53 protein-coding genes, 1 tRNA gene and 2 pseudogenes (2 of these 56 cut by a window edge) are annotated in these 56,169 nt (G+C 66.9%); 25 read left to right on the forward strand and 31 right to left on the reverse strand.

What is annotated here, in order from left to right; genetic code table 11:
• Positions 1-471, forward strand: partial view of a glycosyltransferase family 1 protein gene (locus KBY97_RS09940; RefSeq protein WP_255146709.1) — the final stretch only. It extends 663 nt beyond the left edge of the window; 471 of the gene's 1,134 nt are visible here — the last part of the coding sequence; its start codon lies off the left edge, out of view; its stop codon occupies positions 469-471.
• Between the two features lie 102 nt (positions 472-573).
• Here KBY97_RS09940 and mrdA read toward each other — a convergent pair whose 3' ends face one another.
• The 5 genes from mrdA to cbiD all read right to left on the reverse strand — a co-directional run bounded on the left by mrdA (position 574) and on the right by cbiD (position 6,340).
• A complete protein-coding gene (gene mrdA, locus KBY97_RS09945) occupies positions 574-2,331 on the reverse strand; it encodes a penicillin-binding protein 2 (protein ID WP_255146711.1) in 1,758 nt (585 codons plus the stop codon).
• 4 nt (positions 2,332-2,335) lie between these two features.
• Positions 2,336-2,740 carry a hypothetical protein gene (locus KBY97_RS09950; RefSeq protein ID WP_255146712.1) on the reverse strand — a complete coding sequence of 135 codons (405 nt, stop codon included), beginning with the start codon at positions 2,738-2,740 and terminating at the stop codon, positions 2,336-2,338.
• Positions 2,741-2,821: 81 nt separating this feature from the next.
• Positions 2,822-3,430: a hypothetical protein gene (locus tag KBY97_RS09955; RefSeq protein ID WP_255146714.1), complete on the reverse strand. Its 609-nt coding sequence runs from the start codon at positions 3,428-3,430 to the stop codon at positions 2,822-2,824.
• Between the two features lie 79 nt (positions 3,431-3,509).
• Complete coding sequence (gene guaA / locus KBY97_RS09960) at positions 3,510-5,108, reverse strand: glutamine-hydrolyzing GMP synthase (protein ID WP_255146715.1); 1,599 nt, start codon at positions 5,106-5,108, stop codon at positions 3,510-3,512.
• An 86-nt stretch (positions 5,109-5,194) separates the two neighbouring features.
• A complete protein-coding gene (cbiD, locus tag KBY97_RS09965; RefSeq protein ID WP_255146717.1) occupies positions 5,195-6,340 on the reverse strand; it encodes a cobalt-precorrin-5B (C(1))-methyltransferase CbiD in 1,146 nt (381 codons plus the stop codon).
• Positions 6,341-6,393: 53 nt separating this feature from the next.
• Between cbiD and KBY97_RS09970 the strand changes: the two genes are divergently transcribed.
• The 6 genes and pseudogenes from KBY97_RS09970 to KBY97_RS09990 all read left to right on the forward strand — a co-directional run bounded on the left by KBY97_RS09970 (position 6,394) and on the right by KBY97_RS09990 (position 9,857).
• Complete coding sequence (locus KBY97_RS09970) at positions 6,394-7,545, forward strand: alanine--glyoxylate aminotransferase family protein (protein ID WP_255146718.1); 1,152 nt, start codon at positions 6,394-6,396, stop codon at positions 7,543-7,545.
• A 64-nt stretch (positions 7,546-7,609) separates the two neighbouring features.
• Positions 7,610-7,681: transfer RNA gene (locus KBY97_RS09975), tRNA-Gly, on the forward strand.
• 498 nt (positions 7,682-8,179) lie between these two features.
• Complete coding sequence (locus tag KBY97_RS09980; protein WP_399217619.1) at positions 8,180-8,434, forward strand: type II toxin-antitoxin system Phd/YefM family antitoxin; 255 nt, start codon at positions 8,180-8,182, stop codon at positions 8,432-8,434.
• Positions 8,424-8,705, forward strand: a complete 282-nt coding sequence (locus tag KBY97_RS09985; protein WP_255146721.1) for a type II toxin-antitoxin system RelE/ParE family toxin — start codon at positions 8,424-8,426, stop codon at positions 8,703-8,705. The genes KBY97_RS09980 and KBY97_RS09985 overlap by 11 nt, the downstream gene beginning before the upstream one ends.
• 5 nt (positions 8,706-8,710) lie before the next feature.
• Positions 8,711-9,025 (forward strand): annotated as a pseudogene (locus KBY97_RS14835) (TOTE conflict system archaeo-eukaryotic primase domain-containing protein); the annotation flags it as partial.
• A 67-nt stretch (positions 9,026-9,092) separates the two neighbouring features.
• Positions 9,093-9,857 carry a DEAD/DEAH box helicase family protein gene (locus KBY97_RS09990; protein ID WP_255146722.1) on the forward strand — a complete coding sequence of 255 codons (765 nt, stop codon included), beginning with the start codon at positions 9,093-9,095 and terminating at the stop codon, positions 9,855-9,857.
• 695 nt (positions 9,858-10,552) lie between these two features.
• On the opposite strand, the gene KBY97_RS09995 is transcribed toward KBY97_RS09990, so the two are convergent.
• Positions 10,553-10,774, reverse strand: coding sequence for a hypothetical protein (locus KBY97_RS09995; RefSeq protein ID WP_255146724.1), 222 nt, complete (start codon positions 10,772-10,774; stop codon positions 10,553-10,555).
• Between the two features lie 428 nt (positions 10,775-11,202).
• The gene (locus KBY97_RS10005) at positions 11,203-11,529 is read right to left on the reverse strand and encodes a hypothetical protein (RefSeq protein ID WP_255146727.1); all 327 of its coding nucleotides are present in this window, start codon (positions 11,527-11,529) and stop codon (positions 11,203-11,205) included.
• Between the two features lie 23 nt (positions 11,530-11,552).
• Here KBY97_RS10005 and KBY97_RS10010 point away from each other — a divergent pair, with 23 nt between their 5' ends.
• From KBY97_RS10010 to KBY97_RS10020, 3 genes are all read left to right on the forward strand, one after another.
• A complete protein-coding gene (locus tag KBY97_RS10010) occupies positions 11,553-12,143 on the forward strand; it encodes an AbrB family transcriptional regulator (protein WP_255146728.1) in 591 nt (196 codons plus the stop codon).
• A 104-nt stretch (positions 12,144-12,247) separates the two neighbouring features.
• Positions 12,248-12,697 (forward strand): DUF6554 family protein, encoded by a 450-nt coding sequence (locus KBY97_RS10015; RefSeq protein ID WP_255146729.1) that lies wholly within the window; start codon positions 12,248-12,250, stop codon positions 12,695-12,697.
• A gap of 31 nt (positions 12,698-12,728) precedes the next feature.
• Positions 12,729-13,106, forward strand: coding sequence for a hypothetical protein (locus KBY97_RS10020; protein WP_255146731.1), 378 nt, complete (start codon positions 12,729-12,731; stop codon positions 13,104-13,106).
• A gap of 27 nt (positions 13,107-13,133) precedes the next feature.
• On the opposite strand, the gene KBY97_RS10025 is transcribed toward KBY97_RS10020, so the two are convergent.
• The gene (locus tag KBY97_RS10025; RefSeq protein WP_255146732.1) at positions 13,134-14,678 is read right to left on the reverse strand and encodes a DEAD/DEAH box helicase; all 1,545 of its coding nucleotides are present in this window, start codon (positions 14,676-14,678) and stop codon (positions 13,134-13,136) included.
• Positions 14,679-14,921: 243 nt separating this feature from the next.
• On the opposite strand from KBY97_RS10025, the gene KBY97_RS10030 reads away from it, so the two are divergent.
• Positions 14,922-15,338: an HNH endonuclease gene (locus KBY97_RS10030; RefSeq protein ID WP_255146734.1), complete on the forward strand. Its 417-nt coding sequence runs from the start codon at positions 14,922-14,924 to the stop codon at positions 15,336-15,338.
• Between the two features lie 41 nt (positions 15,339-15,379).
• Here the strand turns inward: KBY97_RS10030 and KBY97_RS10035 are convergent, their stop codons facing one another.
• Positions 15,380-15,625 (reverse strand): hypothetical protein, encoded by a 246-nt coding sequence (locus KBY97_RS10035; protein ID WP_255146736.1) that lies wholly within the window; start codon positions 15,623-15,625, stop codon positions 15,380-15,382.
• A gap of 37 nt (positions 15,626-15,662) precedes the next feature.
• On the opposite strand from KBY97_RS10035, the gene KBY97_RS10040 reads away from it, so the two are divergent.
• Positions 15,663-16,604 (forward strand): SDR family oxidoreductase, encoded by a 942-nt coding sequence (locus KBY97_RS10040; protein WP_315857161.1) that lies wholly within the window; start codon positions 15,663-15,665, stop codon positions 16,602-16,604.
• A gap of 70 nt (positions 16,605-16,674) precedes the next feature.
• Here KBY97_RS10040 and KBY97_RS10045 read toward each other — a convergent pair whose 3' ends face one another.
• Complete coding sequence (locus tag KBY97_RS10045; protein WP_255146739.1) at positions 16,675-16,893, reverse strand: hypothetical protein; 219 nt, start codon at positions 16,891-16,893, stop codon at positions 16,675-16,677.
• Between KBY97_RS10045 and pdxA the strand changes: the two genes are divergently transcribed.
• Positions 16,892-17,908: a 4-hydroxythreonine-4-phosphate dehydrogenase PdxA gene (gene pdxA, locus KBY97_RS10050; RefSeq protein WP_255146740.1), complete on the forward strand. Its 1,017-nt coding sequence runs from the start codon at positions 16,892-16,894 to the stop codon at positions 17,906-17,908. The two genes, KBY97_RS10045 and pdxA, sit on opposite strands and share 2 nt — an antisense overlap.
• Positions 17,909-17,956: 48 nt before the next feature.
• Here pdxA and accB read toward each other — a convergent pair whose 3' ends face one another.
• Both accB and efp read right to left on the reverse strand, forming a co-directional pair.
• Positions 17,957-18,445: an acetyl-CoA carboxylase biotin carboxyl carrier protein gene (gene accB / locus KBY97_RS10055; protein ID WP_255146742.1), complete on the reverse strand. Its 489-nt coding sequence runs from the start codon at positions 18,443-18,445 to the stop codon at positions 17,957-17,959.
• 6 nt (positions 18,446-18,451) lie between these two features.
• Entirely contained in the window at positions 18,452-19,012 is a 561-nt protein-coding gene (efp, locus tag KBY97_RS10060; protein WP_255146744.1) for an elongation factor P, read from the reverse strand.
• Positions 19,013-19,143: 131 nt separating this feature from the next.
• Here efp and KBY97_RS10065 point away from each other — a divergent pair, with 131 nt between their 5' ends.
• Together KBY97_RS10065 and thiL are read left to right on the forward strand one after the other, a co-directional pair.
• Positions 19,144-20,232, forward strand: a complete 1,089-nt coding sequence (locus KBY97_RS10065; RefSeq protein ID WP_255146745.1) for a peptidylprolyl isomerase — start codon at positions 19,144-19,146, stop codon at positions 20,230-20,232.
• Positions 20,225-21,262: a thiamine-phosphate kinase gene (gene thiL, locus KBY97_RS10070; RefSeq protein ID WP_255146747.1), complete on the forward strand. Its 1,038-nt coding sequence runs from the start codon at positions 20,225-20,227 to the stop codon at positions 21,260-21,262. Before KBY97_RS10065 ends, thiL begins: the two co-directional genes overlap by 8 nt.
• A 171-nt stretch (positions 21,263-21,433) precedes the next feature.
• On the opposite strand, the gene KBY97_RS10075 is transcribed toward thiL, so the two are convergent.
• The gene (locus KBY97_RS10075) at positions 21,434-22,456 is read right to left on the reverse strand and encodes a type I glyceraldehyde-3-phosphate dehydrogenase (RefSeq protein ID WP_255146749.1); all 1,023 of its coding nucleotides are present in this window, start codon (positions 22,454-22,456) and stop codon (positions 21,434-21,436) included.
• 161 nt (positions 22,457-22,617) lie between these two features.
• Here KBY97_RS10075 and murC point away from each other — a divergent pair, with 161 nt between their 5' ends.
• From murC to KBY97_RS10090, 3 genes are all read left to right on the forward strand, one after another.
• Positions 22,618-24,066, forward strand: coding sequence for a UDP-N-acetylmuramate--L-alanine ligase (gene murC, locus KBY97_RS10080; RefSeq protein ID WP_255146751.1), 1,449 nt, complete (start codon positions 22,618-22,620; stop codon positions 24,064-24,066).
• Positions 24,067-24,069: 3 nt separating this feature from the next.
• Entirely contained in the window at positions 24,070-24,993 is a 924-nt protein-coding gene (murB, locus tag KBY97_RS10085) for a UDP-N-acetylmuramate dehydrogenase (RefSeq protein ID WP_255146753.1), read from the forward strand.
• A gap of 80 nt (positions 24,994-25,073) precedes the next feature.
• Entirely contained in the window at positions 25,074-25,409 is a 336-nt protein-coding gene (locus KBY97_RS10090) for a YbaB/EbfC family nucleoid-associated protein (protein ID WP_255146754.1), read from the forward strand.
• On the opposite strand, the gene rsgA is transcribed toward KBY97_RS10090, so the two are convergent.
• Genes rsgA through grpE form a run of 4 tightly spaced genes read right to left on the reverse strand, consistent with a single transcriptional unit; the run spans position 25,384 to position 28,565 of the window.
• Positions 25,384-26,418, reverse strand: coding sequence for a ribosome small subunit-dependent GTPase A (rsgA, locus tag KBY97_RS10095; protein ID WP_255146755.1), 1,035 nt, complete (start codon positions 26,416-26,418; stop codon positions 25,384-25,386). The genes KBY97_RS10090 and rsgA overlap by 26 nt on opposite strands.
• Positions 26,419-26,420: 2 nt before the next feature.
• Entirely contained in the window at positions 26,421-26,684 is a 264-nt protein-coding gene (locus tag KBY97_RS10100) for a sulfurtransferase TusA family protein (protein ID WP_255146756.1), read from the reverse strand.
• A gap of 22 nt (positions 26,685-26,706) precedes the next feature.
• On the reverse strand, positions 26,707-27,819 hold the full coding sequence (gene dnaJ / locus KBY97_RS10105) for a molecular chaperone DnaJ (RefSeq protein ID WP_255146757.1): 1,113 nt from the start codon (positions 27,817-27,819) through the stop codon (positions 26,707-26,709).
• A complete protein-coding gene (gene grpE, locus KBY97_RS10110; protein WP_255146759.1) occupies positions 27,819-28,565 on the reverse strand; it encodes a nucleotide exchange factor GrpE in 747 nt (248 codons plus the stop codon). The genes dnaJ and grpE overlap by 1 nt, the downstream gene beginning before the upstream one ends.
• A gap of 217 nt (positions 28,566-28,782) precedes the next feature.
• On the opposite strand from grpE, the gene KBY97_RS10115 reads away from it, so the two are divergent.
• The 3 genes from KBY97_RS10115 to KBY97_RS10125 all read left to right on the forward strand — a co-directional run bounded on the left by KBY97_RS10115 (position 28,783) and on the right by KBY97_RS10125 (position 33,274).
• A complete protein-coding gene (locus tag KBY97_RS10115) occupies positions 28,783-30,642 on the forward strand; it encodes a GspE/PulE family protein (protein ID WP_255146761.1) in 1,860 nt (619 codons plus the stop codon).
• Positions 30,643-30,713: 71 nt separating this feature from the next.
• Positions 30,714-31,793 (forward strand): type IV pilus twitching motility protein PilT, encoded by a 1,080-nt coding sequence (locus KBY97_RS10120; protein WP_399217640.1) that lies wholly within the window; start codon positions 30,714-30,716, stop codon positions 31,791-31,793.
• Between the two features lie 11 nt (positions 31,794-31,804).
• Positions 31,805-33,274: a type II secretion system F family protein gene (locus tag KBY97_RS10125; RefSeq protein WP_255146762.1), complete on the forward strand. Its 1,470-nt coding sequence runs from the start codon at positions 31,805-31,807 to the stop codon at positions 33,272-33,274.
• A 275-nt stretch (positions 33,275-33,549) separates the two neighbouring features.
• On the opposite strand, the gene KBY97_RS10130 is transcribed toward KBY97_RS10125, so the two are convergent.
• Positions 33,550-34,815 (reverse strand): NAD(P)/FAD-dependent oxidoreductase, encoded by a 1,266-nt coding sequence (locus KBY97_RS10130; protein ID WP_255146764.1) that lies wholly within the window; start codon positions 34,813-34,815, stop codon positions 33,550-33,552.
• A gap of 69 nt (positions 34,816-34,884) precedes the next feature.
• Between KBY97_RS10130 and dusA the strand changes: the two genes are divergently transcribed.
• Positions 34,885-35,832 (forward strand): tRNA dihydrouridine(20/20a) synthase DusA, encoded by a 948-nt coding sequence (gene dusA / locus KBY97_RS10135; protein WP_255146766.1) that lies wholly within the window; start codon positions 34,885-34,887, stop codon positions 35,830-35,832.
• A gap of 146 nt (positions 35,833-35,978) precedes the next feature.
• Here dusA and KBY97_RS10140 read toward each other — a convergent pair.
• From KBY97_RS10140 to KBY97_RS10170, 7 genes and pseudogenes are all read right to left on the reverse strand, one after another.
• Positions 35,979-36,401, reverse strand: a pseudogene (locus tag KBY97_RS10140) (RNA recognition motif domain-containing protein); the annotation flags it as partial.
• A 115-nt stretch (positions 36,402-36,516) separates the two neighbouring features.
• Positions 36,517-37,965: an argininosuccinate lyase gene (gene argH / locus KBY97_RS10145; protein WP_255146768.1), complete on the reverse strand. Its 1,449-nt coding sequence runs from the start codon at positions 37,963-37,965 to the stop codon at positions 36,517-36,519.
• A gap of 52 nt (positions 37,966-38,017) precedes the next feature.
• Positions 38,018-39,421 carry a PP2C family protein-serine/threonine phosphatase gene (locus KBY97_RS10150; protein ID WP_255146770.1) on the reverse strand — a complete coding sequence of 468 codons (1,404 nt, stop codon included), beginning with the start codon at positions 39,419-39,421 and terminating at the stop codon, positions 38,018-38,020.
• 145 nt (positions 39,422-39,566) lie between these two features.
• The gene (ftsY, locus tag KBY97_RS10155) at positions 39,567-41,159 is read right to left on the reverse strand and encodes a signal recognition particle-docking protein FtsY (protein WP_255146771.1); all 1,593 of its coding nucleotides are present in this window, start codon (positions 41,157-41,159) and stop codon (positions 39,567-39,569) included.
• Between the two features lie 7 nt (positions 41,160-41,166).
• Positions 41,167-41,781, reverse strand: a complete 615-nt coding sequence (nusB, locus tag KBY97_RS10160) for a transcription antitermination factor NusB (protein WP_255146773.1) — start codon at positions 41,779-41,781, stop codon at positions 41,167-41,169.
• Between the two features lie 26 nt (positions 41,782-41,807).
• Positions 41,808-42,560 (reverse strand): DUF502 domain-containing protein, encoded by a 753-nt coding sequence (locus tag KBY97_RS10165; RefSeq protein ID WP_255146828.1) that lies wholly within the window; start codon positions 42,558-42,560, stop codon positions 41,808-41,810.
• A gap of 104 nt (positions 42,561-42,664) precedes the next feature.
• Positions 42,665-43,315, reverse strand: a complete 651-nt coding sequence (locus KBY97_RS10170) for an HpsJ family protein (RefSeq protein WP_255146774.1) — start codon at positions 43,313-43,315, stop codon at positions 42,665-42,667.
• A gap of 31 nt (positions 43,316-43,346) precedes the next feature.
• On the opposite strand from KBY97_RS10170, the gene queG reads away from it, so the two are divergent.
• From queG to KBY97_RS10185, 3 genes are all read left to right on the forward strand, one after another.
• Positions 43,347-44,375, forward strand: a complete 1,029-nt coding sequence (gene queG, locus KBY97_RS10175; RefSeq protein ID WP_255146775.1) for a tRNA epoxyqueuosine(34) reductase QueG — start codon at positions 43,347-43,349, stop codon at positions 44,373-44,375.
• Between the two features lie 27 nt (positions 44,376-44,402).
• Positions 44,403-45,305, forward strand: coding sequence for a tetratricopeptide repeat protein (locus tag KBY97_RS10180; protein WP_255146776.1), 903 nt, complete (start codon positions 44,403-44,405; stop codon positions 45,303-45,305).
• A 76-nt stretch (positions 45,306-45,381) separates the two neighbouring features.
• Entirely contained in the window at positions 45,382-47,841 is a 2,460-nt protein-coding gene (locus KBY97_RS10185; RefSeq protein WP_255146777.1) for a DNA topoisomerase (ATP-hydrolyzing) subunit A, read from the forward strand.
• A 45-nt stretch (positions 47,842-47,886) separates the two neighbouring features.
• On the opposite strand, the gene purF is transcribed toward KBY97_RS10185, so the two are convergent.
• From purF to KBY97_RS10215, 6 genes are all read right to left on the reverse strand, one after another.
• Positions 47,887-49,359: an amidophosphoribosyltransferase gene (purF, locus tag KBY97_RS10190; RefSeq protein WP_255146779.1), complete on the reverse strand. Its 1,473-nt coding sequence runs from the start codon at positions 49,357-49,359 to the stop codon at positions 47,887-47,889.
• Between the two features lie 136 nt (positions 49,360-49,495).
• Positions 49,496-51,868, reverse strand: a complete 2,373-nt coding sequence (purL, locus tag KBY97_RS10195; protein ID WP_255146829.1) for a phosphoribosylformylglycinamidine synthase subunit PurL — start codon at positions 51,866-51,868, stop codon at positions 49,496-49,498.
• 66 nt (positions 51,869-51,934) lie between these two features.
• Positions 51,935-52,843: an RNA methyltransferase gene (locus KBY97_RS10200; protein WP_255146781.1), complete on the reverse strand. Its 909-nt coding sequence runs from the start codon at positions 52,841-52,843 to the stop codon at positions 51,935-51,937.
• Between the two features lie 4 nt (positions 52,844-52,847).
• The gene (gene dnaN / locus KBY97_RS10205) at positions 52,848-54,023 is read right to left on the reverse strand and encodes a DNA polymerase III subunit beta (RefSeq protein WP_255146830.1); all 1,176 of its coding nucleotides are present in this window, start codon (positions 54,021-54,023) and stop codon (positions 52,848-52,850) included.
• A 524-nt stretch (positions 54,024-54,547) separates the two neighbouring features.
• Complete coding sequence (gene thrC / locus KBY97_RS10210) at positions 54,548-55,606, reverse strand: threonine synthase (RefSeq protein ID WP_255146831.1); 1,059 nt, start codon at positions 55,604-55,606, stop codon at positions 54,548-54,550.
• 130 nt (positions 55,607-55,736) lie between these two features.
• A protein-coding gene (locus KBY97_RS10215) for an alpha/beta hydrolase (RefSeq protein ID WP_255146782.1) crosses the window boundary here: on the reverse strand, positions 55,737-56,169 show its 3' portion. It continues 212 nt past the right edge of the window; 433 of the gene's 645 nt are visible here — the last part of the coding sequence; its start codon lies off the right edge, out of view; the stop codon is at positions 55,737-55,739.

Consider the following 56,169-nt stretch of genomic DNA (forward strand, 5'->3'; position numbering starts at 1 on the left):
CTCGATGCTCTGCCCCAGGCCCGGCTGGCGCTGGTGGGCGATGGCCCGCACCGCCAGCAGCTCGAGAAGGTGTTCGCCGGCAGCGCCACCACCTTTATGGGTTACCTGGGCGGCGAGGATCTGGCCAGCGCCTATGCCAGCGCCGATGCCTTCCTGTTCCCTTCTTCCACCGAAACGCTGGGGCTGGTGCTGCTGGAGGCGATGGCGGCCGGCTGTCCGGTGGTGGGCGCCAACCGCGGCGGCATTCCCGACATCGTCACCGACGGGGTGAACGGCTGCCTCTACGACCCCGACAGCCCTGCCAGCCTCACCGCCGCCACTGAACGGCTGCTGGCCAGCACCGAACAGCGCCAGGCCCTGCGATTGGCGGCGCGGGCGGAAGCTGAGCGCTGGGGCTGGGCGGGTGCCACCCAGCAACTGCGGCGCTTCTACAGCGAGGTGGTGCGACCCCCCCTGCAGCTGGTGGCCTGATGCTCCCACCAAGCTCCAGGAACCCGTTCAGGTCCATCCGAAGCAGATCGTGGCGCGGCCCCCGGAAGCAGCCGCAAACCAGCCGCTGCCGCCAGCGCGCGTTCAGTTGCTCAGCTGGGGCAGGGTGTCGCGGAACCAGGTGGTGAGCAAGGCCTTCACCATCGGTGCCGCCACCGTGCCGCCATAGCCGCCGCTGTTCTCGCCGAAGGCAATGATCACCAGATTGGGCTTGTCCGCCGGCGCATAGCCGCCGAACCAAGCATGGTCGGGGCGGGGTGGGTCCTCCGCGGTGCCTGTCTTGCCGGCCACGGGAGGCAGCGAAGGGTTGTTGAGCAGGGTGGCCGTGCCGCTGGTGACCGCATCCCGCAGGCCCTCGCGCAGCACTTTCAACGTGCTGGGTTTGAGGCCGATCCAGCGGCGCTCCACCGGCCGCTCCGCCAGGTGGGGCGTCACCAGCCAGCCGCCGTTGGCGATCGCCGCATACAGACGGGCCATCTGCAGGGGCGTCACGGTGACGGCCCCCTGGCCGATCGAGGAGGTGATCGTGTCCACCGAGGTCCACGGCTCATCGAGCACCTGGCGCTTCCAGGCGGGATCGCCCAGCAAGCCGGGGCTCTCCTCCCCCTTGAGTTCCACACCGGTGAGGCTGCCGTAGCCCAGGCGGCGCGCTGCTCTGAACAGTTCATCGGGGCCGGTCTTGAGGCCCAGCCGGTAGAAGAAGCTGTTGCTGCTCACCGCCATGGCCAGGCGAAAGCCGATGTTGCCGAAGCTGCCGTGATCCGCGTAGCACTGGCCGTCGTAGCAGAAGGAGCCTGAAGTAAGGATCGTGGAGGCGGGGTTGAACAGACCCGATTCCAGGCCCGCGATCGCGGTGATCACCTTAAAGGTGCTAGCCGGTGGAAACCCGCGCAGCGCCCGGTTGAGCATGGGGGCTTCCGGGCGGTTGAGCTCATTCCACTGCGTTGTGGTGGGGCCCTCCGAAAAGATGTTGGGGTCGAAGTTGGGGCGGCTGGCCATGGCCCGAATTGCGCCGGTCTGCGGATCCATCGCCACGATCGCCCCCTTGCTCACCCCGCTGAGGGCCTTTTCTGCCGCCTTCTGCAGCTCTAGATCGAGGGTGAGGCGCAGGTCCTTGCCGGCCCGCGACGGCTTGTCGCCCAGCACCCGCTGCACCTGCCCTTCGGCGTTCACCTCCAGCTGCTGTCCCCCCCACTCGCCCCGCAGATGGTTCTCGTAGACGCGCTCCAGGCCGGTGCGGCCGATGCGGTCCTGCAGGCGGTAGCCGGTTTCAGACAGCTCCTTGTATTCCTCTGCGGTGATGCTGCTCGTGTAGCCGAGCACGTGGGAGCCGAGGCGTCCGTGTGGGTAGGCGCGCAGCACATCGACATCCACATCTGCTCCTTTGAGCGACTCGGACTGCTCGCGGAACCGCAACACCTGCTCGCTGCTGAGGGGGCCCGCCAGTTCGATGCGGAAGCCATCCACGGCCCTACCAGCGCTGCGTTTGGCATCGAGCTGCGCGGGGTCAAGCTCCAACAGGGACGCCAATCGCTCCCGCAGCAGGGGCCAGCCTGCGTCATCGACGAGCCGGGGCTGGATGTAGAGGTTGTAGGTGAGGCGGTTGCTGGCCAACACCTGGCCGTTGCGATCCAGCAGACGCCCCCGCATCGGATGGCGGGGGAGCAGGCGGATGCGGTTCTGATCCGCCAGCAGCTTGTTTTCTGCCCCCTGGGCGAGCTGCAGCCAGACGAGCCGGGCGCCCATCGCCGCCATCACCAGCACGATCAGCCCGAGCAGCCAGGCCGGCTGGTGCCGCATGCCCGCATGGCGGGCCTGTCCGTGCAGATGGCCAGCGGCCATGATTTCAGGCCTCCAGGCGGTGCTCAAGCAGCGCCAGGCGCTCGGAGATCCGCGCCAGTGCGGTCTGCAGCGCCTCCCGCTCTCGCTGCGGGTCTGCGGCTTCTGCGAACCCGGTGGCGGCGGGATCACCCGGCTGCGGCGGCCAGGGCGACGGCGGGGCCACGTCGCGCACCTCCACCTTCATCACGGGGTTGCCGAGGCCAGGCTGGATCTGATCGAGGCTCTGCCGCACGGCCCGCGCCGCCGGATCCCCTTCCTGCTTCAGCTGGGCGAGCGGATCGGTTGAGGCGGTGAAGGCTTCCACCACCTCGCGCGGACCTCCCTTGCGCGCCCGCTCCACCACCGCCATGCCCACCGGCAGCACCTCCTGCATCAGCGCGAGCCGCAGGGTATCGAGGGGATCAGCCATGCCGAAGCAACCGAGGCAACGCCACCCGCGCAGGCGGGCGGCTTTGCCCCCAGTTTGACGCTCTCAGGGCGTGGCAGGGACTCAGGGCAGCCGCTGCACACCGGGATCGACGATCATCTGACGGCAGAATTCGCGCGAACCCACCATCCAGCCGGCACCCACGGCCAGCACCAGCACCGCAGTGAACGGCAACACGGCCTGCCGGGTGACATCCAGCCCCGCCCACTCCCCCCAGCTGCGCAGCAGCCGTTCGCGATCGAAACGGCGGCGCTCCTGCCGCTCCAGCGTCTGCCGGCGCCGCAGCGACTTCTCCACCCAGCGCTCGAAGGAGCGTTTCTTGGTCACGGCCATCTTGCGCTCCACCTCGAGCAGGTGGCCGGCACTGAGGTCGGGGTTGAAGGTGCTGATCAGCTCCAGGGTCTTGAGGAACATCTCCACAGCGCCATCCTTGATCTGCACCTCCTGCTCGGGGATCTCCTCCCACAGCACCTCGGGGTAGAAGCGGCCCCGGTTGGCGAGGATCTGTTCCTCCTGCAGCTGACCGGGTTCGCGCAACCAACGGTCAGTGTTGGCATCGAAACGCCGCCAGTAGAGAAAAGGGTTGAGATAGATCACCTTTCCCGCCAGCTGGATGCTGTCCTGCTGGAGGCGGCGCTGCAGCTGAGGGTCCTGCTCGAGGGCGACGGTCAAGAGAGGAAGGCCGGGCCCTGATGGTATCGAAGCTGCCCCGGGCAGGCCAGGCCGGATCGATGGTGCCTTCAACCGACGCTCATTCCCACTCGATCGTGCCAGGGGGCTTGCTGGTGATGTCGTACACCACCCGGTTCACGCCCCGCACTTCATTGACGATGCGGTTGGAGATCTTCTCCAGCAGGTCGTAGGGCAAGCGCGACCAGTCGGCGGTCATGCCGTCTTCGCTGGACACACAACGGAGCACGATCGGGTACGCGTAGGTGCGTTTGTCGCCCATCACACCAACACTGCGCACCGGCAGCAGCACCGCAAAGGCCTGCCAGATGTCGTGATAAAGACCCGCCTCCTGCACCTCCTCGCGCACCACCAGATCGGCATCCCGCAGGATGTTGAGGTTTTCGGCGGTGACCTCGCCCAGGATGCGGATCGCCAGACCGGGCCCCGGGAAGGGATGGCGCCGCACGATCTCCTCGGGCAGGCCGAGGCTGCGGCCCACCTTGCGGACTTCGTCTTTGAACAGACGCCGCAGGGGCTCCACCAGCTTGAACTGCAGATCCTTGGGCAGGCCGCCCACGTTGTGGTGGCTCTTGATCTTCACCGCCACCCGTTCGCCGGTCTTGGGATCCACGCCGGTGCCGGCCGATTCGATCACATCGGGATAAAGCGTGCCCTGGGCGAGGTAATCGAAGGGGCCCAGGCGCTTGCTCTCCTGCTCGAACACACGGATGAACTCGGTGCCGATGATCTTGCGCTTCTCTTCGGGATCGGTGATGCCATTGAGCTTGGTGAGAAAGCGATCACGGGCGTTGATGTATTCAACGTGAATATGGAACTGGCGATCAAAGAACTCCATCAGGAACTCAGGCTCCCCTTTGCGCATGAAGCCCTGGTCGATGAACATGCAGGTGAGCTGATCGCCGATCGCCTTGTGCAGCAGAAAGGCGAGGGTGGAGGAATCCACGCCGCCGGAGAGGGCAAGCAGCACCCGCTTGCTGCCCACACGCGCCTGCACGTCGGCCACGGCTTCGTCGATGAAGGCGCTGGTGGTCCAGTCAGGCTCGCAGCCGCAGATGTGGTAGACGAAGTTTCTGATCATCACCATGCCGCCGGTGGAATGCACCACCTCGGGATGGAACTGCACGCCATAAAGTTGGCGCTGGTGATCAGCCACCGCCGCTTCTGGAGTGTTCTTGGTGTGGGCAAGCCGTGCAAATCCAGGCGGCAGGGTTTCAACCGAATCGCCGTGGCTCATCCACATCGTGGAGCCATCCTCCACATTGGTGAGCAGATCGGTGGGATCGTCGACCTGAATCGGCGCCTTGCCGTATTCGCCCCGTCCCGCCGCCACCACGCTGCCGCCCAGCTGTTGCACCATCAGCTGCATGCCGTAGCAAACCCCGAAAATCGGGATGCCCAGATCCCAGAGGCCCGGATCGCACACCGGCGCCCCTTCGGCATAGACCGAGCTGGGGCCGCCGCTGAGGATGATGCCCTTGGGGGCCAGTTCGCGCAGCTCATCGGCGCTGGTGGCGTAGCCCATCACCAGGGAATACACCTCGGTTTCCCGCACACGGCGGGCGATCAGCTCCGAATACTGGGAACCGAAATCGAGGATCACGATCGCCGGGTGGCGCTGGCTCTCCGGCTGTTCCAGCGACTGTGAAGCTTGAGACATACGACCGGAACGCTTCTTGATCGGCGGCTGGCCGGTTGAGTTGCCCCCGGAGCAAGGCCCCGCATGGGCCGCCAGGCCTGAGCCGCTCACCCTAGTGGGTGCCGGAAAGCCTCCAGTAACTTCTGGCCTTGAGGTCCGCACACACGCAGCTGCCGCCGGCGGTCGAACAGCGCGGCCCCCACGATCATGGGGAAGCTGCCGTAGCGGGCCAGGTAGGCCATGCTGCGCTGCTCGATGGCCGTGGCGATGCGCCGCTCCAGCCGCTGGGCAAGGGCGGGATCCGAGGCCGCCAGTTCGCTCAGCGCCGCCTCCACGGTGGCGGCAGCATGCAGGCGGGCCAGGGCTGCGCCGCTGAGCCCTTCAAGGGCCGCCAGGGCGGTGAGCACCTCGGCGCGGCCATCGGCGAGATGGTGATGGGTGTGGAAGATGCCGCCGGCCAGCTTGATCAATTTGCCGTGGTAGCCGAACAGCAACAGGCGGCACACGCCCGCTTCCCCCGCCGCCACCAGCACCGGGCCCAGCCAGTTACCGGCCTTGAGCAGCAGCTCGCCGGGCAGCCCCAGGCTGGGGGCCAGATCGAGGCCGTTCTCACCGATCACCAGCACAAGATCACCGGCGAAGCCGGCGGTGGCGGTGCGCGCCGCCAGGGCCGCCAGGCAGGCCTGCAACTGATCAGGAGCCGCACTGCGCTGCACCTCCGCCTGGGTGCCGATCAGGGCCAGCCCGTCGACCACGCCGAAGGCCGCATTGCTGGTGCGCAGCGCCAGGGCCCGGCCCTCGGGAAGCACCAGCCGCAGGCGCACTGCCCGGCCGGCACCGACCAGCGGCCGCAGGTTCGCCTCCAGCACGGCGCGGGCATAGGCAGAGGCGCACAGGTCGCCACTGGCGCCATGCACCCCCACCCCTTCGCCGGGCTCCAGCACGAAGCACGCTGCGTCGGCCGGTGACGGCTGGATCCAGCTGGCCACCACCCACACCGCCAGGCCACGGGTGAGATCCAGTCCAGCCCCAGGGTCGCAGCGGCTGATGCCGAGGGCGCGGCCCGGCCCGATCGGAGCCGCCGCTTCCACCGGCACCTGCTGCACCCCGGGCGGCTCGAGCAACTCCAGCGCCTGCAGGCCCTCGAAGGGGGCAGCAGGGCCCTCCTCCCCCCGATCGAGCGCCCGCACGGCGGCGCAGGCCGCGGCCGCCACCCACACCGGCAGGGTGTAGCCGGATGAAGCCTTCACCATCCGTTTTTTAAGGTGGAGGATTGTGCCGCTGCGCCTCCGCGTTTCGTATTGCCATGCAGGACAAGCTCACCCTGATGATTCCCGGTCCCACACCGGTGCCGGAGACCGTCCTGCTGGCGATGAGCCGCCACCCGATCGGCCATCGCAGCGCCGATTTCCAGGCGATCGTGAAGCGCACCACGGCCCAGCTCAAGTGGCTGCATCAGACCAGCGGCGATGTGCTGGTGCTCGCTGGCAGCGGCACGGCGGCGATGGAGGCGGGGATCATCAACATCCTCAGCCGCGGCGACAAGGTGATCTGCGGCGACAACGGCAAATTCGGTGAGCGCTGGGTCAAGGTGGCGAAGGCCTACGGGCTGGATGTGCAGGTGATCAAGGCCGAATGGGGCCAGCCCCTGGACCCGGAAGCCTTCCGTGTGGCACTGGAAGCGGATACAGACAAAGCCATTCGCGCGGTGATCCTCACCCACTCGGAAACCTCAACGGGTGTGATCAACGATCTGGAAACGATCGCCCGGCACGTGCACGCCCACGGCCAGGCGCTGATTGTGGCCGACTGTGTCACCAGCCTCGGGGCCTGCAACGTGCCCATGGAGGCCTGGGGCCTCGACGTGGTGGGCTCCGGCTCCCAGAAGGGCTACATGATGCCGCCGGGTCTGGGCTTCGTGGCCATGAGCGAGCGGGCCTGGCAAGCGCACCAGCGCTCCGACCTGCCCAAGTTCTATCTGAACCTGGGCGCTTATCGCAAAGCGGCCGCCCAGGACAGCAATCCGTTCACCCCTCCGGTGAATCTCTACTTCGCGCTCGAGGCGGCCCTCGACATGATGCAGAGCGAAGGCCTAGAGGCGATTTTCACTCGCCATGAACGCCACCGTCGCGCCGTCAGCGCTGCCATGCACGCGATCGGCCTGCCGCTCTACGCGGCAGCGGGCCACGGCAGCCCCTCCATCACTGCGGTGGCACCCAGCGGCATCGATGCCGAAGTGCTGCGCAAGAAAGTGAAGGCCCGCTACGACATCCTGCTGGCCGGCGGCCAGGACCATCTGAAGGGCTCTGTCTTCCGCATCGGCCACCTCGGCTTTGTGTGCGACCGGGATGTGCTCACGGCGGTGGCGGCGATCGAAGCCACCCTGCAGGAGATGGGCATGGCGACAGCCACAGTGGGAGCCGGTGTGGCCGCCGCCGCCACTGAACTGGCCCGCTGAGCTGGGATGAACAGGGCGGCCTCGCATCGGGCCGCCTTCGGGCACCTTGCTACATTGCAAGGATGCGGGTGTAATTCAGTGGTAGAATGTCAGCTTCCCAAGCTGAACGTCGCCGGTTCGAATCCGGTCACCCGCTTTCAATCCACGGCTGAAAATTGCTGTCGCTCAAGCGATCTGCTCGCTTGGCACTCACTGGCGGCATGCCAGAGGTTGACTGGGGGTGGAAGGTGATGCCAGTGATTGGTTCAACCTTTTCACAGTGCTTCTCCCTGCTGGGTCGGTTCATTGCCTGAGCTGAACTTCCACCCGTGTGGGGTGAGCCTAGTTTGATGCCTCGGCAGGTCGCTCGGGTTGAGGGTTGGCAGAGAGCGGGGCTGAGTGCGGCCCAACATCACCACCCAAGCAAACTTGTCCAGGCGGCGATTCAACCAACGACCGATCGATCCCCAGGCACTGCGGCGATATGAGGATGTTCGTTGGGCGATCCACAGGATCGACGGAGATCATCAGCTCCACTGCCCAGCGACTTCCGTGTTGACCCTCCTTGATCGGTTCGGAGCGCCGCACAGGATCGACCGAACCCGAGACCTGACAAGCGACCTAAGATACGGTCCTGACCTGGTCTGACCCGCTGATGGTGCACCGCGTGCTGACCGAGACCGCCGTAAGCATCTCGGAACACAAGAAGAACCCCATGGCCACCGTGGCGGCCGGTGAAGGGATGGCGGTCGCGGTGCTCAACCGCAACGAGCCGGCCTTCTACTGCGTTCCGGCCCGGGCCTACGAGGAGTTGATCGATCTCGTGGAAGACCTGGAGCTGGGCCGCATTGCCGATGCCCGGCTGGCGGATGGAAAGGAGCCGCTGCGGGTCAGCCTCGATGCCCTATGAGCTGGCCTTTCATCCCGAGGCCCTGCGGGAATGGCGGACCTTGACCGCAGGGATTAGGGAGCAGTTCAAGAAGAAGTTGGCCGAACGGCTGATCGAACCGCGGATTCCCGCCAGCAAGCTGCGGGGCTCCAGTCATCGCTACAAAATCAAGCTCCGTGCCGCTGGTTTCCGTTTGGTCTACGACGTGCGGGATCGCGATGTGCTGGTGCTTGTTGTGGCAGTGGGCAAGAGGGAGCGCAATGCTGTCTATCGCCATGCCGATCAGCGCTGAAGCCCATGCCCCATGGCAACTCCAAGCCCTCTGAGCTGGATGAGCTACGCCAGGAAGACGCCCGACTGATTGCCCTGCTGGAGGCCCAAGGAATCGGCTGGCGCTCCGGCGCACCTGCCCCATCTTTACCTGCGCCGATTTCAGTCCAGGCCCCAGTCAGTGGTCCCGTTTCCACGCAGGAGAAGGTGGCGCTGTTCCGGCGTCTCTGCCGCGGCCGTGACGATGTCCATGCCCTGCGCTGGCAGAGCAACAGCAACGGGCGATCGGGCTATGCGCCGGCCTGCGCCAATGAGTGGAGGCAATGCTGCGCCATGACATCTGCGTGCTGCAAGCGCCGACAGCCTTCGGGAAAACCGTGTGGCGGCAGCGATCCTGACTTGGCGGGGCGTGAACACCCTGGTGCTGATGCACCGGGCCGAGCTGCTGCGCCAGTGGCAGGAGCGACTCCAGACCTTCCTGGATGTCCCGCCCGAAGCGATCGGTCCCATCGGTGGTGGCAAGACCAGACCCACAGGCCGCCTCGACATTGCCGTGATGCAGTCGCTGGTGCGCAAGGGCGAGGTCAACCCTGTGGTGCAGAACGACGGGCAGGTGATCGTCGACGAATGTCATCACTTCGCCGCAGCCTCCTTTGAAACGATCTTGCGCCTGGTGAAGGCCCGGTACGTGCTCGGGCTGTCCGCCACTCTGGTGCGCCGCGACGGTCTGCAGCCGATCCTGTTCATGCAATGCGGACCCATCCGCCACACCGCCGAGCGGCCCGCCGGGGGGCCCCAGACTCTTGAGCTAGTGAGCCGCACCGAACGGATCGTGGCCGAGGACCTCGCCTGCTGGGGAGCGGGCCGCAAGCTGTTGTGGCTCAGTGAGCGCACCGGTCACATCACGGCGATCGCAGCCGCCCATGCCAGCGCAGCGCCACCCTGGCCGCGCTGGAAGCATTGCCGCCGGAGGCGCCCCGCATCGCGCTGGACATCCTGCTGCTGGCAATGCCCCGTGTCGTGGAAGGGGACGCTGCAGCAATACGCCGGCCGCCTGCACCGGCACCAAACTGGGAAAACCAGCGTGCGGATCATCGACTGGCTCGATCTTGGCCATCCTGAGCCGCAACGCAAGTGGGAGCGGCGGCTACGGGGCTATCGGGCGACGGGATAGTCGCTGATTTCAGATCAGCAACCCATGCCGAGCTTCTGGTCCTGAAGGAGATCGACAATCTCTCGGAAGCAACTGCGCTCAAGAGAGCCCAGTTCGATTTCGTAAACACCGACGCCTCTGTCGAAGGGGATCACACCGCAAGGCCGAGGACCCATGGCTTCTCACAGACCTTCTCGCATCCAGCCCTGCAATCCCTTGAGACTCATTGCTGTGCAGGGACTCTTGTTAATTGCTTGAGAAGCTTCCCAAGCCGAACGTCGCCGGCTCGAATCCGGTCACCCGCTTGTTGATCCTTTCAAATGGTCTGCTTGACGTTTGACTGCTGAGGCAGTCCCACCTTAACTTGAAGAGGAAAAGAAGAGGCGTTTGGAATCATCGCGAGAAGCGAATGCACCACACTCATTGGCGATTAGGGAATGAGACAAACCCTTCTTCAATACTGACGGTTTTGAATTCCATCGGTCGGAGTGGACATTTCGATGATGGATGCATGCCCAGCGTCCAAGCCCAATAATGAATGGAACTTCTTTCCTGGGCGCAACGGATGCCCTGACCCAGCGGGCATGCATGGGGTCGTCACAGGCCAAGCCGGTGGCTTGCGAAGTAAAAAGCTACGGATCACCCGCCTTGGCGTGATCTGAATCCTCCGTCAGCCTGCCCGGAACAGAAAATCCCAGCAAACCTGGCTGGCTGGCTCAGGCGCGCGGCTTGATCAGTTGGAGCACCTGTGGCCCCAGCCCCCCCACGCGACGCTCGCAATCCAGCATCTGCAGGATGGAACGGGCAGATTCGGCAAGATCGCCATCATGGGCAGCCGCTTGAGCTGCAGACTCATGCCGGGAGATCTCTTCCAAAAGAGCTGAACGCTGCTCGTGAGCAACTGCTTTCACAACCATACGTTTATCGACGACCGTCAAAACCGGACTACAGGCTTGATGCAAGTGTATGGGTTTCCAAGCGAAACTGCCTGCTTTTCAGACACATCAAAAGAATTCAGCTTCTCAGACCATCTCGGGGCAGAGCCAGGGGCCCATGCTCATGTTCCGGGCTCCTCCCCGTCGTCGGCAAGATCAGCAATCTGAGCCCTCAGTGTTTCGACCCGGGAATGATCACCCCGGCTGACCGCCACGGCCAAGGCGAATTCAAGCTTTTCGCGTTGGTGACCCCGCTCCACGTAAGCGGAGGGGGGGCTGCAGGAAGGAAAGGTGCGGGAGGTGGACGATCCGTTGGTGTTCGGCCCCGTCAATGCAAGGGACCTGGGCAGAGGGCAAGCGGGATAGGTGAAGGCCACGTTCGCTTTCTTTTCATTCTGCCACCCCTGACCAGTAAGGCGAGAGGATGTGCGCTAAGCAGCTTCGCGGTAGGCCACAGGCTCCTGCTGCGGTTGCGGTGCGGAATCGAGGAAACCCTCGGGAACCAGGAAACCCTCGGGAACCAGCTCCGGGGAGGGAGCGGGTTCCTCAAGCAGCTGGCGGCAATCCTGAAGCAGCGCTTCCACGTGGTCGAGGGCATCAAGCTGAGCCTGATCCGGCGACTCTGGTCGCTGGATCGCCGTTTCGAGAGCCCCAAGCCGTTGTTCCAGCTTCACCAGCCGATGGGAAAGGGCGGCCACCGTCTGGGCCAGATCTTCGGCAGTTCGAGTGATCCGGAAAGACACCGATTCGGTTGTCATCGCAGGCAAAGGCGGTAACGCCGATGACAACACAGATCTCGGTCTCGCTCAAGTCGTCTTTCAGACTGACGGACTCTCCAGCGGATCGCCCCATGGCTGCACCAGTGACATTGGTGCTTTACGTGCTCTGCGGGACCGCCGGGGGCCTGCTGGCTCTGCGCACCGGAATTCCTGCTGCTCCCTTAGCCGGCGCGCTGCTGGGGGCGGCCGTTGTGAGCATGAGCGGGCGCCTCGAGGTGGCCCAATGGCCCACGGGAACCCGCACCCTGCTGGAGATCGGCATCGGTACGGTGATCGGCACCGGGCTCACCGCCGCCGCTTTATCGGAGCTGCGACTGCTGTGGCGACCGGCAATCCTGATCACCGTGGCGCTTGTGGCCACCGGCCTGGTGGTGGGGTTGTGGTCCAGCCGGCTGCTGGGCGTTGATCCGATCATCACCCTGCTGGGAGCGGCACCTGGGGGCATCAGCGGCATGAGCCTGGTGGGAGCTCAGTTCGGCGTGGGGGCCGCGGTGGCCGCTCTGCATGCTGTGCGCTTGATCACCGTGCTGCTGGTGTTGCCGTTGATCGTGCGGCTGGTGCTCGGTGGCGCGGGTGGTTCGTCATCGGGCTGAACCTCGCCCGGGTGGCCCTGGCGGCAAAGGGCAGAAGCCCCTCGACAGCCGAAGCATGGCCGATACGTTGGGCGCAGCAGCCCCAGGGCCCCCTCCACCCCTCCATGCAGCACCACATCGTTCGCACCGCCTCTCTTCGCACCACCTCCCTTGCCGCGGGTTTGTTGACACTGGCCGCCACGCTCCTGACGGCCGGGACCCTCCCGCAACCTGCCCTGAGCCAGCCAGCCGCGGCGCTGCCCGACGACCAGGGCAGCAAAGGCGCCCAGGTGTATTGCTTCATGCGCAAGGCGGGCAACAACCACGAGGTCAGCTGGACGGCGGCCTACGCCCTGCTCCGGCGCCAATCCGCGAGCTTGTTCAAGACCTCCCCCGAACATGGCGCCGTGATGATCACCGAAGCGGTGGTCAACAATCCAGACGCGTTCCCCGACTGCGGCCAGTACCTCGGAGCACTGTTCGGCAGTGAGAAACCGCCTGCTCCCACAGTGACCTCCAGCGGCCCGGTGCCGATCCAGCGGGGCCTGACCCGTGAGGAGCGCTACAACAATTGAAGGCGCTGCGCAGCTGTTGAATGGAAGCCGGGTGCAGGGGGTCCGCCTGTTCTCCACCATCGCCCTGGCCGGTTGGGCGTTGATCGCCTGTGGTGTCCAGCCCGTGGAGGTGGGCAACGCACCGGCCAGCGACGACTGCCTGCGGGAAGTGACGCTGGAGGAACTTCCGGCGGCACTACAGCGCTGCGACGCGTCGGTGCAGGCATTTCCCTCCGATCCCCGCCCCTTGAGCGAGCGTTCGGTGCTGCACAGCCTGGGTGGCGATCAAGCGGCCGCCTGCCGGGACATCGAACGGGCCGCCCTGTTGCTGCGGCAACAGGGCGGCAAGGCTGTTGATGGCCAGCTGGCCATCGACATCCGCATCCGGCTGGAGGGCTGCCAGGAGAAGGCGCCGCTGGGCGGCTCCTGATCTGGGCGCCACTGCCCCGCCCTGGGCTCACCAGCGCTCGATCAGCTGCCGCACCATCGCCGGCAGCGCCTGGCGCCGCAGCGTCGTCTGACGGCCTTCCAGCAGCAGCGTGATCCGCTCGGCCTTGCTGGCGATGATCCCGTCCACCAGCTGGTCGGCCACGCCCAGCTGCAACCAATGGCTGGTGAGCGGGCCGACCATGCCGATCCGGTGGCAGCGGTCTTCCGCCTGCTCCGCGTCCCCCGGTGTCCAGGGGCGCTCCAGCAGCACCACGTGGGAGGCCCTGTGCAGCGTGAAGCCCAGGCCACCGGCCCCGAAGGTGGCCACCAGGCAAGGGGTCGCCCCGGCCTGGAAGCGATCCACCTGCGCCTGGCGCTCGGCCGCCTTCAGCCGCCCGGTGAGCAACGCCCCGCCCAGGCGCGCCTGCAGCTGTTCGGCGCTGGCCACGAAGGCGGTGAACAGCACCACCGCCTCCCCCTCGCGCAGCAGGGCCTCCACCAGCTGGATGGCCGCAGGCAACTTGTGCTGGGCACCGATCCGGCGCAGCGCGGTGAGCATGGCCAGGTGCTCGGCGTCGCGGCGCACCTCGCCCCTGGCGGCACGTTGGCGGTAGTCGTCCAGCTTGTGCGCCAGTTCCCGCTCAAACGCCAGTGTCTGGAGCTCGCTGAGCTCCACCGGCAGCATGCGGCGGTGCTTGGGAGGTAGGTCGAGGCAATCCTGCTTGCGCCGGTGGAGCACGAGCGGGCGGGTCAGCCGCTGGAGTTCATCGAGCCGCTCGGCTCCGGTCGCCTGCCATTGGCGCCGTCCGCCCTGCTCGCTCCAATGCCCCTGACAGAACCGCTCCTCGTAGAAGCGCCGGTCGTGGGCGAGGGGATGGCCGATCGCCGCCAGCAGCGGAAACAGCTGGACCGGGCGCCCGTTCTTCATTGGGGTGCCGGTGAGCAACCAGATCGCCCGCAGCCGGGGATGTCTGGACAACCGCAGCAGGGCCTGGGTACGCGCCGCCTGGATGTTCTGGGCGAAATGGGCCTCGTCCACGATCAGCACGGTGGCGGCCGGCGGCAACAATCCCGGCAGGGCGGCCCAGCTGATCAGCTCCAGATCAAGCGAAAGGGCAAGGCCCTCCTGCCGCCAGTGGGGATGGAGGGCGGCTGGAGCCACCACGGCGATGCGGCAATCCGCAGCCCGGACCATGGCCCGGGCCGCCATCAATGCGGTGAGGGTCTTGCCCAGGCCCATGGCATGGGCCAGCAGGGCACCGCGGCGAGCCAGCAGCCAACGCGCCGCCAGCCGCTGATGGGCGAAGAGGCGGCGCCCATCGGCCAGGGGCTGATCAAGGGCGGCCTGGGCCACGAGGGTGCGGTGCGGCGGCAGCGGCGGCAACGGCTGCTCCAGCCACGCCATCCACTGCGCCAGCTCCGGATCGATCCGGAAGCGCTGGCCGAGCAGGTGGCGCAAGACCAGCGACGCCTCGAGCGGAAACGCCCAGCATCCACGCCGTGCCTGCCACTGGCCACGGGGCCTTATGGCGCGCAACTGGGCCTGGGTGACGGGATCGAAAGGGGACACCACCTCGATCTGCCCGCACGGACCGAGGCGCAGCAGACAAGTGGCGGCGGTAACCTTGCTGGCTCCGGCGGAGCGGCTGGCGACGGGAGAGCGGCTGACGGCTGGGGCTCTGCAAGCGGGCCGAAGACAAATTTAGTCGAATCTGCGCGGAGGGCAACAGTTGGCGATGAAGGCTGAAAAAAGCAATCCTCGACACATTGACATCCCTTGAGGTGGGGGCAAACTCTCCGCAACTGAGCCATCAGGATGCACGCGAGAGATGCGGTGTTCCTTGAAGATCTCTGCCCCAAACTTCGCGTCAGACGTTGGCGCCAATCTCTCCACAAACACACTGAAAATCGTTGTATTTACTGCGGCAATCGCTCCGAATCCATTGATCATCTGATGCCCCGCTGCCGTGGTGGCCTGAGCGTGACCGCCAACTGCGTGCCGGCCTGCCTGGCCTGCAACGGCCACAAGAGCGATGCCGATGCCTTCGATTGGTACCGGCGGCAACGCTTCTACGACCCAAGACGGGCCATGGCCATCCGTGCCTGGATGGATGGGGATCTACGCCTGGCGGTGCGGCTGCTCGAGTGGGCCAACCCGGAACCTGCCGCCACCCCGCCCCACAAAACCGGAGCGGCTCCAGCAGCACCGGACTGGGCCTTCCAGGCGGCCTGAGCCCCCTGGCCGGCTCACCCGGCCTGAGCTGCTTGACCGGCTCACCAGACCCGGCAGGCCGCTGGGCCGTTGTGGCGGACGCAGATCCCCTCTTCCCGCTCAGGGGCTTCCGGGGCGATCACAGCAACGGCCAGCACGAGACCGAGGGCGAGCACGGCCGGCGCCCACGCCTTGACGGTGTTCCAGGTGGCCGCCAGAGCAGGGGGGAGCGCGGCGCGGCGATGACTCCGGGCGACGAAGCGGCCGGATACCACCCCGCGGGAGCTAGAGAGAGAAGAGGCGGTCATCACCGAAAGCCATGAATGTGATACAGGTGTACTCATGATGTCAGGAGATGTCAATGCCCGGCCAGCCAATGTGCTGGTGCTGGGCGGTGGCTATAGCGGGCTGCGGTTCGCCAGCGCCCTCACCGAACGTGGGCTGCCGGTGGCGGTCACCTCCCGCCGCCGACCGGCCCAGCCGGAGGCGCACACCCCCTGGAGCTCTTCTGGCAGCGAACTGCCGGTGCGCTGGCTGAGCTTTGACCCGGATAACGGCGTGTTGCCCGATGCGGAGGCACTGGACGGCACCACCCATGTGCTGGTGACGATTCCTCCCGACGGGCAGGGAAACGATCCGGTGCTCGAACATCTGGCTCCGGTGCTGGCCCAGCTGCCCCTGCAGTGGATCGGCTACCTCTCCACCACCGGCGTCTACGGCGACCATGGTGGTGACTGGGTGGATGAAACCACAGCTCCTGCGCCACGGGCGTCACGAAGCCGTTCCCGGTTGGCCTGTGAACAGGCGTGGGATTGCAGCGGCCTGCCGGTGCAGATCTTCCGACTGCCGGCGATCTATGGGCCAGGTCGCTCCCCCTTCCAAAACCTGCTGCAGGGCACCAGCCGGCTCGTGCACAAGCCAGGCCAGGTGTTCAGCCGCGTCCATGTGGACGACATCGTGGGGGGGTTGATGCACTGCATCGGCCTGCCACCCCAGCGCCGCCCGCGGATCGTCAACCTCGCCGACGATCGCCCCTGCCCGTCGACCGAAAGCCTGGGCTACGCCGCCCATCTACTGGATTGCAAACTTCCCGCCGTGGAGCGCTTCCAGGACATCTCCGATGGCATGAGCCCGATGGCACTCAGCTTCTGGGTCGAAAACCGCCGCACCAGCAATCAGCGGCTCTGCCACGAGCTGGGCTACACCCTGCGCTACCCCAGTTACCGGGAGGGATTTCGCGAGGCCCTCGCTGAAGAGCGAAGGGCTGAGGAGCTCCAAAACAGCTAGCCCATCGCTTGCCCCCCAGCCGCCGCCTGGCAGTGCCACCACTGCCTCTGGCAAGCTCCGCCAGCACCGCTCAGCGGCGGGTGAACACCCGATCAATGGTGCTGCCATCGGAAGTTGTCTTGCTGGCACCGGGCTTGGGGCACACCCCAGCCGCATCAGGCTGAAGGTTCTGGAGGGTGGGCAGCTTCGTGTCCTGCATGAAGCGGCAACCATCCACGGTGATCCACCCCCGTTCCAGACCAGCGGCAGTACTGACCACCGCGAGCCCGATCAGAAACCAGCGAAACATGACGCCACCTTCCTGCCCTGATGACTCTAGGTCCGATCCCATTGCTGTCTCCCTTGGTGACCCGGCCGGCATCGGCGCGGAGGTCACCCTCAAGGCACTGGCGCTGCTGGGCGATCGGCAGAGGGATGTGGTGCTTGTGGGCTGCCGCCGCTGGTTGGAACACACGCACCGGCGCCTGAGGCCGCTGAGCGCCGTTCCGCTTGCCGACCCCTGCAACCTGGAGATTCTCGACCTGCCGCTTGAGGCAGCGCCAGAAACCGGCCAGGGCTCGGCAGCCAGTGGTGCCGCCAGCTTCGCCTGGCTCACCGCTGCCACCGAGCTGGTGATCACCGGCCGCTGCCGCGCGCTCACCACCGCGCCGATTGCGAAGCATGCCTGGCATGCGGCAGGCCATGCCTACCCCGGCCAGACCGAACGGCTGGCGGAGCTGGCCGGCGGTAAGGAGGCCTCGATGCTGTTCACGGCCCGATCCCCCCTGGCCGCCTGGCGCCTGAACACCCTGCTGGCCACTACGCACATCCCCCTGGCGGCCGTACCGGGCTGCCTCGATGGGGCGCTGGTGGAACGCAAGCTCGACACTCTGCTGACCTTCTGCCAGCGGTTCAAGCCCCATCCGCGGCTGTCGGTAGCGGGCCTGAATCCCCATGCCGGCGAAGCGGGCCAGCTCGGGAGTGAGGAGATCGAGTGGCTGGAGCCGGCACTGGATCGCTGGCGACAGCGCCATCCGGGGGTGGAACTGGTGGGGCCGGTGCCGCCCGACACCTGCTGGCTGGACGCCGCCGCCGCCTGGCGCGGCGAAGGCCCGGGATCCGACGGTTATCTGGCTCTGTATCACGATCAGGGCCTGATTCCGGTGAAGCTGCTCGCCTTCGATGCGGCGGTGAATGTGAGCCTGGGACTGCCGTTCCTGCGTACCTCCCCCGATCACGGCACCGCTTTCGACATCGCCGGCCGGGGCGTCGCCCGCGCCGACAGCATGGTGGCGGCGCTCAACGCCGCCTGGGAACTGGGCTGATGGGCAACTGGGTTAGTGCTGAGCAAGGCTGATGGGCGCCGCGCTGATTCAGCCGGGCTTGACGCGCATCAGCACCTGGCCGAATTCCACCGGGGTGCCATTCTCCACCAGGATTTCCACCACCTGGCCACTCATTTCCGCCTCCAGTTCGTTCATCAGCTTCATCGCCTCGAGAATGCAGACAGGCTGGCCAACCGAAATCGCGCTGCCGAGCTCCACGAAGGGCGGATCGCCAGGCGACGCCGCCCGGTAGAAGGTGCCCACCATCGGTGCGGTGACATCCACCAGATCGGCGCGCACGGCGGCTGCGGCAGGCGGCGCAGAGGGTGGCTGGGGTGCGGCAGGTGCGGGCGCGGCCGGCACGGGGGCTGCCATCGCTACCGGGGCGTAGGCGGCAGGCGCAGCGACGGGGGGGGGAGCCGGCAGATTGCGCCGCACCTCAAGGCGAAAATCCTCTCCCTCCAGCTTCAACTCCTGGATGTCGCTGCCTTCAAGGAAGGTGAGCAGGGCATGGAGCTGGTTGTTGTCGAGTTGCATGGCGCTTCAGGACTCCCGACCCAGGTAGCTGTCGGTGCGGGTATCGATCTTGATCTTTTCACCAATCGAGATGAACAGCGGCACCATCACCTGGGCGCCGGTTTCCACAATCGCCGGCTTGGTGCCACCGGTGGCGGTGTCGCCCTTGACGCCGGGGTCGGTCTGGGTGACTTCGAGCACCACGGAGTTGGGCAGCTCCACCTCGAGCGGCGCCCCATTCCACGACACCACGTTGACCTCCATGCCCTCCTTGAGGTATTTGCGCCCATCCCCGATCTGATTGGCGGTAAGGCGCGTTTCCTCGTAGCTGCCCATGTCCATGAAGACGTAGTCGTCGCCTTCCATGTAGGTGTGCTGAAGGGTGGACTTCTCCAGCAGGGCCTGGGCAACGGTTTCGCCGGCGCGGAAGGTTTTCTCCACCACGCTGCCGCTCTGCACCGCCTTGAGCTTGGTGCGAACGAAGGCGGAACCCTTGCCGGGCTTTACATGCAGAAACTCGACGACCCTCCAGACCTGACCATCCAGCTCGATCGTGGTGCCTGTACGAAAGTCGTTGCTGGAGATCATTCCAAGGGAACGGGTCAGCGGGATTGTACGGCTGCCCTTCTGCCCCACCCTGCCGCACGGCGACGGCGACATCACCGGATGGGACTGGGCCGTCCGGCTGTGCCAAAGTCCGGAAAACGGCAGACGGACAGATGCGGACGACCCGGATCGGTGGTTTGTGGGCCCTGCTCCTGGCCGTGGTGCTCAGCGCAGCGACGGGGCTGAGCGCGGCGCAGCCCGCCGCTGCAGCCCTGCCTCCGGGCAATGCCGTCACCGATCCGGCCGCCCTGCTGCGGGATGCGCTGCCGATCGAAGCCACCGATCTGCAGGATCTCCAGCACCGGCTCGAGAGCACCAGCGTCGACCTGCGCGCCAAACGCTGGAGCGCCCTTAACAATGTGGTGCGCCGCTGCCAGTCGCTGCTGGGCACCCGCCGGGTAGGGCTGCTCGACAGCTTCGACCCGGCAGACCGCGACAAGGCGGAAGCCCTGCTGGAGCAGCTGCAGGACTCCCTCCAGGCAATGGCGACAGCGGCTGAGGGCCAGGACCGGGACGCCTTCCTCGACGCTCGCCGCGAGGCACTCAGCCGGATCGGTGCCGCCGAGGCCGAGCTGGTGGGACCGTTCCCGTTCACGATCCCGGCCGCCTTCGACGACCTGCCACGGCTGCTGGGCAGGGCCACCGTCAGGCTCACCACCACCAAGGGCGAGCTCACCGCCGTGGTGGATGGCTACAACGCACCGCTCACCGCAGGGGCGTTCGTGGATCTGGTGCAGCGCGGTTTCTATGACGATCTGCCCTTCATTCGGGCGGAAGACTTCTACGTGCTTCAGACCGGCGATCCCGCCGGCGCCGCCGACGGCTTCGTGGATCCCAAGACCCAGCGCAACCGCCCGGTGCCCCTGGAAATCAAGGTGCCCGGCGAAGCGGCCCCCTTCTACAACCAGACCTTCGAGGACCTGGGCCTGTTCAAGGCCACCCCGACCCTGCCCTTTGCCACCAAGGGCACCCTGGGCTGGGCCCATTCCGATGAAGCCCTCGACGACGGCTCCTCCCAGTTTTTCCTCTTCCTCTTCGAAGCCGAGCTGACCCCGGCGGGGCTCAACCTGATTGATGGGCGCTATGCCGCCTTCGGCTACGTCACCGACGGCTTTGAAGTGCTCCAGGAGCTCACTGCCGATGACGGCATCGTCAAAGCCACGGTGCTGGAGGGGGCCGAGAACCTGCGGCCCCATGCCTGAGCGCCAGGGCACCGGCGGCGCGGGCCCCACGCTCGGCGATCTGGGCGAATGGCACCTGCTCGACCGACTGCGGGCCTTCGCGCCGCCGGGTCAATTCGATGACGACGCCGCCCTGATCGAGGAGCGCGGTGGCGGGGTGCTGGTGGTCAACACCGATGTGCTGGTGGAAGGGGTGCATTTCAGCGACGCCACCATGGGGCCCGTTGATCTGGGCTGGCGTACCGCCGCCGCCAACCTGTCGGACCTGGCCGCCATGGGCTGCCGTGAGGTGGTGGGGCTCACCGTGGGCCTGGTGGCGCCACCCCGCACCCCTTGGACCTGGGTGGAAGGGGTCTACGGCGGCCTGACTGCGGCGCTGGCCCCCTGTGGCGCGCCCCTGCTGGGGGGCGACTGCAGCAGCGGCAACGAGCGCCTGCTGGCGGTGACGGCCCTGGGGCGGCTGGGCCCGCAGGGACCGATCCGGCGGCAGGATGGCCGCGCGGGCGACGTGCTGGTGTGCAGCGGGCTGCATGGGCTCAGCCGCCTGGGTCTGGCGCTGCTGCTGGAGCAACCCATGCACGGGCTCCGGAGCGGCAGGATCACCGCGGCTGATCTGCCAGAAGAGCTGCGGCAGCGGGCCATCGCAGCGCACCGGCGCCCACGGCCGCGGCTGGATGTGGTGGCAGCCCTGGAGCAAAGCCAGCCCCCCGGCGATCCTTGGCGAGTGGGCGGCACCGACAGCAGCGATGGGCTCGCCGCAGCACTCACGGCCATCGCCCGCACCAGCGGCTGCGATGCGCTGCTGGATCGCTCCGCCCTGCCGATCGATCCGGCCATGGCACCGTTGGGGGAGGCCACCGACTGGTGCCTCGGCGGAGGGGAAGATTTCGAGCTGGTGCTGGCCCTGCCGGAGCGCTGGGCCCAGCGTCTGGAGGCTTGTCTGCCTGGAATGCGACGCCTCGGCCGGTTGGTGGCCGGCACGGGCCAGTTGCTCTGGCAGGGCACAAAGGAACCGGTGCGGGACGCCGCTGGGTTCAGCCATTTCGGCTGAAGCGTGCTGAAGGCGGTGGCTGGGTCAACCAACCTCGCGGCGGCCCCACAAAAAAAGAGCCTTCCTGCCAAACCCCTCGCTCAGGAGAGGCCGTGCAGGAAGACCCGATTCAGGTGTCAGAACGGCGCGCTTCAGAAGAACGCTGATCCGGACGAACGTGGAACGGAAGGATCAGACCCAGTGGCGGGCCACCACTTCGGCCAGATCGACAACGCGCTGGCTGTAGCCCCACTCGTTGTCGTACCAGGAGATCACCTTCACCATGTTGTCGCCCATCACCAGGGTGAGGTCGGCGTCGACGATCGTGGATTCATCGGTGCCGGCGTGGTCGGAGGACACCAGCGGCAGATCGGAATACTTGATGATTCCCTTCATGCCGTTCCGTGACGATTCCTCGAGCACCGCATTCACTTCTTCCCGCGTCGTTCCGCGGCCGACTTCCAGCACCAGGTCAACCACCGATACGTTCGGGGTCGGTACCCGCAGCGCGATGCCGTTGAGCTTTCCCTTCATGGGGGGGTACACCAGGGCCACCGCCTTGGCAGCGCCGGTGGAGGTGGGCACAATGTTGATGGCTGCAGCGCGGGCGCGGCGCAGATCGCGGTGGCTGGCATCAAGGATGCGCTGGTCACCGGTGTAGCTGTGGGTGGTGGTCATCGTGCCTTTGACGATGCCGAAGGCCTGATCCAGCACTTTCACGAGCGGCGCCATGCAGTTGGTGGTGCAACTGGCATTGCTGATGATGTCGAAACCGTCGTGGGTGTACTGATCGGCGTTCACACCCACCACGAAGGTGCCGATGCCATCGCCTTTGCCAGGAGCGGTGATCAGCACTTTGCGTGCTCCGGCCTGAATGTGTTTGCCGGCACCTTCTTTGTCGATGAACACGCCGGTGGCTTCAATCACCAGATCCACACCCCATTCCTTCCAGGGAAGGTTCAAGGGGTTGCGGTCGGAGAAGCACTTGATGGTGCGTCCGTTCACGATCAGGGCGTCATCGGTGTGGCTCACCTTGGCGTCCCGGATCTTGCCGAGCATGGAGTCGTACTGGAGCAGGTGCGCGTTGGTGCGCGGATCGGACGTGTCGTTGAGGCCGACGATTTCGATGCCTGTGTTCTCGCCGCGGCTCAGCCAGCAACGCATGAAGTTGCGACCAATCCGGCCAAATCCATTGATCGCAACACGCAAAGCCATGGCAACAGCGGGCAAACCCGCTAATAAGGGAGGTTTTGGCTGCCGATCATACAGAAATGGCGCCCCGGCTCCCAGGGCACCAGATCGGGTTCCACAAGGTGTCTTCGCAGGGACAAGCGGGGATCTCGCCGCTTAAGTTTCGGAGCATCCTGGAGACGCCGTTGGGACTGCTGGTCGACCGCGGGCAGCCTTTGCACTTCATCGGAGTCGGCGGAATCGGCATGTCCGCCTTAGCCGAGATCCTGGTGGAGCGGGGCTTTTCCGTCAGCGGCTCCGATCCGCGTGACAACAGCGTGCTGCAGGGCCTGCGCCGCCGGGGAGTGCGGGTGTTTCAGGAGCAGAGCCCCGCCACCATCGAGGCGATCCGCGCCACCGCCACAGCCGGGGCCGATCCGCAGATCGTGGTGAGTTCCGCCGTGCCCCAGACCAACCCCGAGCTGGTCGAAGCCCGCCGCGTGGGCCTGCCGGTGGCGCACCGCTCCGATGTGCTGGCGGCCCTGATCAACAGCCAGGACGCGATCGCGATCGCCGGCAGCCACGGCAAGACCACCACCAGCACGATAGTCGCCACCCTGCTGGCCGCCACCGCGAACGACCCCACGGCCGTGATCGGCGGCATCGTTCCCGGCTTCGGCAGCAACGCCCGCGTGGGCAACGGCAGGCTGCTGGTGGCGGAAGCCGATGAATCCGACGGTTCGCTGGTCAAGTTTCAGCCCAGCCTGGGGCTGATCACCAATCTCGAGCTCGACCACACCGACCACTACGCCGACCTGGAGGCCCTGATCGGCACCCTGCAGCAGTTCGCCTCCGGCTGCGGCACCCTGCTGACCAACCACGACTGCCCGGTACTGCGCGAACGTTTCCGGCCCGACGCCTGCTGGTCGATCGAAAGCGCGGACGGGGTCGACTTTGCGGCCATCGCCCTGGCGGCAGAGGGGGACGGCACCGTGGCCGAGTTCTACGAGCGGGGCACAAAGGTGGGGGAATTCCGGCTGCCGCTGCCCGGGCGCCACAACCTCAGCAACGCCACGGGCGCCCTGGCCGCCTGCCGCCTTGAAGGGGTGCCCTTCGAGGCGCTCTGCCAGGCCATCCCTTCCCTGAGCGCCCCCGGCCGGCGCTTCGATTACCGCGGCAGCTGGCAGGGGCGGCTGGTGGTCGACGACTACGCGCACCACCCCAGCGAAGTGCATGCCACGCTCACGATGGCGCAGCTGATGGTGAGCACGGGCCGCAGCCCGCTGCCGGCGGTGCCTCGGCGGGTGGTGGCCGTGTTCCAGCCCCACCGCTACAGCCGCACGGCCGAGTTCGGTGAAGCCTTCGCCCAGGCCCTCGGACTGGCTGATGCGGTGCTGCTGGCGCCCTTGTATTCCGCCGGCGAAGCGCCATTGCCAGGGATATCCAGCGGATCGCTGGGGGAGCGCATCGCCGCCCTGCATCCCGCGCTCGAGGTGCGCGTGGCGACCGACATGCAGCACCTGGCGCAGGACGTGGCAACGCTGAGCCAGGACGGAGACCTGGTGCTGGCGATGGGGGCCGGGGATGTCAACGGGCTGTGGGAACGGCTCACGGGCCTGCCCGGCGCCGCCGTCGCCACACCCCTGGCCGCCTGAGGGATGGCGGGCGGCGAACCACCGGCCAACCTGAGCGCCCAGCTGCCGCTCGCCGGCCACACCACCTGGAAGGTGGGAGGCCCCGCTGAGTGGTTCGGGGAGCCTTCCAGCGAGGAGGAGCTTCAGGCCATGGCCCAGTGGGCCTGGGGACAAGGCCTGCCCTGGCGTCTGATTGGTGCGGGCTCCAACCTGCTGATCAGCGACACGGGCCTGGCAGGACTGACCCTCTGCTCTCGCCGCCTGCAGGGAAGCCAGCTGAACCCCGCCGATGGTCTGGTGGAAGCCCGAGCCGGAGAACCGATTCCCACCCTGGCGCGCCGAGCTGCCCGGGCCGGCCTCAGCGGGCTGGAGTGGGCTGTGGGCATTCCCGGCACCGTGGGAGGTGCCGTGGCGATGAATGCCGGTGCCCAGGGGGGCTGCACGGCGGAGGTGCTGCGCGACGTCACGGTGGTGGCGCCCGAACCGGGCAGCGTTCCCTTCATCCTGCCGGCGTCGAGCCTGGAGTTCGCCTACCGCCACAGCCGCCTGCAGATGGAGCCGCTGCTGGTGCTCTCGGCCAGGTTCCAGCTCAGCGCCGGCCATGATCCGCGCGCAATCGACCGGCGCACCAGCGCCAATCTGCACAGCCGCACCGGCACGCAGCCCTACCACCTACCCAGTTGCGGCAGCGTGTTCCGCAACCCGGAACCGCTCAAAGCGGGCCGTCTGATCGAGGAACTCGGCCTCAAGGGATGCTCGGTGGGCGGTGCCATGGTGTCGCCGATGCACGCCAACTTCATCGTCAACACTGGGGAGGCCACCGCTGAGCAGATCAACGGCCTGATCGAACTGGTGCGGGAGCGGGTGCGTCAGGCCCATGGCCTGGATCTCCACCCGGAGGTGAAGCGCCTGGGCAGCTTCGATGCAGCCGCCGCCCTGGCTGACTGAACGGGGCGCAATCCGCACCAGAGGCCCCCCTGAAGGCCCGTTGCGGCCCACGTACTCTGAGGCCAAACGACATCTCTCCCATGGCAGGCTTCGGTCTTCCCAACTTCGGCCAGCTCACCGAAGCGTTCCGCAAGGCGCAGCAGATCCAGCAGGACGCCCAGAAGCTGCAGGACGAACTGGATGCCATGGAGCTGGAAGGCACCAGCGAGGACGGCCGCGCCAGCGTCTGGCTCTCGGGCAACCAGCAGCCGCTGCGGGTCAGGCTGGCCCCTGAGCTGGTGGCCTCCGGCGCCGAAGCCACCGAAACCGCCACCTTCGAAGCCCTCAGAGCCGCCTACGAAAAATCCACCGCCACCATGAAGGAGCGGATGGAAGAGCTCACCGGCGGGCTCAATCTGTCGGGGATGGGGGGCTGAGGCCTTCCTGCTCGCTCTGACGCAGCCGGCGCCGGGAAGGCTGGCGCTGGCGGCGATCGAGACGGACCTCGGGGCGCTCCGCCTGAACCTCCTGCTCCGGCAAGCGCCGCCCTGCCCCTGAGCCGCCAGTCGCCAGCAACTCTTCCAGCCCCTGCAGGTAGTGGGGGTAGCGGTCCCAGTCGGTGCCGACGCAGCAACCGGGGTCGCCGCGGTGCAGGCAGTTGCGGTAGCGGCACGCACCCGATCGCAGCGCCTGGCGCATCTCAGGAAACAGGGCGGCCAGCCGGCTGGGATCCAGCGGTAGATCGGGCCGGTTGAACCCCGGCGTATCGGCAAGCAGGGCCTCGGGCCCCAGGGCGAACAACTCCACATGGCGCGTCGTATGGCGGCCACGCTGCAACCGCCCCGACACCGCGGCCACCCGCAGCTGAAGCGCGGGAATCAGGGCGTTCAGCAGGCTGCTCTTGCCCACCCCAGAAGGGCCACACAGCACGGTGATGCCCGGTTCGGCCAGCCGCTGGCGCAACGCCTCCAGCCCCTCGCCAGTGGCCACACTCAGGCCGATCGGGTCATACCCCCAGCCCTTCAGGCGCACCAGCCAGGCCTCCAGGCCGGGGCGGGGCACCAGATCGATCTTGCTGAGCACCAACTCCACCTGCAGGTCGGTGGCCTCGGCCGCCAGCAGGAAGCGGGTGATCTGGACGGGATCCGGCTCCGGCTGTGCCAGCGCCACCACCACCAGCAACCGGGTGCAGTTGGCCACAGCGGGCCGCAGCAGCCGGCTGCTGCGCGGAAACAGGCGGCTCACCGCAGCGCGGCCAGCGGTCCAGTCGATGCCATCGAGGCTGACCTGATCCCCGACATGAACCTGCTGGCCGCTCTTGCCCAGCCGGGTGCGTCGCACACACAGCAGTTCGAGCTGCTGGCCAGGCCCATCCCGATCGAGCCGCACCCTGCAGAAGTTGGCTTGCAGAGCCACGACCCGGCCGGTGACCGGCTCCTGCTCCACGCTCAGGCCCCGGCGCGGCAGATCAGCAAACGCGCCCCGGCGCCGTCGGTGGGCTCGATGCCCAGCACTTCATGACCCTCCTCCCGGAGGCCCTCACTCACCAGCGATTCGGGTGCACCTGCATCGAGATCCACCTGCAGCCAGGCCCCCGGTGGCAGCTTTTCGAGCGCCAGGCGCGTGCGCACGAAATTCACAGGGCAAGGGGTGCCCCGCAGGTCGAGGCACTGGACCGGCACAGGAGTGGTGGTGGCTTCAGCGGGTTTCATGGGGATGGGGAGGCGGCTGCCGTCACCCGAACAGACCGCCGAACAGGCCGCTCTTGTGCGGGTGTTCCTTGCCGGAATGGTGCCCGGCGAGCTGATCGAGCAACTCCCGTTCGTGGCTGGAGAGCTTCGTAGGAATGTGCACCTTCACGGAGACGTGATGGTTGCCCCGCGCTACGGGATTGCCCAGCCGCGGCACCCCTTTGTTGGTGAGCGTGAGCGTGGCTCCGGGCTGGGTGCCGGCCGGAATCTCCAGAGTTTCCGGGCCATCGACGGTGTCGACTTCGATCTTGTCGCCGAGGATCGCCTGCAGGTAGCTGATCGTGACATCCGATTGGATGTGGATGCCTTCGCGGCGCAGGTGATCGTGGGCCTGCACAAACAGATACACGTAAAGGTCGCCGGCTGGGCCACCCCGTTGGCCCGCATTGCCCTCGCCCGTCACCCGCAGACGGGTGCCGGAATCCACGCCGGCAGGAATGGTGATGCGCAGCTTCTTGCGCACCTGCTGCACCCCCTGGCCGCCGCAATCGCCGCAGGGGTCGGCGATCACCTGCCCCGTGCCTTCACAGGTGGGGCAGGGCGCCACCTGGGTGAAGCTGCCGAACGGCGTGCGGGTGGCGCGGCGCACCTGACCGGATCCTCCGCAGGTGCCGCAGGTGGTGGGCCCGCTGCCGCGCTTGGCGCCGCTGCCGTCGCAGGTGGCGCAGGTTTCCAGATGGCGGATCTGGACATCGCGTTCCTGCCCGAACACGGCCTCGTTGAAGCTGATCGTGAGATCAAGGCGCAGGTCGTCGCCCTGGCGCGGCCCGCGCCGGCGCGGGCCGCTGGCACCGCCGGCCCCACCAAAGCCGCTGAAGAAGGTTTCGAACAGGTCGGCGAAGCCGCCCATGTCCGCCATGTCGGGTCCGCCGCCGGCACCGGATACACCCGCCTCACCGAACTGGTCGTAACGGGCGCGCGTCTGGGGGTCGCTCAGCACCTCATAGGCCCGGCCGATCTCCTTGAAGCGCTCCTCGGCGCCGGGATCCTTGTTGATGTCCGGGTGGTATTGCCGCGCCAGGCGGCGGTAGGAGCGTTTGAGGGTGTCGGCGTCGGCCTCACGGCTGACACCCAGCAGGTCGTAGTAATCGGCCATCAACTCGGGTCCGCGCCGGCCATGGGTTCATTGCCCCCGTCGGGGGCATTGGCGGCGCTGGACCCACCGGCGGGACCGGGGCCCATCGACACCTTGACGAGAGCATGACGGATCACCCGTCCCTCCAGTTGGTAGCCGCGCTGCAGCTCGGCGATCACCACATCTTCCACCACCTCGTCGCTGGGCTCGCGCAGCACGGCTTCATGCAGGTTCGGGTCGAACGGCTCCCCCTCCACGCGCATCGGCGACACGCCCAGATTCTTGAACACATCGACCAGCTGCTTGTAGAGCCCCTGATAGCTGCGATGCACGTCCTGAGCTTCCGGGTTCTGGGGGTCCAGCTGCTGACGCGCCCGGTCGAAGTTGTCGACCACCGGCAGGATCTCGGCGAGCGTGGAGCAGGTGATCTTCAGGCGCAGGTCGTCCTGGTCGCGGCTCTGGCGCTTGCGGAAATTGTCGAAGTCGGCGGCGATGCGCATGTATTGGCTGCGCACGCCCTCGTGCTCGGCCCTGAGGCTGCTGAGCGCTGCCTCCAGCTCCTGCACCCGCCGCTGGGGATCGCCGGCCTCGGAACCGGTGCCAGCCTGCACAGACGCTTCGGCCGAGGCCGCGGAGGCTTCGAGCTGGGTGATCAATTCATTCGCCTCGCTGGCAAGGCCCTCCACGGAGGCCTCCGTGGAGGCCACCTGAGGAGCCTCCGCAGGGGCCTCAGAATCCTGGGAGAAGGAAGAGGCTTCGCCACTCATGCCGGCTGGATCGCAGATCTGACATCTACATGTTGAAGGTTGACGCGCGCCTCCCACAAGCGGCGGAAGCCCGCACCTCGGCGGCCGCTGTTCTCCCGGTCCGTTGTGGGCTGCAGGGAGCCGGCGGCGCTCCAGCCGGATCTGGCTTAGAAAGGTGCCACGGGCGCGTGCCTGCGCGGCCGCCAACGGGTAACCCCCTCATCAGCCCCGCCCCGCCATGACCCTTTCGGCCACCCGTCCGGTGCCGGATGCCATCAGCCCCACCCAACAGCGCCTTGAGGTGGAGTTGTTGCTGGGGGAACGCGTGCTTCGTTCACAGGAGTTGGAGCAGGCCGATCCAAAGGCGTTTGAGGCCTGCCCTTCAATCAACAGTGAGCAGTGGCGCAGCCTCGGCTGCCTGCCGATCCGGCGTATCAGCAACCGAATCGTGGCCGCCGTGCCCACGTTCTGGGGGTTGGAGCAGCGCCGCGAGCTGATGGAGACGATCAGCGGCGACGGGCTCGAACCCGATCTGCGCCTGGGTCTCAAGGACGAAATCGAGGTGGTGCTCCGGGCACGGCTCGAAGAGCTGGCAGCAGCCGTCGCCCAGGGTGATGAAGGATCAAGCGATGCTCTGTCCAACCCCGATGAGGAGCAGGACGACAGCCAGCAGGAAGCCCGGGTGGAGCGGATCTCCCTGCTGGAGGATCTGAGCCTCGAACCGCAGCTGGACGAAGCTCCGCCGGAAGACGACGCCTTCATGAACCTGGAGGAGGGCATCGCCGCCTCCAGTGCATCGCCGGTGGTGAGCCTGGTGAACCGGATTTTGATCAAGGCGATCGACACCGACTCCAGCGATGTGCACGTGGAGCCTCAAGAAGAGGGTCTGCAGATCCGCTTCCGTCAGGACGGCGTGCTGCAACCACTGGAACTGCTGCCGAGAAGCCTGATCCCTGCGATCACCTCCCGGCTCAAGATCATGGCCGACCTGGACATCTCCGAACGCCGGATGCCTCAGGACGGCCGCATCCGGCGGGTGTTCAAAGGCCGCACCATCGAACTGCGGGTGAGCACCCTGCCCAGCCGCTGGGGGGAGAAGGTGGTGATGCGGCTCCTGGACAGCTCCGCCACCAAGCTCGGCCTCGACAAGCTGATCAGCTCACCAGCGATCCTCAATCTGGTGCGCACGCTGGGTTCCCGCCCTTTCGGCATGATCCTGGTCACCGGACCCACTGGATCAGGGAAATCCACCACCCTCTATTCCCTGCTCTCAGAGCGGAACGTACCGGGCATCAACATCTCCACGGTGGAAGACCCGATTGAGTACATGCTCAAGGGCATCACCCAGACCCAGGTGAACCGCGACAAGGGCTACGACTTCAGCAATGCCCTGCGGGCCTTCATGCGGCAGGACCCGGACGTGCTGCTTGTTGGGGAAACCCGGGACGGCGAAACGGCCAAGACCGCCATTGAAGCGGCGCTCACCGGACACCTGGTGCTCACCACCCTCCACTGCAACGACGCTTCCAGCGCGATCGCACGCCTCAATGAAATGGGGGTGGAGCCCTTTCTGATCAGTGCCTCCCTGTTGGGCATCGTGTCGCAGCGGTTGCTGCGGCGGGTGTGCATGAAGTGCCGGGTGAGCTACCACCCCGGCCCCGAGGAACTCGGCCACTTCGGCCTGCTGTCGACCCCCGACACCAAGGTCACCTTCTACAAAGCCTTTCGACCCGAACCGGATACCACCCATGTCTGCAGCGTCTGCCAGGGGCGGGGCTACAAGGGCCGCATCGGCGTTTATGAGGTGCTGCGGCTCAACGAAACGATTGCGTCAGCGGTGGCTCAGGGGGCGAGCACGGATGTGATCCGCAAGCTGGCTCTTGAGTCTGGGATGAAAACCCTGCTTGGCTATGGCCTGGACCTGGTGCGGGAGGGACTCACCACCCTGGAGGAGGTGGAGCGCATGCTGCTCACGGACACGGAGCTTGAATCGGAGCGCCGGGCCCGGGCGCTCACTACCTTGACCTGCAGCGGCTGCGGCGCCGGGCTCAAGGATGAATGGCTGGAATGCCCTTACTGCCTCACTGAGAGGATCTGACCCTTGAAGCGCCCGGTTGCGCCGTGCAGAATTGCCCAACGTTTCGGTAACCACCCCACTCCACCATGCCCATGGAACTCCTGATCGAAGATTTCATGCGTGAGCTGGTGGAAGCCAAAGGCAGTGATCTCCACTTGGCTGCGGGCCAACGCCCCTACGGGAGATTCAATGGCGAACTTCGGCCGATGCACGAGGAAATGCTCACCGAGGAAACCTGCAACCGACTGATCTTCTCGATCCTCAACAACGCCCAGCGCAAGCATCTGGAGCAAACCTGGGAGTTGGACTGCTCCTATGCCCTTCGCGGTCTGGCGCGTTTTCGGGTGAATGTTTACAGCCAGCGGGGCACCTATGCAGCTTGCCTGCGGGCGCTGAGCAGCAAGATTCCCACACCGGAAGACCTCTGTCTCCCTGAGGTGGTGGTGAAGATCACCGACCGGCCCTCGGGGCTCGTGCTGGTGACCGGACCGACCGGCTCCGGCAAAAGCACTACCTTGGCCAGCCTTCTGGATCACATCAATCGCACCAAGGCCGTTCACGTACTCACCGTTGAAGACCCGATTGAATTCACCTATCGCAACAATCGCAGCCTGGTGCATCAACGCCAGCTGAACGACGACACCAAAAGTTTCAGCAACGCCCTCCGTGCCGCACTGCGGGAAGACCCTGATGTGATTCTGGTCGGTGAGATGCGCGATCTGGAAACAATCCAGTTGGCGATCACGGCAGCAGAAACGGGTCACCTCGTCTTTGGCACGCTCCATACGAGCTCCGCCGCTCAGACGGTAGACCGGATGGTGGATGTGTTCCCCTCCTCCCAGCAGACCCAGGTACGCGTGCAGCTCAGTGGCAGCCTTGCCGCCATTTTTGCTCAGACCCTCTGCAAACGTTCCAATCCAGAGCAGCATTCCTGGGGGCGCGTGATGGCGCAGGAGATCATGATCAACACCCCGGCCATCGCCAACTTGATTCGGGAGGGGAAAACGGCTCAGGTTTACTCCCAGATTCAGACTGGTGCTCAGCAGGGCATGCAAACCATGGAGAAAGCCCTCAGCGCGCTTGTCCTTCGCGGTGAGGTCAGCGCTGAGGAGGCTCTCTCCAAAACGGCCAAGCCAGAAGAGCTCAACCGCCTGCTCAGCACCCTTTCTTAAGCGTTTCCCCGATGGCCTCGTTTCTCGCCACCTACACCACCAGCAAAGGGCAGAGCAAGGAGTTGCGCGTCAGTGCCGTGGACTTGGCAACTGCGCGCCGCGACCTCAGGAAGCGCGGCATTCTTCCCACCAACCTGCAGGCTGTCAGCAGTTCAGGCTCCTCTTCCACTTCCCGTGCATCGGCATCAGCGGCACCTGCAACGGCTCGATCAACACCGACAAACCGTTTCATTGCCACCTATCGCGGCAGGGATGGCAAGCCCAAGGACCTGAAACTGGCCGCAACCGATATGGCGGGGGTCCGCAGTGAACTGAGGCGCCGGGGCATCACCGCCACCAAGGTTGTTCAAGACCTTGGTGGTGCTACAGCGTCTGGAGGTGACAAACCCCAGGGTGGCAGCCTGCTGAGCAAGGAAATCAATCTGGGGCCGTTGCTTGAAAAATCGCCCGGCGTCAGGGATAAAGCACTGTTTGCCAACAAACTTGCGGCCTTGGTGGATTCCGGAGTTCCGATCGTGCGCAGCCTGATTCTGCTCGCCAATCAGCAGAAGAATCCGGTTTTCAAGCGTTCCCTCAAGGCGATCAGCCTGGAGGTGAGCCAGGGCGAAACCATGGGCAGTGCGATGCGCAAATGGCCCAAGGTCTTCGATCGTTTGAGCATCGCCTTGATTGAGGCCGGCGAGGTGGGGGGCGTGCTCGATGAATCCCTCAAGCGGTTATCCATGTTGCTTGAGCAGACCTCCAGGCTTCAGAACCAGATCAAAGGGGCCTTGGGGTATCCAGTGGCGGTGTTGGTGATCGCTGTGGCTGTGTTCCTGGGCATGACCATCTTCCTGATCCCAACCTTTGCGGGAATCTTTGAGCAGCTTGGTGCTGATCTGCCGCCGTTCACTCAACTGATGGTGGACCTCAGCGCCCTGCTGCGTTCTCCCTTTTCCATCTACCTGACGGGAGCGATAATTCTTATCGCAATCCTGTTCGGCAAGTATTACAAAACCCCAATCGGACGTCGGCAAGTGGATGCCGCCATCCTCAAGCTTCCTCTATTCGGGGATCTGATTCAGAAAACATCCACGGCACAATTCTGCCGCACCTTCAGCTCTCTCAGCCGTGCCGGTGTTCCGATTTTGCAAGCACTGGAAATCGTGCGAGATACAGTAGGAAACAGCGTTCTCTCTGATGCAATTGACAATTGCCGGGGCGAACTTCAGAACGGCGTGCTTCTGAGCGTTGCCCTCTCTCGCAAGCGCGTTTTTCCCGAAATGATGTTAAGCATGCTGGTGGTGGGCGAAGAAACAGGGGAGATGGATTCCATGCTCTCGAAGGTGGCCGACTTCTACGAAGATGAGGTTACGGCGGCGGTCAAGGCGCTCACCTCCTTGCTTGAGCCGATCATGATCGTGATCGTTGGCATTATTGTGGCCTCCATTCTACTGGCCATGTATCTGCCAATGTTCTCCGTCTTTGAAAAGATCAGATAGGTCCTTGCCTTAATAGACAATGACTCAGCCAAATCCTGGCTCAATCAGATTCATCTTCAACCATGCTATTGCGTGAAAAACCACATGCCTCGCACAAAGGCAATCTGTTGCACAAATCTCTTCAAGATGAAATAGTCCTCTGGTCTCTATCGTTGTGATTCGATCATTGCTGCTCACCGATTATCTTGATAAACACTGTTCTCGGGAGCGTTGAATGATCAGCGCTCCTTTTCAGTAACCAGATCAATGTCAGCGTTCCTTTGGCTGACCTCAGCTCAGTTCGCCGCTGCTGGCTGTTTTGCCTGCTGAGCGATCGCCTGTCCCGCCAGCCAGCCGGAGGTCCAGCAGTGCTGAAAGTTGAAGCCGCCGGTGACCCCATCGATATCCAGCAGTTCACCGGCCAGGAACAGGCCCGGCTGCTTCCTGCTCTCCATCGTGGCCAGGTTCACCTCGCCCAGGGCCACACCGCCGGCAGTGACGAACTCTTCGCCAAACGGACCCCGGCCGCGGACCGCATACCGGCTGGCCCGCAATCCCTCCAGCACCCGGCGCTGGTCGGCCTTGCCGAAATCGGCCCAGCGCTTCTGTCCATCCACCCCATGCCGCTCGAGCAGATGCAACCACAGACGCCGGCTCAGCTCCGGCCAGGGCCGGCAGGCCGCCAGCTGGCGACGGGGCTGCTCCTGGCGGCAGGCGGCCAGCAGCGCTTCCACATCAGCGGCGGAGCGGCCCCCACACCAGTTCACCTTCAAGCTGGCCTGATAGCGGTGGTCTTTGAGGGCACGGGCCGCGAAGGCGGTGAGGCGCAGGGTGGCGGGACCGCTGAGCCCCCAGTGGGTGAGCAGCACGATGCCGCTCTGGCGGAAGCGTTCCCCTGCCGGTAGCTCCAGGTCCAGGTCCACCGGCTCCATCACCACGCCACTGAGCGCTGTCAGGGGATTGGCCTCCAGCGCGAGGGTGAACAGCGAGGGCACCGGCGGCACCAGTTGATGGCCAAGCCCGGCGGCCAGCTGCCGCCCGCTGGGGTGGCCACCGGTGGCCAGCAGCAACCGCTGGCACTCGAGCGGTTGCTCGCGGTGGCGCACCTGCAGTGCAAAGCCGCCCGCCGCTGAAGCCGCTGCCCCCCGCAGTGCGGCCCCGCGCCAGACGGTGACACCGGCGGCCGCCGCAGCGGCCTCCAGGGTTTTGACCACGGAACTGGAGCGGTTGCTGCGCGGAAACAGCCGGCCGTCGGGCTCCTCCACCAGCTCAAGGCCATGGCCGGCGAACCAGCGCAGCGTGTCGCCGGTGGCGAAGCGGCTGAAGGGCCCCAGCAATGCCCGCGCCCCGCGGGGGTAGTGGCCCACCAGGGCACGCGGATCCCAGCAGGCATGGGTGACATTGCAGCGGCCGCCGCCGCTGATCAGCACCTTGCCAAGAGGTTGGTCGGTGGCCTCCAGCAGCAGCACCCCGGCCAGTCCGGCCTCCGCCGCCGTGATCGCCGCCATGTAGCCGGCCGGGCCACCACCGGCCACCACCAGGGGGCACTCAGAAGGCAGCATGGGGAGATGGCAGAGGGTGAGTTGCAGGTGGGGCGGAAACTGCCCGCGCACCGGTTCAGTGTGGCGCCGATGATGGACTGCACCGACCGGCACTTCCGGGTGCTGATGCGGCAGATCACCCGCCGCAGCCTGCTCTACACCGAGATGGTGGTGGCTCAGGCGCTCCACCACGGCCGGCGGGAGCGGTTGCTGGATTTCGACCCCAGCGAAAAGCCTCTGGCTCTGCAGGTGGGCGGGGATGACCCTGCGCTGCTGGCGGAGGCCGCCGACCTGGCCGCCGCCTGGGGCTACGACGAGATCAACCTGAACGTGGGCTGCCCCAGCGAGAAGGTGCAGAAGGGCCGCTTCGGGGCGTGTCTGATGGCGGATCCAGAGCAGGTGGCCCGCTGCGTGGAGGCGATGGCTGCGGCCAGCCCCTTGCCGGTCACGGTGAAGCACCGGATCGGCATCGATGAGCGCGACAGTTACGCGGAACTGCTGGCGTTCGTGGAGCGGGTGGCCGGCGCAGGCGCCGCCCGCTTTTCCGTGCATGCCCGGAAAGCCTGGCTCACGGGGCTCGACCCGAAGCAGAACCGCACGGTGCCACCCCTGCGCTATGACCGGGTGCACCGGCTCAAGCAGGAACGGCCTGACCTGACGATCGAGCTCAATGGAGGGCTGCAGGATCTTGAGGCCTGCCGGCCCCACCTCCAGCACCTCGATGGCGTGATGGTGGGGCGAGCGGCCTACGAGCATCCGCTGCGCTGGAACCGCGTCGACGCTGACTTGTTCGCCAGCAGCGCCACACCGATCGCCACGCCCTCAAGCGTGGTGTGCGGACTCGTTCCCTATGCGGAGCAGTGGTGCGCCAGCGGCGGCCGGTTGTGGCCGATCGCGCGGCACCTGGTGCACCTGGTGGAGAGCGTTCCGGGAGCACGGCACTGGCGCCGGCGCCTTGGGGAAGCCGCCGGCAAGGCCACTGCCGGAGCCGAGGTGCTGGAGCAGGCCTGCCGTGAACTGGAGGAGCAGGGGCTCTGAGGGTTCCGGTTTCAGGCGAGGCGGTACCTCAGACGCAACGTTTTCAGGCGCTGCGGTTCAGGCCTTGCCGTTCCAGGCCTTGCGGTTCCAGGCGCTGCTAGCTCGCACTGGGGCTCAAGGCAGAACGCGTGGGCTTACTGGAAGCGACTGCGATCTTCCCAGCCACGGCTGCCACGCTCCGAACTGCCACGCTCCGAACCGCCTTGGTCTGAGCTGCCGCGATCGGAGGACCCCCGACCAGAGCCGCCCCCCCGATCGCCATAGCCTCCACCCCCTCCGTAGCCGCCACCACCGGCATAGCCGCCACTGCGGCGCGGCCCACCGCTGCCCCGGGGCTCGGCCTTGTTGATGCGCAACGGGCGGCCCATGAGCTCCACGGTCTGCAGGCCGTCGATGGCCTTGCTTTCCGTGGCCTCATCGGCCATCTCCACAAAGGCAAAGCCGCGTTTACGTCCTGTGTCCCGCTCAAGGGGGAGGGAACAACTCACGACTTCGCCGAAAGGCGCAAACAATTCAGCCACATCTTCCTGCTCAGCGCGGAAGGGGAGGTTGCCGACGAAAATGCTCACTGACCGAAGAAACCGATTGGACCGAGAAGTGGGGCCTTGATGGCGTCAACCTCGAAGGCCTCGGAAAGAACCCATCGGAGCTGACACTCCAACCCTAGGCCCGCCATTCTCTGCTTCAGGGGTTTTTCGCTGGAATCTGATCCAGCCGCTGGCGCATTAGGGCAAGTTGTTCACGCACCCGATCGAAGCCCGTTCCTCCTTCGCTGCGGCGCGCTCGCACCACCTGCCGAGGTTCGATGGCGGCATACACATCCGCCTCAAAGGCGGGATGCAACGCCTGCCAGCGCTCAAGCGGCAGCTCACGCAGCAGCAGGCCTTCAGCCAGGCAGCGCTTCACCAACCCCCCTACCAGTTGGTAAGCCTCGCGGAAGGGAACATCGCGGGCCACCAGATAGTCGGCCACATCGGTGGCGTTGGAGAAATCGGCGGCCACCGCCTGCTCCAGGCGCTCCGGACGAAACCGGATGCCTTCCTCCAGCAGGATCGCCATCGCCTCCAGGCAGTCTTCGGTGGTGCGCACCACATCGAAGAGCGCTTCCTTGTCTTCCTGAAAGTCTTTGTTGTAGGCCAGGGGCAATCCTTTGATCATCGTGAGCAGGGCCTGGAGATGGCCGAACACGCGGCCCGCCTTGCCCCGCACCAGTTCCGGTACATCCGGATTCTTCTTCTGGGGCATCAGGCTGCTGCCGGTGGCACATCGGTCGGTGAGGGCCACGAAGCCGAATTCCTCACTGGCCCAGAGAATCACCTCCTCCGCCAGGCGGCTGAGGTGGGCCAGGATCAAGCTGGCCGCCGCACTGAATTCCACGGCGAAGTCGCGGTCACTGACGGCATCGAGGCTGTTGGCATAGATCGCCTCGAAACCCAGCTCGGCAGCCGTCTGGCGGCGATCGATCGGCACGGGGGTGCCCGCCAGGGCCGCTGCCCCGAGCGGGCAGATGTTCACCCGCCGCCGCACATCTCCCAGACGTTGCCGGTCACGCGCCGCCATCTCCACGTAGGCGAGCAGATGGTGAGCGAGGGAGAGCGGCTGGGCCCGCTGCAGGTGGGTGTAGCCCGGAATGAGCGTGTCAACGTGCTGCTCCGCCTGGGCCAGCAACGCGTGCTGGAACCGCAGCAGGGCCCCATCGAGCCCGTCGATCTTTTGCCGCAACCAGAGCCGCAGATCGGTGCCCACCTGATCGTTGCGGCTGCGGCCGGTGTGCAGCTTCTTGCCGAGCGGACCAATCAGGGCGATCAGCCGGTGCTCCACGGCGAAGTGCACATCCTCTGCCTCCAGGCCGGGATTGAAGCTGCCAGCCGCTGCTTCCGCCCGCACCAGCTCCAACCCCTCGATCAACCGCTTCGCCTCCGCCGTGGTGATCACGCCGCAGTTGCCGAGCATGCGGGCATGGGCCACCGAACCATCCAGGTCCTGAGGCAGCAGGGCGATATCAAAGCCGATCGAAGCGTTGAAGCGCTCGATCGCCGGATGCAGTCCCTCCTCGAAGCGAGCGCTCCAGCTGCCGTCGCCGCCGCTGGACACCCCTCGGCCGCTCGCTGAAGGGGAAGACTCTGTGGCCATGTCCGCCGAGATGTGTCGTCTGGCAAAGCTTTGCACCCGGCGGCCGGGGGCTTCAGCCGGATAGCGCTGGCAGCATCACCGCATCGCGCACCTTCAGCACCACCATCGAGGCGTCGTCCTGAAGCTGGCGATCGGAGCCCACGAAACGATCCAGGCGGGTGAACAGCTGATCGAGAATCCCCTGCGCCCCCAGCCCAGAGCGGCAGGAGCGATCAAAGGCTCGCATCAGCCGGGTTTCATCGAAGCGCTCATTGCCGACCCCGGCGGCCTCGGTGACGCCATCGGTGTAATACAGCAGCACGTCGCCCGGCTCCAACACCAGGCGCTCGCAGCCGTATTCGGCCTCGGGCTGCAGGCCGATCAGCAGGCCAGGGGCATCGAGGCGTTCGAGCGTGTGGGCCTGGCGGCGCCAGATCAGCGGCGGGTTGTGCGCCGCATTGGCAAAGCGCAGCACGCGGGTGCGGGGGTCGTAGTCGGAATAGAAGAGCGTCACGAACCGGTGCGAATGGGCCAGGTCTTCCTGCGCCAGCTGGTTGAGATCACGCAGGATCCGATCCGGCGCATGGCCGCTCAGCACTTCCGCCCGCAGCATGCCCCTGAGCAACGTCATCAGCAGGCCAGCGGGAATCCCCTTGCCCATCACATCGCCCATCACCAGCGCCCAGCGCTCGGTTTCGCGGCGCCGTCCCACCAGCTCGGGGCGGGTGGGAATGAAGTCGTAGTAGTCACCGCCGACGCGGAAGGCTGGCCGGCAGCGGGCCGCCAGATCCACCCCTTCAATCACGGGGCACTGATCGGGCAACAGCTGGGACTGGATCTCGGCGCCGGTGCTGAGCTGGCGATCAAGCCGCTCATGCAGGCGCATGTCCTCCTGCAGCACCTCGTTTTCGATCGCGACGCCGGTGAGATCAGCCACCAGCTGCACATGGCGCCGGTGCACATCGCTCCAGCTGGGCCCATCGCCCTGGCTGGAGCCGAACACATAAAGCCTGCCGCGCTGATGGTTGCGGGCCACCACCGAGGTGCCGAACATCGGCACCTGGCCCAGCAGGCGGCGCATCTCCAGATCCAGCTGGGCCACCACCGCGTCGTCGCCGGCGCCGGCGGCCAGATCCTGATCACTGAGCCCGGCCAGATGGCTCACCAGGTGGCGGCAGCGCTCCGGTGGCGAGGCATGCAGCTGCTCGCGCCAGAGGCGGCCATCGGCGTGAAACACCACCAACAGGCTGCCCTGCGCCTCCACCAGCCGGGAGCAGACCAGGGGCACCAGCTCCAGAAAGCGGTTGAAATTGGTGAAGCTGCGCAGGGCAAAGGCCAGGGACGCCAGCAGCTCCTGGTTGCGCCGCTGCTCCCTGCTGAGGCTGTCGAGCAGTTGCCTCAGCGAGGCGGAAGCCGACAGGGTGCCATGGGCCCGCGGAGGGGGCGGAGGCACACGGGGGGGCGGCGTACTGCTCACGGGAGCGGCCGGGGGAGCGAAGAGTAGCAGTGGTGCGCGTTAATCGCTCAGTGAACGTGATGCCTCTAACCGGGTGGCTGGCGTCACCGGCTGAAGCAGCGAGCTGCCGCCCCCGGGCGGAGGGGCAGCCACAGCCAGCCCCGGCTCAGACCGCCAGCAGCGCCTCGACGAACTCGAAGCTGTTGAAGGGTCTGAGGTCGCGGATGCCTTCGCCCGCACCCACGAAGCGGATCGGCAAGCCGGCCTCGGAGGCCACTGCCAGGGCCACACCCCCGCGGGCACTGCCATCGAGCTTGGTGAGCACCACACCGGTGAGGCCGGCGGCGCTGGCGAAGGCCATGGCCTGGCGGAGGCCGTTCTGGCCCTGGCTGGCATCGAGCACAAGCAGCGATTCCACGCTGGCCTGGGGCGCCAGGCGATCGACGATGCGGCGCACCTTGCTGAGTTCCTCCATCAGGTTGTGCTTGGTCTGCAGGCGACCGGCGGTGTCAACCAGCACCAGCTCGGTGCCCTTGGCACTGGCGGCGCCGATGGCATCGAACACCACCGCCGCCGGATCGGCGTTGGCGCTTGGGTTGGCGATCACTGCCACCCCGCTGCGTTCGCCCCACACCGTGACCTGCTGCACAGCCGCGGCACGGAAGGTGTCGGCCGCGGCAATCAGGCAGCTGTAGCCGCTGCGCACCGCCAGGTTGGCCAGCTTGCCGAGGGTGGTGGTCTTGCCGACGCCGTTCACCCCCACCAGCAGCCACACGTTCAGGCGATCGCGTTGTGGGGCCAGCAGCGCCGTGCCGCTGGCCAGGATCGGCGCCTCCAGCACCCCACGCAGCTGCTCCTTGAGAAACCGCAATCCTTCGCCCGGATCGACCACCTCCTCGTTGAGGCGCTGCCGCAGCGCTTCGAGCACCTGGTCGGTGGCCTTCACCCCCACATCGGCGCGGAGCAGCAGGGTTTCGAGCTGCTCAAGCACCTCCGGGGTGAGCGGATCATCCCCGAGGGTTTCCAGCATCTGGCTGACAAAGCCCTGGCGGGTCTTCTCCAGACCGCGCCGCAGCCGGCCCAGCCAGTCGATCTCCTCCAGCGACACCTGATCGGCGCGCACCCCCTGGGCCGCCAGCACCTCCACCGACCAGGTGAAGGCGTCATCGAACGCTCCCAGCTGGGGAGCGGCGGTGTCGGCAGTGGTAGTGGCGGTGGCAGTGGCTGGTGCGGCAGGGGAGACGGAGCCTGGTGCGCTCTCCGGCTCCGGCCGTTCCAGCAACTCCTGCTGGCGCTCACGCCGCTGGGCCGCGGCCTGCTCCAGCAGCGACAGCTCCGCTGCCGGCTGCGGCGGCGCGGCAACCGGGGCGGGGGCCGGTTCGACGGCTGGGGCGGTGGTTGGGGCGGTGACGCCTTTGGGCTCCACTGGAGCTTGGGGCTTGGTGTCAGCTTGAGGCTCAGGCGACGCCGTTACTGCTGCTTCGGAATCGGGGGTGGGCGCTTGCAAGGCCTGAGCGGCATCCTGCTGGGCCTTCAGCCGCGCATAGGCCTCGCGCGCCCAGGCCAGAGCGTCCTGGTCGATGGCTCCAGCGGCAGGGGCAGCCGCTTCGACCGGCGCAGACCCAGCCTCAGCAGCTGCAGCAGAACTCTCCCTGCTGCCGGGTTGCCCGGGGTCGGACGGCTCAACTTCGGGCGCGGCGGGAGCGGGAGCTGCCGCGGGCTGGGGTGCGGATTGGCGCCGAAACCAGTCGAAAACCATGCCTGCCTCAGGGGGCCGCGGTGGTGAACCGCCGCAGAACGCCGTTGATCATCCGCCGTCCTTGCTCGTCGCTGTAGCGGTTGGCCAGATCGACGGCCTCGTTGCAGGCCACGGCCGCCGGCGTGCCGAAGGTGTCGAGGTCGACCGCCGCCAGCCGCAGGATGTCGCGGTCGATGCGTGGCAGGCGCTTCAGCCGCCAGCCCTCCATCACCTCATCGAGACGGCGATCGAGGTCCTCGCGGTGATCGAGCACGGCCCGCGCCCGGTCCACCGCGCCGCGGCGCACATCTTCCTGGTCGGCCAGCATCAGCAGGCGCGGCAGTTCAAGGCCCGCCGACAGGCGGTTGATCGCCTGCTCGGCGTGGGCCAGACCGCGCTGCAGGTGATCGCGCACCCGCACCACCTGATCGGCGGCATCCACCAGTTCGCTGTCGAGCAGTTGTTGCTGCGCCTGCTCCAGATCAACGGCGGCATTGTCGAGGGATTCCCGCACGCACTGGCTGAGGCTGGCGAGGGCCTGCTGCAACAGGCCTTCAAGCGAGAGGTCGGCGGCCGGAACCCGATCGCTCACCTGGCCCAGCATCAGCAAAGCCAGTTCTCTGGAAACGGAGCGACTCTGCATCGGATCGTCAGAAGGGGTGAGCCCCCTCAGGCCTTGGTGGAGGAGGGGGCGGTGAACAAGGGGGCGCGCAGCTGCGCCAACAGGCTGGAGAAGCTGCGGTTGCCCTGACCAGCACGCTCATCATCGGGGCTGACGATCCCCGCCGAAATGATCGTGCGGAAGGCATCCTCCACGGAGAGGTCGAGATCGCGGACGGATTGCTCGGGCACCACGGCATACCAACCGGTGGTGGGGTTGGGCGCCGTGGGGATGAACACGCTCAGCATCGGCTGATCGGACGTGCTCTGCATGGCAGCCCCCAACACGCCCGTGACGAAGCCGACCGCAAATAGGCCCTTGCTGGGGTACTCGACCAGCACCACACGGCGAAAGCGGGTGGAGTTGCTGCGGAAGACCGTTTCAAGCAGTTGCTTGAGCGTTTTGTAGACCGAACCCGCCAGGGGTATGCGCTGGAGGGTGCCTTCGCCGAAATCCAGCAACCAACGCCCCACAATGTTGCGCGCCATCAGGCCGATCAGCAGGATGCCGAGCAGCGGCACCAACAGACCCACGCCAAGGTTGATCAGCTCCTGCAGGAGCGGGCTGAGCGTATTGAAGGGATTGAATTGCTTCGGAATCGTGGTGAGAAACGCGAGCACGAAGCGGCTCACCGTGGTGGCCAGCCAGATCGTGGTGGCGAGCGGAATCACCACCAGCAGACCAGCGATCAGGTCGTTCTTGAGATCCTGGCGAAGCCGGTTCCCCAGGGGTTCATCAGGGCGGGGATTCGATTGCACCAAGAGCGGGCCGGAACGACCGGACATCAAAAAATCGGACTTCAACCTAGCCAGGCACCGGAGACGCCGTTAAGCGGCGGCCCATCTCGCCACAGAACGTCTGGGGCTCAGAGCACGGCGGCGAGCGCCACCAGCGCGAACGCCACCACCAGCACCACAGCGGAGGCCGTGCCGTTGAAACGGCGCTGGTTGAGGGCCAGCACGCTGGAGCGTTCCTCCTGCTTGAGCTGGTCCTGCATCTGCTGCAACTGGCGGTCGATGAAGCCGCGCGCGGCTTGCTCCTTCTGCTCAGGGGTGGCCTGGGGCGGCACCTGGCCCGCCTGCTCCGCCTGGCGCACCAGTTGCTCAATCACCTGGGGGTTGCTGCTCTGCTGCTTGGCCATTTCCAGCTGGCCCCGCTTGGTGGCCAGGCTCTGCTCGGTCTGGGCGGTGATCGAGCCATCGGCGCTCACCGTGACCGGCACCGCCAGGGCCAGGCCGATCGCCAGCAGCGCTGCCAGCACGGCGACCAGCCAACGCAAGGGGGTGCGGCCCTCATGGGGCACATCCAGGCGGCAGCCCAGCAGGATCAGCAGCAGACCCATCAGCGCCATTGGCGCCTGGCTGATCAAGCGTTCCACCAGCAGTTGCTGGAAGGTGGGTTCCTCCCAGGTGCCGATCAGGATCACGGAGGTGAGCTGCAGGGCAAGCAGCACCACCAGAGTGAGACCGAGCCAGCGCAACAGCACGCCGAAACGTCCGGAAGAGGCGGAGATCACAGCAGAATGACGGCGATGCGCAACTGTACGGGTGGGATCGAAACCCGACCAGGAAGGCCTGACTCCGGCGGCTCTGGCAGTGGCGCTCAAACAGCAGGCGCAGGTGCTGGGATTTGCACCCGTGGGTCTGGCCGCCGCGGAGCACGGTCAGCGGATGCAGCTGCGCACGGCGGCTCTGCAGCGCTGGCTGGCCGCAGGCCACCACGCCTCGATGGACTGGATGGCCGATCCGCGCAGGGCAGAGGTCCAGCAGCTGCTGCCAGGGGTACGCAGCCTGCTGGCGGTGGGGCTCAACTACAACGTGGCCGCGACCCGCAGCCCCGGCCGACCCGCCATCGCTCGCTACGGCTGGGGCCGCGACTACCACCGGGTGATCGATGGCCGCCTGCGCCAGCTGGGCCGCTGGCTTGAGCAACGGGCGCCTGGGGTGCGCTGGCGCGCCTGTGTCGACAGCGCCCCCCTGCTTGACAAGGCCTGGGCCGAGCAGGCCGGCCTGGGGTGGATCGGCAAGCACGGCAACCTGATCCACCCCCGCAGGGGCTCCTGGTTCCTGATCGGCCACCTGCTCACCACCCTGGAGCTGCCCGCCGATGCCCCGGCAGAACCGCTGTGCGGGCGCTGCAGCCGCTGCATCGAGGCGTGCCCCACCGGCGCCATCACCGAACCGTTCGTGGTGGATGCGCGGCGCTGCATCGCTTTCCACACGATCGAAAATCGCGAACCACAGCTGCCGCCGGCGATCGGCGCCGCCATGGCGCCCTGGGTGGCCGGCTGCGACATCTGCCAGGACGTCTGCCCCTGGAACGATCAGGAGCTGCCCGTGTCGAGCGATCCCGACCTGCAGCCGCGTGCCTGGATGCTCGACCTGCAGCCGGAGGAGGCCCTGCAGTGGAGCGACGACGACTGGGACGAGCGGCTGCGGGCCTCGGCCCTGCGGCGCATCAAGCCCTGGATGTGGCGCCGCAACCTGCGGGCGGTGCTGGAGCAGGGCACGGCTGGCGGTGGATCGGGGGGCAGGGAGAGGGAATCCGACTGCGAAAGCCGAGAAGTGCCCATCTAAAGTGAGTTTTGGAATGGAACGCCCGACATGGCCCCGCGCTGGTTGGCGAGTCTCACGGCAGCACCGTTCACGTTTTCAGTTGCTTTAGGGGCGGTGCCACCGGCCTTCGCGCTGGTTCCTTACGCCTACGTGCCACAGAGCACGGAGCTGGAAGCGGCGGGTCTGGGCATCGCCCAGGCGGCCAGCCGCCTGCTGCGCCTGGGCCAGGCGGAAGATGCGGCCCGGCTGGCGGCCCTCACCGTGCAGCTGCTGCCTGCCGACCCCCGCGGTTGGGTGCTGCTGGCGGAAGCTCAGCTGCGCAGCAATCAGAGCAAAAAAGCGTCAGCGTCGCTGGCGCGGGCCAAGCAGCTCGATCCACGCAATGCTGGGATCTGGTTTGCTGAAGGATCCCTCGCCCTGCGTGATGGTCAACCGCAGCAGGCGGTGGGGCTGCTGGAGCAGGGCCTGCGGCTGGATGGCCGCAATGCCGGCGCCCATTTCGATCTCGGCAACGCCCAGCTGCTGCTCGATAACCCCCAGGGAGCCCTGCAGGCCTTCGAGCGCGCCTCCGGGCTGCGCAAGGGCTTCTGGGAGGCGATCAACAACCAGGGGTTGGTGCTCTACGAACTGGGCCGACGCGGCGAGGCGATCGATCGCTGGCGCCAGGCCCTGCAGATCAATGCCAAGGCGGCGGAGCCGATGTTGGCGCTGGCCGTCGCTCTGGCCGCCACCCCGCCCGGCCAGAGCGAGGCGCGTCAACTTGCCAGCGAGGCCCTGGCGATTGAACCCAACTACGTGCTGGATGCCTATCAGAAAGAACAGCTCTGGGGCCCCCGCCTGCGGGCCAGTGCCAAGACCCTGCTCAGCCATCCCGACCTGAAGGCGGCCGTGGACAGGGCCAATGCCAACGCCTCCGGCAGCATGGAGACGGAAGAGGAACCCTCCACCTGAGCGGCCACCGACCGCTGAGCCCCGCCAGGCAGGATCTGTAGGCTGAGCCCCTTCCGCCCCCAGACCCCCGAACCGGATGGCAGAGGAGCGCGTCCAACCGATCTCCCTGCATCAGGAGATGCAGCGCTCGTACCTCGAATACGCCATGAGCGTGATCGTGGGCCGGGCCCTGCCGGATGTGCGCGATGGCCTCAAGCCCGTGCAGCGCCGCATCCTGTTCGCCATGCACGAGCTGGGCCTCACCCCGGATCGGCCCTATCGCAAATGCGCCCGGGTGGTCGGCGATGTGCTCGGCAAGTACCACCCCCACGGCGACCAGGCCGTCTACGACGCGCTCGTGCGCCTCGTGCAAACGTTCGCCAGCCGCCATCCGCTGCTCGACGGCCACGGCAACTTCGGCTCAGTCGACGACGACCCCCCGGCGGCGATGCGATACACAGAAACGCGCCTCGCGCCGATCGCCAACCAGGGGTTGCTCGATGAAATCGGCAACGACACGGTTGATTTCGCCCCCAACTTCGATTCCTCCCAGCAGGAGCCGACCGTGCTGCCGGCCCAACTGCCCTTCCTGCTGCTGAATGGCTGCTCGGGCATCGCCGTGGGCATGGCCACCAGCATTCCACCCCACAACCTGGGCGAAGTGGTGGACGCCCTGATCGCCCTGATCCGCAAGCCCGACCTCAGCGATGAGAAACTGCTTGAACTGGTGCCTGGCCCCGACTTTCCGACCGGCGGCGAAGTGCTCACCGGCAGCGGCGTGCGCGACACCTACCTGAATGGCCGCGGCAGCATCCCGATGCGTGGTGTGGCCCACATCGAGGAGGTGCAGCCTGGCAAAGGACGCCACCGCCGTGGCGCCGTGGTGATCACCGAACTTCCCTATCAGCTGAGCAAGGCGGGCTGGATCGAGAAGCTGGCCGAGCAGGTCAACGGCGGCAAAATCGGTGGCATCGCCGACATCCGCGACGAGAGCGACCGCGATGGCATGCGGGTGGTGGTGGAGGTGCGCCGCGATGGCGATCCCACCAAAGTGCTGGCCGAACTGCAACGCCGCACGGCCCTGCAGAGCAATTTCGGGGCCATCATGCTGGCGCTCGTCCACGGCCAGCCGCTGCAGCTGAGCCTGCGGCAGATCTTGAACCACTTCCTGGAATACCGGGAACACACCCTGATCCGGCGCACCAACCATGCCCTGCGCCGCACCGAAGATCGGCTGGAGGTGGTGGAGGGATTGATCCGGGCGCTTGATGCCCTGCAGGAGGTGATCGCCAGGATCCAGGCGGCCAAAGATGCGGCCACGGCCAAGGCCAGCCTGCAGGTCCACTTCGATCTCAGTGAGCGGCAGGCCGAGGCGGTGCTGGCCATGCCGCTGCGGCGCCTCACCAGCCTGGAGCAGGACGGCCTGCGGCAGGAGGCCGCCGAACTGGCGCAGGAGCGGGAACGGCTGCGGCACCTGCTCGACGACCGCCAGGCCCTGCTCGACGCCATGGTGACGGAGCTCAAAAGCCTGAAGAAGCGCTATGCCACGCCGCGGCGCACGCGCCTGGTGGCCGGCGGCGATGCCCTGGTGGCCCAGCGCGCAGCCGCCACCCGGCCCACCACCGAACTGCAGCGTCAGCAGGCGCTCGACGCCCTGCCCGGCGATGGCCGCCTGCTGATCCAGGCCGATGGCCAGGTGCGGATCGCGGGGCCCCAGCTGCTCGGCCGCCTGCACCTGGAGGAGGCCGCCCCGGTGGGTGAGCACCCGGCCCCGGCGCGGCTGATCCTGGCGGTGAGCGAGAAACCGGCCGTGCTGGCCTTCAGCGCCGGTGGCCGTGTGGCCCTGCTGCGCTGGGAGTACGCCGGACAACAGCAGGGCGGGCTGGAGAAGTTTCTGCCCGAGAGCCTGCTGGACGATCCGATCGTTCAGGTGCTGCCGTTGCCGGCGCAACCCGAGGGCAGTCTGGGTCTGCTGAGCAGCGATGGCCGCTTCAAGCGGCTGCCGATCGACGCCTTCCTTGAGCTCTCCGGCCGCGCCGCCACCGTGCTGAAGCTGAAGGATGGCGTGGTGCTGCGCCGCGTGGTGCCCTGCGCCAACGACCAGGATCTGGTGGTGGGCAGCAGTTCCGGGCGCCTGCTACGCCTGCAGGTGACTGACGCCGACGTGCCGCTGATGGGGCGGACGGCCCAGGGGCCGCAGCTGCTGCGGCTGCTGCCCGGCGAGACGATCGCCGGAGCCTGCGCTCCCCGCTCGGATCAGGACGTGGTGCTGGCCAGCCGCCTGGGGCGGATCAAGCGCCTGCGGCTGGAGAGCCTGCGGCGCTGCCAGCGGGGCGAGCTGGGCCAGATCGGCCTGCGCTTCCTCGACCGCAGCGACGCCCTGGTGGACCTGCAGGTCTGCGGGCCCGCCACCTTGGGGGTGGTGCTGAGCCCGACCCGCAGCTTCCGCCTCAACCCAGCAACCCTTGCGCCTCAGAACCCCGACGAACCCGGCGAACTGCCGCAGCCGCTGGCGTCTACTGACAGAGTGCAGGCCTTGGTGCCACTGATCAGCTGATCAGCGTTTACTGATCACCGCCTGCTGATCATGGAGTGATCAGATTCAGGGCTTGGTGGCCGCCAGACCCGAGGGCTCCAGCATCAACTTGCTGGAGCGGATGGCGTCATCCATGGGGATCGGGTAGTTGCCATCGAAGCAGGCCGTGCAGAAATGGGAGGAATGATCGTGGGCAGCCTCCAGCATCCCTTCCTGACTGAGATAAGCGAGCGAGTCGACACCGAGGTGAACGATGATCTCATCGAGAGTGAGCCGGGCCGCGATCAGTTGCTCCTGGTTGTCGGTGTCGATGCCGTAGAAGCAGGGATGGGTGACGGGCGGTGAACTGATCCGCATGTGCACTTCAGTCGCGCCCGCATCACGGAGCGCCATCACCAGCTTGCGGCTGGTGGTGCCACGCACGATCGAGTCGTCGATCACGATCACCCGCTTGCCGGAGAGCACATCCGGCAGGGGATTGAGCTTGACGCGGATGCCCGCCTCGCGCATCGCCTGGGTGGGCTGGATGAAGGTGCGACCCACATAGCGGTTCTTGATCAGCCCATCAGCAAAGGGGATGCCACTGCCCTTGGAAAAGCCGATGGCGGCGGGGATGCCGGAATCGGGCACACCGATCACGATGTCCGCCTCCACGGCGGATTCGCGCGCCAGCATCTCACCGATGCGATGGCGGTAGCTGTAGAGCGATTCGCCGAAGAAACGGCTGTCGGGCCGGGCGAAGTAGATCATCTCGAAGACGCACAGCTTCGCGGGCTCCACAATCCAGCGCACCCGCTCGGGCACCGGCTCGCCCGCCCGGAAGTGAATCAATTCGCCAGGGCCTACGTCGCCGTCGTAGGAGGCGCCGATGATGTCGAGGCCACAGGTTTCGCTGCTGAGCACCCATTGCCCCTGGTGCTTGTCGCCCATGTGGCCGAACACCAGCGGGCGCACCCCGTAGCCATCGCGCAGGGCGAACAACCCTTCCGGGGTGCCGATCGCCAGGCTGAAGGCGCCGCGGCAGCGGCCGGCGGCCTGGCGGATGGCGGCGCTCCAGCCCAGACCCCCATCCACCGCCTCCTGCAGCGCGAAGGCGATCAGCTCAGAATCGGTGGTGGAGGTGAATTCACCGGCGAGGTGATCGAGCGCCTCGCGCAACTCGTTGGCGTTGACCAGATTGCCGTTGTGCGCCAGGCCGAAGGGACCGAGGCGGGTCATCAGCACCACCGGCTGGGCGTTGCAGACCCGGCTGCTGCCGGTGGTGGAATAGCGGTTATGGCCGATCGCCAGGTCGCCGGGCATGCGTTCCAGCACGTCCTGATCGAACACCTGGCTGACCAGGCCCATGTCTTTGTGGAGCCGGATCTTGGCGCCGTTGAACACAGCGATCCCGGCCGATTCCTGGCCCCGGTGCTGCAGCGCGTAGAGGCCGAAGTAGGTGAGGTTCGCCACTGGCTGGCCGGTGGCATAGACGGCGAACACGCCGCAGGCCTCCTCCATGCGATCGGGGCGCTCCTCCGCCAAAGCCACAGCAGCCATTTCCTCCGCAGCAGCCGAGCTGTCGCTAGCTGGCGATCTGACGCCGGGGGGGCCAGAAGGTGGCAGGGAGGAGTGTTGCCTGGGGTGCGCGCGAACCACAGGCCTGACCACTGACCGACTGCGTTGACAGTCTGCCTCAGGCCCCGCCGGCCAACCGGCGGGGAATCGCCTGTTCGTAAGCCAGCCCCAACACATCAAGCGGCTGCACCAGCAACGTCGTGCCACCGCGCCCGATGCTCAGCACCGCCTCGGCCTCCACCTGCCCCAACCGCTGGCAGGCTGGCGGCGAGCCGGCGGCACCGCTCGGCGGCACCTGCTCCAGCAACGCCTGCCAGGCCTGGGCCTGGGCCGCCGGCACGCTCACCAGCACGCGGGCACCGCCCTCGGCGAACAGCAGCCGGTCGGCCCGGGCCGTGCCCGCAGGCAACTCCAGCTGGGCACCCAGACCCGAAGCGAGGCAACATTCGGCTGCCGCCACCGCCAGGCCCCCATCGCTGAGATCGTGGGCGGCGGTCACCACCCCCTGGGCGATCGCCTGGCGCAGCAGAGCCTGCACCGCCACTTCCAGCGCCAGGTCGGTGCGCGGCGGCCGACCGGTGCTGAGCCCGTGGATCCACTCCAGGTAGCCGCTGGCCGCCAGCCCCAGCCGCTCGTCGGCGTCATCGTCGCCCGCCAGCGGCACACCCAGCAGCCAGATGGCCTCACCGGCCGCGCGCCAGGCCTGCCCGGTGACGCGGGCAAGATCGGGCACCAGGCCCACCATCCCCACCACGGGGGTGGGATGGATCGGCTGCAGGCGCCCGTCGGGCAGGCGGGTCTCGTTGTAGAGGGAGACGTTGCCGCCGGTGACCGGTGTGCCGAGCGCGGCGCAGGCCTCCGACAGGCCGCGGCACGCCATCGCCAGCTGCCAGTAGCCGGTGGGGTGGTCGGGGGAAGGGAAATTGAGGTTGTCGGTGACTGCCAGCGGCTCGGCCCCCACGCAGCTGAGGTTGCGGGCCGCTTCAGCCACCGCCGCCATCGCACCCCGTTGCGGATCGAGGGCCACCCAGCGGTTTGGGCAATCCACCACCGCCGCCACGCCGCGCTGGGCCGGCAGCAACGAGCCAGGCCCCTGCTGGGGCCGCAGCCGCACCACAGCCGCGTCGGCACCGCCGGGGGGCATCACGGTGTTGCCCTGCACCTGGTGGTCGTACTGGCGGTACACCCAGCGCTTGCTGGCGATCGTGGGCGTGTCGAGCAGGGCCAGCAGCACCTGGCTCCAGCTGAGCGGTGACTGGCCCGCCGGGGTGATGCCGGTGGTGTCGGCGGGCGGCAACTCGGCTTCGCTCCACTGCCAGTGGGCCTGGATCTCAGCCGGCGGGGCAGCGAGCAGCTCGTGGTGGTTGATCGGGGTGTCGTCGGCCAGGGCATTGGCCGGCACCTCGGCGGCCACCTCGCCGTGCTGCAGCACCCGGACCACGTTCTCGGCCACCACCCGGCCCACCACCGCAGCCTGCAGGCCCCAGCGGCGGAAGCGCTCCATCAGCGGCTGCTCGCGGCCCTGGCGCACCACGAACAACATGCGCTCCTGCGATTCCGACAGCAGGAACTCGTAGGCGGTCATGCCGTCTTCGCGGGCCGGCACAAGGTCGAGGTCGAGCTCCACACCCACGCCACCCTTGGCAGCCATCTCCGAACAGCTGCAGGTGAGGCCGGCGGCGCCCATGTCCTGGGCGGCCACCACATCACCGCTCTTGAAGGCTTCCAGGCAGGCCTCGATCAGCCCCTTCTCCAGGAAGGGATCGCCCACCTGCACGGCCGGGCGGTCGTCGAGGGAGGCTTCCGTGAGCTCGGCCGAGGCAAAGCTGGCCCCGCCCATGCCATCACGGCCGGTGGTGCTGCCCACATAGACCACCGGATTGCCCACGCCCGCCGCGCCCGAACGCACGATCTCTTCGGTTTCCATCAACCCCAGGGCCATGGCATTGACCAGCGGGTTGCCGCTGTAGCTGGGATCGAAGGCCACCTCCCCCCCCACCGTCGGCACGCCGACGCAGTTGCCGTAGTGGGCGATGCCGGCCACCACGCCCTCCATCAGCCCCACATTGCGGGGATCCTCCAACGGCCCGAAGCGCAGGGCATTGAGCAGCGCGATCGGGCGCGCGCCCATCGTGAAGATGTCACGCAGGATGCCGCCCACACCGGTGGCTGCGCCCTGGAAGGGCTCCACGGCCGACGGGTGGTTGTGGCTCTCGATCTTGAAGGCCAGATGCTGGCCCTCGCCCAGATCGACCACGCCGGCGTTCTCGCCGGGCCCCACCAGGATGCGCGGCCCGGAGGTGGGGAACTGACCCAGCAGGGGGCGGGAGTTGCGGTAACAGCAGTGCTCCGACCACATCACCCCGAACATGCCCAGCTCGGCGCGGTTCGGTGCCCGGCCCAGGCGCCGCACGATCTCGTCGTAGTCGGCCCGGCTGAGGCCCTCCTTGCGCAGAGCTTCGGCAAGCGGATAGGAGGGGGAGGACACCAGGCAGCCGCAGGCAGGAAAGCTCAGTCTGGCCGAGCGACCGCCCACGGCCGCCGGGGATCGGCGGGTTCAGACCCAGGGATCTGCGTCGTTGTCGTAGCGACTGCCCCGCCGGGACGGCCCCTCGCTGACGGGCTGGGGCCGACGGTAGGGGTCCGTGTCCGGTTCGAGCTCGCGATCGAGCTCCTCTTCCGGTGGGTCCCAGGCCCTGGGCCTGTCGTCGTCGCGATCCTCCAGACGATCGTCGTCGTCCCAGTCGTCCAGCGGGTCGTCGTCCGGTTGGCGCCAGGCGGGATCGGCCTCCTGCCAGGGCGGACCTTCCCGCTCCGGCTCCTGCCAGGGGGGTTCCTCCAGCCAACCCTCCAGCCGTTCCTCGAAGCGCCCGCCCGCCTCCTGGAACTGATCCTTGATCCGGGAGGTCTCCTGGCCCACCTGATCGCGCCAGCGGCGCGAACGCCGCAGAAACTCCTGCCGCACACTGGCCTTGGCCAGCGGCAGGTCGTCGAGGCCACTGAGGCCGGTGAGCACCTGGCCGGGTTGCTGGTCGACGATCCGATCGGGCGTGAGGCGCCAGCGACTGGTGCCTGGCAGGCGCGGATCGGTGCGCGACACCAGGTAATGCAGGATGCGGCCGCTGCGCAGCTCCACGGCCGCATCCGCCACCGTGCCCAGCACGGCGCCACCGGCGCCGGTGAGGGCGGCATCAAACAGCGTGGGCAGGCGTTCGAGCGTGGCCGGATCGGTGACAGCCGGTTCGCCCAGCACCAGGGCCTCCAGCTCGCCAAGGCCGCGCAGCTGGTCGAGGCGCCAAACGAGCCGGCGCGTGCCGAAGGCAGAGGGTTTGCTGGCCCAGCCGAGCAGACGGTGCACTGGTGGGTGCATCCAGCCCATCAGCCCGGGGCCGTGGTCGAGGCCCTGATCGCAGCGCACCCGAAGCCGCAGCAGATCAGAGAGCAGCAGCTGAGCGGGAAGGCTCACGGCATCAGCTGCGGATCTGCACGGGCATCACCAGGTAGGTGAAGCTGGGATCCTCCAGCGGCGCCAGCACGGCGGGCGTGGTGGGGGCGTTGCAGCGCAGCTCCACCCGCTCGGCGGTCATCGCCTTGAGGCCATCGAGCACGTAGCGCACATTGAAGGCGATCTCGATCGCATCCCCTTTCACCAGCGCCGGCAAGGATTCCGAGCCGCTGCCCACATCCTGGGCATCGGCGCTGATGCGCAGACGGTCGGCGGATGGGTCGCTGCTCAGCTTCACCACGTTGTTGTGCTGATCGGCCACCACAGCCACCCGCTCCAGAGCGTTGACGAAGGCGCGGCGATCGAGCTCCAGGGTGCGGCTGAAGGAGGCTGGAATCAACTGGCCGTAGTTGGGGTAGGTGCCATCGAGACTGCGGCTGGTGAGCACCTGATCCGCCCAGACGAACACCACCTGCCCCCGTTCGCTGAACAGGCTCACAGGCTCCTGTGACTGGCGGGAAGACAGCAGGCGCTCGAGTTCTCGCAGGGATCGGGCCGGCACCGTGACCGCAAAACTCGGCGCCTCTTCCGCCTCCGCAGCGCCGCTGCCCGGCCCGGCACCGGCAGCACCGGCAGCGGCGTTGTCGAGGCGCAGCACCGAGAGGCGGTGACCATCGGTGGCGGCGCACTCGAGGCCGTCGTGCTCAAGGCCGAGATGCACGCCGGTGAGCAACTGCTTGGCCTCATCCGGGCTGCTGGCGAACAGGGTGGCGCGCAGGCCCTTGATCAGGGCTTCCGCTTCCAGCCGGATCGGCGCCCCGGTCTGCACCAGGGGCAGGTCGGGGAAATCCTCCGCCGACAGCCCGCGCATCTGATAGCTGCCGGAGAAGCTGGTGAGCTCCACCTGCTCCTGGCCCTCAGGGCATTCCAGGGTGATCGGGCTGTCGGCAGAGAGCCGGGAAACGATTTCGCCGAACAGGCGCGACGGCAGAGTGATCGCGCCGCTGGTTTCAACCGCCGCCGGCAGGCTGGTCTGAATGCCGAGATTGAGGTCGAAGCCGGTGAGGCTCAGCCGGCCGGTGCCGGCATCGGCGGTCAGCAACACATTGGCCAGCACCGGGTGCGTCGGCCGGGCCGCCACCGCGCGGCTGACCAGCTGAAGGCTGGCGCTCAGTTCCGCCTGGGAGCAGACCAGCTTCATCGTTTTGACACTCCGGGTGGGGATGCCCATGCCGGGCCCCACCACGCTTCCACAAGCCGGGGCGATCCGCAACGGCAGACGACCGTCAACGCCGTTTTCCACGCCCGTTTTCCACGATCCTTCTACGGAAGCTTTTCTTTTAGAAAAAAGAGAAAAACAGCCGTAGTCGTAGGGGGTGTGGAAACCGGGGAGAAGCTCAGAAAGATTGTTGCAGCAACCGATCTAGTCCAGCAGGCATGGGGAGAAGGGCAGACGAACGGCAGACGTTTCCCCCTTTTCCACCGTTTCCCGGCCTGTGGAAAACCAATGCCCTGTTCGAGGCCCTGATGCAGCCGCATTTTTCCCCCGTCGATCCCCGCTTTTCCCCTGGGACGGTCTGTTCACCGGCCGTCATCAAGACACCATGCTTTCGGCCCAGGAGGCCCCCTCCAGCGCACCAGCCGCCGCCCGAACGCAGGCAGCCCCCGCCCACGAAGCGCCGTGGGCGGGGGCTGTTTGTGCTCAGCAGGCCAAGAGCCTGGCCCTTAGAAGCCCATCACCTTGGCGACCACGTCCACTTCCGGTGCCAGGCCGGCATGGAAGGCGCCGTCGCTGTGATCGATCGCGGTGCCGGGATCCTTCAGGCCGTTGCCGGTGAGCACACAGACCACCGTGGCTCCTGCCGGCACCTCTGCCGCCCGCTGCAGCAGGCCGGCCACCGAAGCGGCGCTGGCGGGTTCGCAGAACACCCCTTCCTCCCGGCCCAGCAGCTTGTACGCCTCCAGGATGTCCTGATCAGTGACCGCATGGAAGGCGCCGTTGCTCTGCTCGCGCACCGCCAGGGCCTTGTCGCGGTTGGCCGGGTTACCGATCCGGATCGCCGTGGCGATGGTGTCGGGTTGCTCCACCGTGTGGCCCAGCACCAGGGGAGCGGAGCCGCTGGCCTGGAAGCCCATCATGCGGGGCAGCCGCTGGCTGTGGCCGGCTTGCCGGTACTCCTGGAAGCCCATCCAGTAGGCGCTGATGTTGCCGGCATTGCCCATCGGAATACACAGCCAGTCGGGGGCCTCGCCGAGTGCATCCACCACCTCGAAGGCGGCCGTCTTCTGGCCCTGCAGCCGGTAGGGGTTGAGGGAGTTCACCAGGGTGACGGGGTAGTTGTCGGCCACCTCGCGCACGATCGCCAGGGCCCGGTCGAAATTGCCCTTCACCGCCAGCACCTCGGCGCCGTACATCAGTGCCTGGGCCAGCTTTCCCTGGGCCACGTAGCCATCGGGGATGAGCACGAACGCGCGCATGCCGCCGCGCTTGGCATAGGCCGCGGCGGCGGCGGAGGTGTTGCCGGTGCTCGCGCAGATCACTGCTTCGGCGCCGGCTTCGCGCGCCTTGCTCACCGCCATCGTCATCCCCCGGTCCTTGAAGCTGCCGGTGGGGTTAAGGCCGTCGTACTTGAGAAACACCTTCACGCCACGGCCCACCCGTGCCGCGATCGCCGGTGCGGGGATCAACGGGGTGGCGCCTTCGCGCAACGTGATCACCGGCGTGCGATCGCTGACAGGCAACCAGGGGCGGTAGGCCTCAATCAGCCCCGGCCAGTCCTGCAGCGTGGGCTTCGCGCCCAGGCGCCTGAGGGCAGAGAGCAGCGGCACAGGGGCGACGGAGCAGGCTCCGGCGAATCTACGCGGCGGTTAAGAAGCTCCGAGAGAGCTCAACTGCCTAGAGGAAAGAAGTGCGTCAGGAACCCTGGGCGCCTGGAGTGCTGGTTGGTGGCTGGCTGGGGGTGGTGACAGGAGGGCTGCCGGGAGAGCGGCTGGATGGCTGTTCATTGCCCTCGCGCAGGCCGTCGAGCGGGGATTCGGAGAAGAACCGCACCAGATCGGCAATGGAATTGGTTTTGCCCAGCAGGCTGAGCAGGGCCGGGATGTTGATCGCCAGCTCGTTGGTGGGATAGGCCCTCAGAAAGCCGGTGGGGGTGAGGGTGCCGTTGCCGTTATGAATCCCGATGATCAGGGCGGAGCGGAGGGCGGGAACGCCGGCGGATGGTGCATTGAGCGGCGCGAAGATCCCCGCCAGGCGCTGGAGGATCGCATCGCCAATGCGGGTGGACAGCAAGCGGCTGGTGAGTACCAGCGGCAGGGTGACCTTCTGGTTCAACAGTCGGGCCACA

This window comes from Synechococcus sp. ATX 2A4 (assembly GCF_024346375.1).
Taxonomy (GTDB): Bacteria; Cyanobacteriota; Cyanobacteriia; order PCC-6307; family Cyanobiaceae; genus MW101C3.

Bases quoted from the DNA above. Each gene is read 5' to 3' on its own strand.
- ftsY (WP_255146771.1), bottom strand. From the start codon at position 41,159: ATGGTTTTCGACTGGTTTCGGCGCCAATCCGCACCCCAGCCCGCGGCA.
- pdxA (WP_255146740.1), top strand. From the start codon at position 16,892: ATGACGCCACCTTCCTGCCCTGATGACTCTAGGTCCGATCCCATTGCT.
- KBY97_RS10045 (WP_255146739.1), bottom strand. From the start codon at position 16,893: ATGTTTCGCTGGTTTCTGATCGGGCTCGCGGTGGTCAGTACTGCCGCT.
- KBY97_RS09985 (WP_255146721.1), top strand. From the start codon at position 8,424: ATGCCCTATGAGCTGGCCTTTCATCCCGAGGCCCTGCGGGAATGGCGG.
- KBY97_RS10185 (WP_255146777.1), top strand. From the start codon at position 45,382: ATGGCAGAGGAGCGCGTCCAACCGATCTCCCTGCATCAGGAGATGCAG.
- nusB (WP_255146773.1), bottom strand. From the start codon at position 41,781: ATGCAGAGTCGCTCCGTTTCCAGAGAACTGGCTTTGCTGATGCTGGGC.
- dnaN (WP_255146830.1), bottom strand. From the start codon at position 54,023: ATGAAGCTGGTCTGCTCCCAGGCGGAACTGAGCGCCAGCCTTCAGCTG.
- KBY97_RS10005 (WP_255146727.1), bottom strand. From the start codon at position 11,529: ATGACAACCGAATCGGTGTCTTTCCGGATCACTCGAACTGCCGAAGAT.
- KBY97_RS09950 (WP_255146712.1), bottom strand. From the start codon at position 2,740: ATGGCTGATCCCCTCGATACCCTGCGGCTCGCGCTGATGCAGGAGGTG.
- KBY97_RS10130 (WP_255146764.1), bottom strand. From the start codon at position 34,815: ATGCTGCCTTCTGAGTGCCCCCTGGTGGTGGCCGGTGGTGGCCCGGCC.
- KBY97_RS10065 (WP_255146745.1), top strand. From the start codon at position 19,144: ATGCGGACGACCCGGATCGGTGGTTTGTGGGCCCTGCTCCTGGCCGTG.
- KBY97_RS10010 (WP_255146728.1), top strand. From the start codon at position 11,553: ATGACAACACAGATCTCGGTCTCGCTCAAGTCGTCTTTCAGACTGACG.
- dusA (WP_255146766.1), top strand. From the start codon at position 34,885: ATGATGGACTGCACCGACCGGCACTTCCGGGTGCTGATGCGGCAGATC.
- KBY97_RS10100 (WP_255146756.1), bottom strand. From the start codon at position 26,684: ATGAAACCCGCTGAAGCCACCACCACTCCTGTGCCGGTCCAGTGCCTC.
- KBY97_RS10040 (WP_315857161.1), top strand. From the start codon at position 15,663: ATGTCAGGAGATGTCAATGCCCGGCCAGCCAATGTGCTGGTGCTGGGC.
- KBY97_RS10125 (WP_255146762.1), top strand. From the start codon at position 31,805: ATGGCCTCGTTTCTCGCCACCTACACCACCAGCAAAGGGCAGAGCAAG.
- guaA (WP_255146715.1), bottom strand. From the start codon at position 5,108: ATGTCTCAAGCTTCACAGTCGCTGGAACAGCCGGAGAGCCAGCGCCAC.
- grpE (WP_255146759.1), bottom strand. From the start codon at position 28,565: ATGAGTGGCGAAGCCTCTTCCTTCTCCCAGGATTCTGAGGCCCCTGCG.
- KBY97_RS10075 (WP_255146749.1), bottom strand. From the start codon at position 22,456: ATGGCTTTGCGTGTTGCGATCAATGGATTTGGCCGGATTGGTCGCAAC.
- KBY97_RS10035 (WP_255146736.1), bottom strand. From the start codon at position 15,625: ATGACCGCCTCTTCTCTCTCTAGCTCCCGCGGGGTGGTATCCGGCCGC.
- murB (WP_255146753.1), top strand. From the start codon at position 24,070: ATGGCGGGCGGCGAACCACCGGCCAACCTGAGCGCCCAGCTGCCGCTC.
- KBY97_RS10180 (WP_255146776.1), top strand. From the start codon at position 44,403: ATGGCCCCGCGCTGGTTGGCGAGTCTCACGGCAGCACCGTTCACGTTT.
- thiL (WP_255146747.1), top strand. From the start codon at position 20,225: ATGCCTGAGCGCCAGGGCACCGGCGGCGCGGGCCCCACGCTCGGCGAT.
- purF (WP_255146779.1), bottom strand. From the start codon at position 49,359: ATGGCTGCTGTGGCTTTGGCGGAGGAGCGCCCCGATCGCATGGAGGAG.
- accB (WP_255146742.1), bottom strand. From the start codon at position 18,445: ATGCAACTCGACAACAACCAGCTCCATGCCCTGCTCACCTTCCTTGAA.
- mrdA (WP_255146711.1), bottom strand. From the start codon at position 2,331: ATGGCCGCTGGCCATCTGCACGGACAGGCCCGCCATGCGGGCATGCGG.
- dnaJ (WP_255146757.1), bottom strand. From the start codon at position 27,819: ATGGCCGATTACTACGACCTGCTGGGTGTCAGCCGTGAGGCCGACGCC.
- efp (WP_255146744.1), bottom strand. From the start codon at position 19,012: ATGATCTCCAGCAACGACTTTCGTACAGGCACCACGATCGAGCTGGAT.
- KBY97_RS09970 (WP_255146718.1), top strand. From the start codon at position 6,394: ATGCAGGACAAGCTCACCCTGATGATTCCCGGTCCCACACCGGTGCCG.
- KBY97_RS10090 (WP_255146754.1), top strand. From the start codon at position 25,074: ATGGCAGGCTTCGGTCTTCCCAACTTCGGCCAGCTCACCGAAGCGTTC.
- KBY97_RS09980 (WP_399217619.1), top strand. From the start codon at position 8,180: ATGGTGCACCGCGTGCTGACCGAGACCGCCGTAAGCATCTCGGAACAC.
- cbiD (WP_255146717.1), bottom strand. From the start codon at position 6,340: ATGGTGAAGGCTTCATCCGGCTACACCCTGCCGGTGTGGGTGGCGGCC.
- KBY97_RS10030 (WP_255146734.1), top strand. From the start codon at position 14,922: ATGCACGCGAGAGATGCGGTGTTCCTTGAAGATCTCTGCCCCAAACTT.
- argH (WP_255146768.1), bottom strand. From the start codon at position 37,965: ATGGCCACAGAGTCTTCCCCTTCAGCGAGCGGCCGAGGGGTGTCCAGC.
- KBY97_RS10120 (WP_399217640.1), top strand. From the start codon at position 30,714: ATGGAACTCCTGATCGAAGATTTCATGCGTGAGCTGGTGGAAGCCAAA.
- KBY97_RS10015 (WP_255146729.1), top strand. From the start codon at position 12,248: ATGCAGCACCACATCGTTCGCACCGCCTCTCTTCGCACCACCTCCCTT.
- KBY97_RS10115 (WP_255146761.1), top strand. From the start codon at position 28,783: ATGACCCTTTCGGCCACCCGTCCGGTGCCGGATGCCATCAGCCCCACC.